Consider the following 50,296-nt stretch of genomic DNA (forward strand, 5'->3'; position numbering starts at 1 on the left):
AATACTTATATCAGGTATTTTAATGAAATAGTGAATTCTTTTGATATACCGTATACAAATGCTTGTACTGAAGGCTTTAATAACAAAATTAAAGTTATTAAAAGAAATGCCTTCGGCTTTAAAAACTTTGATAGGTTTAGAAATAGAATTCTTCATTGCTGTAATTAAAGTAAATTATAATACCAAATTTTAGAAAACCAACTCCCGTTGGTCTTTTTGTCCTGCAATTTTTTGCAGGGGACTCTCCCCCATCCAACCTATCTTTATAAAATCACTCTCAAACAAGAAAGGACAGGCATTCTAATTGAATACCCGCCCCAACAATTGACAAAGAGCCTTATGATTTTTATAATTAATCTTAAGGAGAGTGATATTATGTATGGAGCAGTAAGGGCAAAACTTGATAAAAATCCTACATTAGAAAATATGCTAATCTATGCAATTGAAGATGAATATCTTGCAAGAACAGAATATGAACTTGCCCTAAAGGCACTTGGAGATGAAAAACCCTTTAACAGCATTATAAATTCTGAAGTTCATCATATAAATTGGCTAAAGGAGCTGATGCAAAAGTACAATGTAGAAATTCCTGATGATAAATCTTTAGAATATCTTAAGGAACCCCTCTCTTTAGATGAGGCACTTGAATATGGAATACACGCAGAAATTGAAAACATAGATATGTACGAAAGGTTTTTATCCCTTGAAATACCAGATGATGTAAGAGGTGTGTTTAAAAAGTTAAGGGATGCATCAAAGGGTCACCTTTTAGTCCTTAAAAACAGAAAAGAAGCAAAACAAACAAATGCCTAATCCCTTTATCGGACTTTTTAGATAACCAAAGTGTTGCCTTTTTAAGGCAACACTTTATAATTTTATCACACTCAATACATCCTTTAGCTTGTTTGCTCCCTCAAGGTTTTGGTCTGAAATTTCCTTTACTCCATCAACTGCTGCAACTATATTTTGAGTCTTTGATGCAATATCTTCAGTTCCTATTGCACCTTCATTTACTGTCTTTGCCACATCGCTTATTGCCCTAACTATATCAGAAACTGCCTCTGTTGCTTCCTTTATCTGAATCTTTACCTCTTCCATATAGTTATATATAGTATCTGCATCCATATTATACTGTTCACCAACAACTATAAATGCATTATAGTCATTTGTAACCTTTTCCTCAATAAATCCAAGTATATCTTCACTGCTCTTTGCAAGGTTTTTAACCGATGCATTTACCATCTCAACAACCTTTTGTATATTTGCTGCAATTTTTGAGGATTCTTCTGCAAGCTTCCTTACTTCATCTGCAACAACAGCAAATCCACGTCCCGCCTCTCCAACACGTGCAGCCTCTATTGCTGCATTTAGAGCAAGCAGGTTTGTTTGGGATGTTATTGCAATTATTGCATCTGCAAGTTCATTTATCTTTTCTACCTTCTTTGATTCTTCTATTGCCTCTTCAAGGTCCCTTTTAACATTGCTATAAATATTTAGAGCATTTTCCTTTGAAGATTTTACATCTGCATTTATCATTAATGCTCTTTCCTTTATCTCCTCAGTGTAGCTTGTAACCTTCTCTACCTTTTCTCTAATCTGCTCTACATTTGCTAATATTGAATCTGAAGTTGCTGTTACTTCTTCTGTTGCAGCTGATGTTTCCTCCATTCCTGCTGCAAGTTCCTCCGTTGTTGCCATATTGTCTTCTGCCTCTGACTTTAGCATTTCAACAGTATTTGAAACCTTAAAGGCATTTTCCTTTATAACATCAGACACATCCACAATTTTGCCTACTATATCCCTTAATTGAACTCTTAAATTATCAACTGCATTTGCAATAATTCCAACTTCTCTTTATATTTTAAAAGGTCATCATATTCATTCTTATAGTTTAATTCAAATCTTGATGTTTCATCAATTAGCTTTACTACTTTCTTCAATGGACTTGTTATTCTTTCAACGAATAGATAACATAGTACTACTGCAATTAACCCTAAAACTGAAAAAATTAATACAAGTTTTCGTATTAGTGAATTTATTGGTGCTACAGCTTCTCCTTCATCAACTGTTGTTACAACAATCCATCCTGTCTTTTTTGAAAAATCATATCCTGCAATCTTTTTTGCTCCATTATACACATAATTTATTGTATCTCTCTCAACCTTTGCATTTGTATTAAGCTTTTCTATTAGTCCTTTAACAGCTTCATTTTCAACAGATTTACCTATTTTGTTTTTATCCTTATGGTATATCATTTTACCCTTTGTATCCACAAGATAAGTATATCCAGACTTTAATCCAGCAACTCCCTCATCCTTTAAATACTTCGAAAAGCTGCTGCATTTTACTGCACTTGCCACAAAACCCTTTATATATCCATCTATAAAAACTGGATATGTTACTGCAACTACTAATTCTCCAGTTGATTTTGAAGCAAGTACCTCGCTTATTACAGGCCTTTTTGTACTTATTGTATTCTTTGTGTATTGCCTGTCCTGTACACTTTTACCAATTAAATTTCTATCACTGTCTGCTAATATTGTACCATTTAAATCTACAAGAAATATATGTTCACTGTTTCCTACAGTTTCAACATAATTATCAAATACCTTATTTAAGGCCTCTACATCTCCTTGTCCCTGTAAAACTGCCTTAGCATCACCCGAGGAGGCAAGTCCGTGGAGTTCTGATACCTCTTTTTCTAAAATAGCATCTATTTTTTCTGCCTCTGATGATGAGATATTTAAAATTTCACCATTTAATCTTTTAATAAAGTAATCATAACACCCTTATAGGATAATAAGCCCATTATTACAATGCTTGTTACAAAAATTGATAGTACGAACAAGGATATTCGTTTTCCCATTGTCATTCTGCATTTCCTCCTTTGTATTTTTGTATATATTCTTTATCGTAACTTAACTTCAAAAACTTAACAAGCCTTTTACAAAATAAATATTATTTTTAGTTAATTTTTAAATGTTTTTATGTATTATTTTTACTTGTATAGTATAGTATTTACATTGTTTCTTTGACTTTAAGCTATACTTTTCTATATTTATACTTCATTTCTAATTATTTCACTTATATTATTTATATTTTAAATCAAAATATAAATAGAAGGGAGGCTGAGTTTATGGTTAGAAAAAGTAGAAAAGGTATTGTAGGCAAGGCTCTTCCTACTATGTCTAAAAGATACAGAATTGGTGAGGGAATTGATTTTATAAAGGAAAAGCTTAAAATGGAGGGAAGGATAGACGAAGATTAGAAGAAGTAGGATTTTGACTACTTCTTTAGATTGTTGCTAAACCTAATTTTAGCTAAAGTATGAAAAAGCCCTATGAAAGGATTTTAATGGGCTCTTTCATGAGCTTTAGCAATTCTTGTTTTTCAAACAAAGAAAAACTTAGAATGCTTAGCGAAATGAACCGATGCCCAAAAAATCCTTCATAGGGCTAAGCAATGTATAACTTTTTCAACAAATTGAAGTAGACGTTTCCCTATTTCTTTCATTTAGCATCTACCTCTAAAACTTTATAATAGTCACTTATTGTATAGTATAGCTTCTTTTGTTTTTCATCATACAGATATGAATTTATATATCCTATGTCTTCCACTACTGTTGACAGCTTATTGGTATTAATATTCAAACATTTTATTTTAAATTTTCCATTATCGTTGATTTCTATAAAAAATATTTTTTCATTTGATACAAGGCATCCATCAAAAAATAATAAATTGCTGTGTAATATGTTTTTTTCTTTAGTTTCAAAATTATAGACACATAGATTGTTCCCTTCAACATAATAAATATTTTTATCATTTATATATAAAATTTCTGATAAGTATACACCATCATTTTTAATCTCTTCTGTTTTGTTGGTTTTTATATCTAAAACCATAATTTTCGTTCCATTTGTTATACCATTTTCATTAGGGTAATAATATATTTTACCATTTCCTATATATAGTACCCAAGCATTCTCTAATAACCTTTCGATTTTATTATTGTATATTCTATATAAATTTGTTATTGAAAAGATATAAATCGTGTCTCCATCAACAAACATCCTATTAGTTAATATATTAGTTACCAAATTAGGAGTATTTGAATCTATATCAAAACTATATAGCTGACCCCCATAAAAAAACAAATTACCACCTACAGCTTTTAAATCCTTAACAAATATATTTTTCAAATTATTACTAATGAAAACTCTATCTCCATCATCAGAACCTAATTTATGCTCAATTAATTTAACATAATCTGAATAAAATAATTTGTTATTTGCTTTAACCATCCTATATCCCTGAAGTGTATCTATTTCTTTTTTGTCTGGATAATAAAAAAGAACAGGCTTTATACCAGGAAATTCGTATTTTTTCTTGTTTTTTATATCATATATATAGTCTTTATTACCCTCCACTATAAATTCAACATTGTTATAGGTTATTCCATTAACCTTTAGCTCCTCCCTTGGATTCTTACCTTCTAAGTCAACACTCATTAGGACTCTTTCAATTTCTCTGTTACTTAAACTATAATAATATACTCTTCCTTTTAAAATTTTAGATAATTCAATCCCTCTATTTTGATCTGCTATTTCCCAAAGCTTTTCAAATTTATTATTGAAGCAAACTATCTTAATGTTGCCAACTGATGTATAAAAATATCCATTGTAGTACATCAAATTTAAAATAGGATCCTGCAATCGATATGTTTTATAGGTTTTATCCTTTATATTCATTTCATATATATAACTACTTTCATCTGTAAAATAATAGTAGATAACATCTCCCATATATAAAAACTTATGAGGGTATATTTTTAAATCTATATTAGTTTTATTGGAAATATCATATAAAATTACATTTCTGTTTTCACTATTTAAATAGGCAATTTTATTATCAACAATTTGAAAATCTGCACAGTTGTCAAACAGTTTTTCTATAGATTTGTTTTTAGGATTCAACCTATATAATGTATCTTTAACATCCCTAAAATAAACAATGCCTTCATAGGGCTCAACTTGGTTTACCCAATTTTTTGTAATCATTTCTAATGTTTTATTCTTTGTATTGTAGGCATATAGGCAAAAATCCTCATATTTTAAGGCAGGTACAAAATATATAGTATCTCCTACAATAGCCTGATTTTTAGTGTAATTGGTATAAAAATCCTCTTGCTTTAAAATCCTTGTCCTTACCTGATAATTAAAGGTTTTTAACTTAGGTACAAAATAATCTTTTATGCCTTTGCTAAAGTAACTAAATAAAAATCCAACTAAAAGTATCCCTGCTAAGATATAATACATCCTCTCTATCTTCTTTCCTCGATTCTCCATTTTATCACCCCCAAGAATATTGTAACATATTATTCCATTTGTGTATATTTATATATCGTGTATAAAAATATTATAATTGCCCATACTCTTAATATATTAATATTAAGGGGGTAAATTCTGTGATAAAATTCTCTTTGTTTTTCATTATTAGTCTTTTTATATTTCAAATAATAAAATTTAAATTAGACGACCAAAGGATTAAACTGTGTCTAACATTAGTCCAGCTCTCACTTTTAGCAACCTTATTTATTAGTGCCTACATAATTTACAGTCAACATATTTTATTTGCAGTTAAATAGTCTATTTCCCAGGAAATCGTATTTACATATACTTTAAAATGATTTAGAATAAATTTAAGCTGTTTTCAAGGACCTCCAAAAATATAAACGGAGGTGTTTTTATGTCAATCCAAAATCATCCAGATTATAAACAGGAAGTACAATTTTTAAGCTTTATACTTGAATTTTTAAATAAATATCACAGTTCACTTCTTAAAACAAAAGATAGGTTAAACAAAGAGCTATCAAGTGGAGTAGGAGACCCTAAAGATGACAGCAGTGACCCCTACATCAGTATGATAATCAACACTCAGCTTTCCGATACAATAGAAGAGAAATTAAAAAAGATTGAGAACGCACATAAAAAACCCTATTTTGCAAGGGTTGACTTTACAGAAGAAGGTTCAAAAAATCGTGAAAAGCTTTATATTGGAAAGATGTCTGTGCTTGATGACAAAAACTACAAACCAATAATAATAGACTGGAGAGCACCAATTGCTAATCTTTATTATGAGGGACGTTTGGGTAGAGCCCATTACGACTGTCCTGATGGAAGAATTTATGGAGAAATTCATTTAAAAAGGCAGTATACAATTGATGATGGCAAACTTTTAAATATGTTTGATATTGATATAACAACAAACGATGAATTTTTACAGGCCTTCCTTGGTGCAAACGCAGATAATAGGTTGAAGGATATTGTTTCAACTATACAGGTTGAACAAAACAGGATAATAAGAGCAGATATGTGGAAACCACTAATTGTTCAAGGGGTTGCAGGAAGTGGTAAAACAACTATTGCTCTCCATAGAATTGCCTATCTTATTTACAACTATGACAAGGATTTTATTCCTGAAAACTATATGATTATTGCTCCAAATAAGCTCTTTTTAAATTATATATCTGATGTTTTACCCGAACTTGGAGTTAACAGAGTTAAACAAACTACCTTTGAAGAGTTTGCCTTTGAGGTTCTTGAAAAGAAGGTTAAGATTAAGGATGTAAACAGTAAACTTTCTAAATTAGTAGATATTGAGGATGAAAGAGAGAAGGAAATTATAATTGAAGCAACTAAATTTAAAACATCAAAGGAATTTATGGATACATTAAGTCTTTATCTGAAGCAAGTAGAACAGACTATTATACCTCAAAATTCCTTTAATGTTGGAAAGATAGAGCTATACTCCTATGAGGATATACAAGAGCTGTTTTTAAAGAATTATTCTGACCTTCCTTTTCAAAAAAGGTTAAATGAAATAAAAAAACATCTACAAAATAGAGCAAAACTTAAAAAGGATGAGTTAATTGAAAAATTACACAGGATTTGTGATTTAGAGGTTAATAAAATTAAATTAAATATTGAAGACACAGAGGAACGAAGAATTAAATTAACTGAAACATACAATAAACGCGACGAACTTATAGGTAAGGTAAACGATTTTGTAAAAAATGGTGCACAAAATTTTATAAGGGCAATAGAAATAAAATCACCCTTTGAGTACTATGATGAATTCATATTTAGCAATCTATTTAAAGAACAGGCACTTAAATATATAGACAAAGATGCCTATGAATATTTAATAGATTCGTATAGGGAAAATATTAGCTCTAATTTGTATGAATATGAAGATTTGGCTCCACTTCTTTTTATTAAATATACTACTTTAGGTCTTAGTGAAAAAATTAAGGTTAAACATATTGTAATCGATGAGGCACAGGATTTTAGTGTACTACAGCTGTATGTTTTAAAAAACATTATAAAAGATAGTTCCTTTACGATTCTTGGTGATTTAAACCAAGGAATACACTATTATCGTGGAGTTAGAGATTGGAATGAAATAAGGAGCATTGTATTTAATAATTCTGCCAATTACCTTACCCTTGAACAAACCTATAGAACAAGTATTGAGATTATGGAGGTTGCAAACAAGGTTATAAGCCATATTAAAGATACTCAGGTTCAAATTGGGAAACCTGTTATTCGACACGGTGAAAGGGTAAAAGTAAAAAAGTTAAACTCCTTAAAGGAAGTTGTAGAAAATATTTTTATAAAAATTCAAGAATTAGAGCAATCAAATATTAACACAATAGCTATCATTGGAAAAACACTAAGTGAATGTAAGGAAATTCATAAGCTTCTTAAAAAGAAGGGGTTGGACTTTAAACTAATAACAGGTAATGAAAAGGAATATTCTGTAAAGAGGGTTATTGTACCTTCGTATCTTTCAAAGGGACTCGAATTTGATGCCGTATTTATACCTAATGCCAACAGAGATTTATATAAGCAGAATGAACTTGATATAAAGCTTCTTTATGTAGCACTTACAAGACCTCTTCATAGATTATATATCTATTCAATAGGTGAAGTTTGTGATATGCTAAAGGATATAGAATGCAATGAGGGGGAAGGTATATGTTCTTTATAGGTATATTCGGAGTTGAAGGCAAAGAAGAACATATTGGAGATATAAATAGTAAAGTTTGCAAATTATGCGGGCAGTTTACCACATATAAAGTGTATAAAAGATACTCTTATTTTCACTTTTTCTTCATTAAGTTATTTAAATTTGATGAACATTACTTTGCTATCTCAAGATGCTGTAACAGAATATTTGAGATACCAAAGGAAGTTGGAAAAAAATATGAATTAAGAGAAATAAACGATATAGAGGATAAGGACTTAAGGGAGATATATAATCCCTATGCTGAAAAGGTATGTCCAAATTGCAAAAACTTAGTTAATCCTGATTATCCCTATTGCCCCTTCTGTGGTACAAGATTAAATTAACTTAAAAAAAATCACTTTTTAACATCCTCCCACATATAATGTACTAAAAAAGGGGGGATATTTTATGCCAGAGCTTTGGGGCATTGTAGCAGTATTGGCAATACTTGTTATATATTACTTTGCAAACAGAGAATATGCAAAAAAACTGGCTCTTGAATTTATGTTCTATGTTGAAAAGAAGGCTGAAGAACTTGCACTAACCGAGGGAAAGAAGAAATTCTACTACGTAGTTTCACAGTATGACAAGCTTCCTGCCTTCGTTAAGGCAGTTATTACCCCAGACCAATTTGCACAGATGGTGCAACAGCTTTTTGATGAAGCTATAAGTAGGTTAGATAATAAAAATGAATATATTGCACCTGATAAATAATTCATAAAGCCCCAAGAAAAACAATGTTTTCTTCAGGCTGTTCTAAAAGTTATATATTGATTAGCCCTATGAAGGATTTCTTGGGCATTCGTTCATTTTGCCAATTTGGAATCCATTCATAGGGCTTTTTCATAATTTAGCTAACAATTAGGTTTGTCAACAATCTAAAAAAAACAATGTTTTTTCTTAGGGATAATTCATACATAACTTTTTATATATACTAACCCAATATTGTAAACTACCCATACTTATAGAAAGATTAAAATATCCTATATTTTTTATAATTAGGTGTTGACAAATGTCATAATATATTATAAAATAATCTATGTCGAAGGGGTATAGCTCAATTGGTAGAGCAACGGTCTCCAAAACCGTAGGCTGTGGGTTCGATTCCTACTGCCCCTGCCATAAGGCCTAATCGTATGATTAGGCCTTATTTATTTTATATAAAAAGCAAAGGTGCAAAGCACCTTTGTTTTTTATACTTCAAACCTCTTTGCAAAGAGCTTTTCTGCCTCTTCCTTATCAACTGGTCTACTAAAAAGATATCCCTGCATATAGTCGCATCCCTTAGACTTTAGATAATTAAACTGTTCTCTGTCTTCAATACCTTCGACTACAACCTTTAAATTAAGTTGATGTGCTAAGAAGGTTATTCCATCTAAAACTTCCTTTTTCCCTTCCTTTGCAAACATCTTATCTATAAAGGATTTATCAAGCTTTATATAGTCTGCAGGTATAAAGGTTAAATAATTTAAGGAGGAATATCCTGTCCCGAAATCGTCTATTGCAATTTGAATTCCTACCTCTTTAAGCTGTTCTATTATTTTTATATTTCTCTCCTTATCCTCCATTAGTGCACTTTCTGTTATTTCTATCTTTAACAGACTTGGTTTAATGGAATATTTCTTTATTATTTCCTTTAAATTGCTTACAAAGCTCTCATCCCTTAGTTGAACCGCAGACAAATTAACTCCTATAGGTTTTACTTCTATCCCCTTATCTATCCACTCCTTTATTTGTCTCACAGCTTCTTCAATAACAAAGTATCCTATCTCCACAATAAGGCCTGTTTCTTCAGCAACTGGAATAAACTCTGCAGGAGATATGTTATAATTTTTTAATCTAATTAATGCCTCAAAGGCGTGTACCTCCCCCGTTTTAGAAGATACCTGTGGTTGATAAACCAGCTTAAAATCTTTATTCTTCAAACAATCCAAAAGAATCTTCTCTGTTTCTATCCTTTTCTCAAGTTCTTCAATCATTTCAGCACTGAAGAAAATATATCTATTTTTACCCTCTGACTTAGCCTTATACATAGCGGTATCTGCATTTTTAATTATATCATTTACATTGTCACCATCATCAGGAACAATTGCTATACCTATGCTTGTTGTTGTATATATGTTTTTCCCTATAACATCTATTCCTTCCTTTAGGTCGTGAATAATATTTTTTGCAAGTGCTTTGATTTCATTTAAATTTGAAAACTGCCTTAGAAGAATTAAAAATTCATCTCCTCCAAACCTCGCAACAAACACGTTATCATTTGCATATTTTTTTAATATAGATGCTACTTTTCTAAGAAGTGCATCTCCTTTATCGTGTCCTAAGGTGTCATTTACCTTTTTAAAATTGTCAAGGTCAAGTAGTAAAACAGCAAACTTTTTATTTTTATCTTTATCTTTTATTTCCTTCTCCAACTCCTCTATGAAATATCTTCTATTGGGCAAATCTGTTAGGGTGTCATAGAAGGCAAGATATTTTATATCTTCTTCGTATTCCTTTCGTTCTGTGATATCCATCATAGCACCAGATATTATTTTTTCGCCTTCTTTTTCTTTTATAACTCTTCCTTTAATATACATCCATCTTGTCACACCATATCCAGTGTTAACTCTTATTTCGCACTCTATACAAGTTCTTCTTCCTTCTATATGTTCTCTATAGGCTGAATACAATATTTTTCTATCTTCTTGCAAAACTATTTCATTTATCAAATCTCTTACTTTAATATCCTCAAAATCGTATCCTATAAGTATTTTAAACTGTTCTGATAAATATAATATATCATCCTTAGTACTCCACTCAAATATGCCATACTTACCAGCCTCAAGAGCTATCCTATACCTTTCTTCGCTAATCCTTAGCTGTTCCTCTGAATTCATTAAATTCTCATATTGTACTCTAAGCTCTTCTTCTGTTGCCGCAAGCTCCTCATATAAGGCCTCAAGCTCAGTATAGTTATTCTTTAATCTATTTATCATACTGTTATATGTCCTGCTTAAACTTCCAAACTCATCTTCACGGTTATAAATAAACTGCTGTTCTAATTCTCCCTCTTCTGTTGCCTTCATTGCATTCATAAGGTTAGTAAGTGGTGTTGTTATTGTATCTGAAAATCTAATTCCAAAACGTAGAGAAATAAATATAAAGGTTATAAGAAGAATCAACGATAAAAAAGTTATATTCCTTGATACTGATAAAATTTCACTTAAATCCTGAGCTACAACAATTATCCACCCTGTAGATTTCATATATTTTAAAGCCATATATTTTTTTGTGCCCCTATATTCATATATACCACTATATTCTTCTATTTTTTCTCCATTATTAATCCTATTTATTATATTATTTAAAAGGTCATTTTCTACCTTTGTTCCAATTCTATCTATATCAGGATGGTATAAAATTGTACCATTTAAATCCGAAATATAGGTATATCTGTTTTTACCAATCTCATAATTAAAGAATTTAAACCCTATTTCATCTATATCAAAATACGCACAATAAACACCTATTATATTATTATCAGAGACAACAGGCACGGCTACAAGAAGCTTTGAATCATACTTATCTGTATAAATTGGCTTCATATATACTCTATTTATATTAACATTTTTCATTATTTCGTAATTTAACCCTTCAGGAATATACTGCTTATCATCTGTATCTAACAATATCTCTCCTCTACTCCCTAAAATAACAGATCTATACTTTAATTTAGGCTTTAGAATAAAATTTCTAAATTCTGATAAATAACTCATACTCTCTATTTCGCTTTTATTTTTTATATACTCATACGCCTGATTTTTGCTTTTTTCATCCCTGTTTATTATAAAATCCTTTACTTTTTTGTTTTGTGCAATATCCTCTATTTCATTAGAAAACATACTCAATATTACAGAAATATTTTCAGCCTCAACTGTGACTACTTCATTTATTTTTGTTTTATTAATCTGTATAAGCTGTTCTGATGAATAGTAATAAATAGTTGCTGTTAAAACAATCAATGGTATTGACACAAGTAGTGCAATAAATAGCGGTAATTTTTTCTTTATATACACGGAGCTCCCTCCCTTTTTCTCCCTCTTCGCCTTAATATTATAACATTATTCATCATTAATTTATTATTTTCGACATTATTTTTATCGTTATTTTTTTGTAAAACTTAAATTGAATTTATTTACAAAAAAACTTCTTTGGAATCTTTCCAAAGAAGTTTTATGCAAAATTATTTAAAGAAAGCACTCTAATTTTGAAGTTATTATCAAAATAAATGATACACAAACCATTGAGCAAACTTTTATTGATATTATTTTAAATAACTCTTAAGTTTCATATTACCTACTTCATCATACTCAATTTTAATTGGCAAGGATAACTTATAGGATTTTTCGTTCAATTTAAAACCTTCATCATCACCAACATACCAGGATAAAAATACATCTTCTCCCTGTGGAGATTTAACTATTCTTCCAGTATACATCTCTTGTTCATTCCCAGACAAAACAATATTTTCAGATAATGGTCTAAACTCTCCTGATAGGCTATCTGAAACATAATACAAAACACCCGTTTGCGGTTCATCAGGATGAATCTCTTTAATATAATCTGGGCTATACCATTCTTTTTTTACTGCAAATATCATATACCATTTATCATTATGTTTATGAAGTGATGGCACCTCCATATCAGTAAAAATATGTGATGATGCAGCTGGAGGCATAACCTCCCAATTAATTAAATCCTTTGACCTTGCCCTTCCTATACAACCTCTATATTTTGGGTGTCCATTTTTATCTCTTGCAGTAAAAAATGCATAGTACATTTTTTCATCCTCATCATATACAACGAATGGGTCTCTACAACCTTCGTGTTTGTTATAGGCATCCTGCTGTTTTTCATAATATCTATCGTCGGCAACTATAATAGGATTTCCTCTATACTTCTCCCAATTTATTAAATCTTTAGATGTTGCCACTCCAATTCTTTGTGTGTGTCCTACATATCCATCATCTGCAATATCCCTTTTACATCTTGATGTATAGAACATATAGTAGGTATCATCCTTTTTAATAGTACATCCCGTCCAAATAGATACACTATCCCAATCATCTTCTAACTCCGATGCTTTAAGAACAGTTCCTTTATACTCCCAATTTACCAAATCCCTTGATACTGCATAACCAACTGTCGAATTTCTATGCCTACTGTGGGAGTCCTCATTTAATGGTGCTTCTAAGTGAAACAAGTGATATATTCCATTTTCTTCATATATCCAAAAATCCCATAAGAATTTCCCCTCTGGTGCATATAGTTTCATATTCATCACCTCTTTAATATCTCTAATACCTCATCTAATGTAGGTAGTGCAGACATTGCTCCTTTTTTAGATACTGCAAAGGCACCGCACACATTGGCTATCTTTGCAAAATATTTTATATCATCTAATGCTATATCTTCAAACCCTTTTTGGCAGCTTGAGATTGAATAGAGCATTCCAGAAACAAAAGCATCTCCAGCACCGGTTGTATCAACCACCTTTGTAGGAAAACCGTCTACTTTTTCTAACCTTCCTTTATAGTTTAATAAGACACCATCTTTCCCTAATGTTACAAGTATTAATGTTATACCATACTTTTCAAATTCTTTAATAGCTTCCTTTAAATCATTTCTACCTGTTATAAATCTTATCTCTTCATCTGATACCTTTAAAATATCAACATAATCTAATACTTCAAAAACAGTATTTTTAGCCCTTTCTTCACTTTCCCACAAATTCAATCTTAAATTTGGATCAAAGGATATATACATTCCCTTTTCCTTTGCAAGTTTTACTGCCTTTAGTGTAGCCTTCTTAGAGGTTTCATTTATCATTGATATGGTTCCAATGTGAAGTATTCTATATCCCTCAAACATCTCTTCTTTTATATCATCCTCCCTCAAAAGGCTATCTGCACTTGGGTTTACATAAAACTCAAAGCTTCTCTCTCCATTTTCATCCAATGTTACAAGCACAATACCTGTGTGTGCTTCATCTGTAAATATCATATTTTGGGTTGACACATTAAAGCTCTCTAAAACGCCCTTTAAATATCTACCTAAATTATCATTTCCAACCTTACCAATAAAACCTGACTTACCTCCAAGCCTTGAAACCCCAGCTGCAACGTTTGCTGGGGCTCCCCCTGGATTCTTTTTAAATGTCATATTATCATCTATAGATATGAAATCAATTAATACTTCTCCAAGTGTTACAACACCCTTCATTTTTTCACCCACTTTTAATATTATTCACTTATTATTCTTTATCTTCAAATCCTAATACATAGGTTGCAATAAATGCTGCAACAAACGCAATTACCATACCTATTATATAGTTTAGCATTGATGTAGTTTGAACGATAGCAGTACCTGGAATACCAGTTACACCAACAGCTGTCATAGCAACCTTTGTAACAACAACATATGCTCCTCCTAACGCTCCACCAATCGCAGCCGCTATAAATGGTTTCATAAGTTTTAAGTTAACTCCAAATATTGCAGCTTCTGTTATACCAAGTAAACAAGAGGTTGCTGCTGGAAGTGCAACAGACTTCATCTTAGCATTTTTTGTTTTAAAATATACTGCAAAGGCTGCTCCACCTTGTGCAACGTTTGCCATTGACCAAATTGGCAACAATAAGTTTGCCCCAACGTTTTTTATAAGTTCTGCTTCAATTGCGTGGAAACTGTGATGTATTCCTGTTATAACAATAGTTGAATATAATCCACCAAATATTAGTCCTGCTAATGCTCCAACGCTATTGTAAGCAAAATTTAATACAAAGGATATTCCTTCTCCAATAAGTCTACCTGCAGGCCCTATTACTGTTAATGAAATAAACCCTGTTATCATTATTGTTAAAAATGGAGTTAATAGTATATCTAAAACTTCTGGAACAATTTTTCTTATATTTCTTTCTACTATACCAAGTATCCATACAGCTATAAGGATAGGCAATACTGTTCCTTGATAACCAACCATTGCAACATTTAGTCCAAATACATTTATTGTCTTTTCAATTCCTCCACCAACTGTCCAAGCATTTTGTAGTGCAGGGTGAATAAGTATTCCTCCAAGGGCTGCTGCTAAAAATGGATTAGCACCAAATTCCTTCGCTGCACTAAAGGCAACTAATATGGGTAAAAATACAAAGGCAGCATTTGAAAACATATCTACCATTATGAATAATCCACTATCTGGATTTACTAAATTAAATGTTTTAAACATACCTAAAAGTCCCATTAAAAGTCCACTTGCAACTATTGCTGGTATAATGGGTACAAATATATTTGATAATATTCTTGCAAGCTTTTGAACTGGATTCATTTTTTGCATAGCATCCTTCTTTAAATCACTTGTGGATGCCTCTTTAATATCTGCTATTTTTACAAATTCCTTGTAAACTTTGTTTACAAAACCTTGTCCCAAAATTATTTGAAATTGTCCTGTGTTGGAAAATACTCCTTTAACCTCATCAAGTCTCTCAAGTTCCTCAATGTTTGCCTTAGATTCATCCTTTAAAACCATTCTAAGTCTTGTAGCACAATGTGCTGCACTTATTATATTATCTTTTCCACCCACAAGTTCAACAATCCTTTTAGCTATTTCTCTATGTTCCATAAAACTACCTCCTTTATTTTTTTTACAATTTAAATTAGTCCCGGGCACTAACTTAAATTGTTATAAACAAAAAAGACCCAAAGCACCAGTAGAATACCACTACTGTTACTTTGGGTCTTGCCTGCATCACCAGTAACAATCCCTAAATATTTATTTGTATTTTCATAATATATAATTTTTTTTATATTGTCAAGCAAAATTTATAATTCTTTGTATGTGGAGAGAAATATATGCTAATTCTTGATCTGGAACAGAGTATTCATACTCATCATATATATGCTGCTGTATTTGTTTTGCAATATTATATGCCCTCCAATATTTTGTTTTTATTACTTCAAACAATTCCTCATCTATATCAAAGGTTTTCTCTTTTTTAATGATTCTTTTCAATGCAAAATGAAAATGAGTCTTTAATCTCTGATATGATATTGACTGTTCATCTATTTTTATATTAAGATTTGTTTCTATTATATTTGTCATATCCTTAATAATAGAAGCAATATCCATTGTTATTGTAATATCTTTATAGTTATTCTTTGCTGTATGAATGTGTAATGCAATGAAACCTATTTCATCTTCTGGAATTTCAATATTTAGTTTTTGTTTAATATACTCCTTTGCCCAAATACCAATTTTAAATTCATCAAAATAAAGGGACCTTATCTCCTCAAGAAGCTTATTTTTTACAATTATTCCTTTTTTAAATCTTTCAAAGGCAAATGCTAAGTGATCTGTTAAGGCAATATATATATGTGGATTAAGTTCTACATTTAATTTATTTTCAGCATAACGAATAATATTTTCAGCAACATCTACATATTCTTGAGGAAAGCTCTTTACTATCTCTTCAAACTTTTCATATTCACTCTTATCTTCCATAACAAACACTTTTTCTATTTTACTCTTATCAACTATATCATTTATTTTCTTTTGAAAACCAATTCCTGAACCTATAACAATTTTTTCTACTCCCTTATCACTTACAAGGAGAGTATTGTTATTTAGAATCTTTTTGATTTTCATTTTATCCTCCTATTTTTCATTTGTATTATAAAACAATTATATCACATATCAAATTTATATTTGTCAATATTTTTTTATACTCCCCTTTTTATACTCTTTTTTTCATCACAGTATATCCTGTATTCTTTTCCTCCAAATTGTGTCTTTAAAATAACTGGATGTCCCCAAAGTTCAACAAGATGCTTCAATGTGGCCTCTGCATATTCAAGGAGAAGTTCACGTCCATCGTATATATGCTCTAAAATTAAAGTTCTATCCCTTTCAACATCAGTAACCTGTATATATGGTACAAGTCCCATTCCACAGTTATTACTTAAGGTATCTCTAATCTCCTTCCATCCCTCATCATCCGATACCTCTTTAATTATATATTCACTATCTCTTTTTACATATTCAAAAAGATTCATCTCTTGACAAAGCTCAAGTGTTAAATATCTTCTAATAAAAGAGGAGTCTCTATCTACATCCCTAACCTCAAATATTTTTTTAATCCCGTATCTTCTCTCTAAATCTTCAAATATCTTGTATCCAACATAATATGGGTTTAGTCCCCCAAGATGAGGTGCCACTACATCATTGTGCCTTTTTATAAACTCAAGATAGAGTCCCTGAGGAAGGTCCAATTCCTTCAATATTTTATAATGCCAAAAACTTGCCCATCCTTCATTCATTATTTTGGTTTCAATCTGTGGTATAAAGTATAGGGCCTCTTCTCTTATCATTTCAACGATTGTTTTTTTGTAATCCTCTATATCGCTATATTTAATTATAAATAAAAGCAAATCCTCCTCAGGTAACTTATATTTAGAATCTTGCGTTTCCTCATCCTTCCCATTATAAATTGTCCTTTTAACTTGAAGTTTAAGGGCGTGGGCCGCATCTATAACCCTTTCAACTTCATCATAACCTATTGATGGATCCTTTATATACTCTCGAATTAAATTCGCGTGCCTTTTAAACATATCAATTGTATAATCTGCATTTGTTCCTTCCTTAAACAGTCTATTATTTTTAAAGAAATCATTATGGGCATAAATGTGTGCCATAGTTAAAATTTGAAGGAGAAGAGTATTCTCCTTCATTAGATAGGCAAGACAAGGATTTGAATTTATTACCATCTCATAGGGAAGTCCTGTTAAATTGTATCTATATAAAGTTTTTGTTCTTTCATAAGCCTTTCCAAAACTCCAGTGGGGATATCTTGATGGCATTCCTATATATGCTTCATAGGAGAGCATTTCTTCATAGCTTACTATTTCAAACTCCTGCTCATAGAAGTTTAGTCCAAAATCCTTTGCTATCTTCTCTATCTTATCGTTCCAATACATTAACTCCTTTATTGAATAATCCATCAATATCCCCCCTTCTGCTTCTTTTTGAGCATTGTTTTCAAGCCGTCCCACAACTCATTTTTATGGCTAACAGAAACTGCAATAAAGTTTTTATCCTTAATCTCCTTTGTGAGTTTTCCTTTTATAGTCATACTGTAGCTGTTTGGCATAACCTCTGCATAGGCAAAGAGGTTGCAGACTCTACAAAGTTCCTTTGCTGATTTTATAGTCCTTTCATCATCCTCACTCCAATTATCCCCATCACTAACATAGAAGGCATATACATTCCAATTTTCTGGATTAAACCTTGTATTTATTATTTCGAGTGCCTTGTTAAGACCACTTGAAATATAGGTTCCTCCAGATTCAACCCTATGGAAAAATTGATATTCATTAACCTCCTCTGCCGTTGTCGTGTGGGCTACAAAGGCCACCTGAACGTTTTTATACTTCTTTCTTATAAATCTTGAAAGGATATAGAAGAAGGATCTTGCCATAAACTTTTTAGTATTATCCATAGAACCTGAAATATCCATAATACATATAATTGCTGCATTGCTCTCCCTTCTGAACTTCTTTTTAATCCTAAAATATCTCAAATCATCCTCAACAAATGGGAATCTTTCAATGTCAACAGGTAGGTTCATCTCCCTTAAGGCTCTTTTCCTTGCCTGTTTTCTTTTTATCTTCTCCATAACAGTTTTTTTCTTTGCAAGCCTTGGCCTTATTCCGTATTTTTGGTATCCATCCCTCTTCTTGCTGCTTTCAACTAATATCTCAGATGTCTTTTTCCTATCCATATCAGGAAGCTCTAAATCCTCAAACAGATAATCAAGTATATCATCTATTGTTATTTCAAGTTCATACATCTCTTCTCCCTCTTGATTTCCTGCCCCTTGCTGTCCCATCCCCTGCTTCTTTTCACTTCCTATTCTATCTCCTCTTTTTTCCGTACCATCACCTGAAGCAACACCCTTTGTATTTTTTCCATATATAAACTGATATTCCTTAAGCCCCCTGATTGGAATTTTTACCTTTTTGTTTTTACTCTCACCTATTATACTCTCCTCAGACAATATATCTGCAAGGTTATCCTTTATTGCCTTCTCAACAAGTTTTTTATGCCTTCTTCTATCCTCTATGGAACGGTCGTGCTCAACAGGATCCGAATGCATATCACGAAAAATAGCCATACACATCAATCCTTCCATAGATTATTTGCTGCATATTTTAATATAACATCACAACAGTGGTCGCAGTAGCCATCCTCCTTCATCTTTTCTACCATTGCATTGTATTTTGCATCCTGTTCCTTATCTCTAACCTTAGATTTTGTTATTATTCTTGTTAAATCTTTTACAGAAGCTATAAGTTTCTTTTCAATTGCCTCCTTTAGTGGTTCATAACTGGTATAATCTATCTTTCCACCATTTCTCATAACATAGAACATATAGGATGTAACGTCAGTTCTAAATCCCTTTGCGGAGTTTGGAGAAATGCCTATCTGTTCCTCTATTGACCTCATAAAGGCTTCATCTGGATTTAGTTCTTCACCAGTTGCCTTATCCTTTATCTTTGTTTTGTTAACATATGCCTCAGCATTATCTATATAATTATTAAATAGACTTTCTGCCTGCTCTCTAAATCCGTGAATAAATGCCTTTGTTATCTCCTTCTCTAAAATCTTATTGTATTCTTTTCTTATTGTATCCTGTATATATGCAGTATACTTTTTCTTTTCATCTTCACTAACATCAAGTTCTCTTACAGACTTTAATATGCTCTCCATTACACTCAATGGGTTTATACAATCATATTCAGAGCTTGAGAGAGCATTATCTATTGCCTTAACTATAAATCTTGTTGATATTCCAGTCATTCCCTCCCTTGGGCCTGCCTCCTCCTTTAGTTCCTTTATATCTATCTTCTTTGTTGTTCCATTTTCTAATATATCCTCACCGTTATATAGTTTAAGCTTTGTCATCATATCCACCTTATTAGAAGGTGTCAGCCTTGAAAGAATAGCAAACATTGCTGCAACTTCAATTGTATGTGGAGCTATATGGGCCTTAAAATTACTCTTTTTCAATATCTTTTCATAAATCTTAACTTCCTCATTTAACTCTAAGCAGTATGGAACCTCTATTTTAACTATTCTATCAAGGATAGCCTCATTAGTATGGTCTGACTTAAACTTATTCCATTCAGCCTCATTGGAGTGGGCTATTATAATTCCATCAAAGTAAATCATAGGTCCTTTACCCGGTGATGGAATTGATTTTTCTTGAGTTGCTGTTATTATTGTGTGTAGATATTCCACATCATTTTTAAATACCTCAATAAACTCAACAATTCCTCTATTTCCAACATTAAAGGCACCATTTAATGAAAGTATTCTTGGATCATCTTCTGGGTATAAATCCATCTTCGATATGTCTATTGAACCTGTTAAAACGGATGTGTCTTGATTATTGGGATCTACTGGTGGTACAACTCCTATTCCCTTTCTTGATCTAATTGAAAAATTAGTTGTAATAACTGGGAACTTTTCATACTCCCCATTATATTCATTCATAAGCCTATATTTGCATATTGGACATAGATCTCCCTCTATTTGAACATTTAGCAATTTTTCAAATTCAGGTCTTAAGTGATTTGGAACTAAGTGAAGTGGCTCTTCCCTCATTGGGCATCCCTTTAGTGCATAAATTGGAGGTGACTGTTCAAGTGCCCTTTTTAGTGCTTCAACGATAGATGATTTACCAGCACCAACAGGGCCAACAAGATATAAAACCTGCCTTGATTCTTCTCCCTTCATCGAGGCAGAATAGAAGTAGTTTACTATCTTCATTAGAACCTTATCAATTCCAAAGAATTCATCCTTAAAGAAGTTGTATTTTTTAATCACTTCATTTCCATATATCTTTCTAACCCTTGGATTTTCCTCTGGCTTTAAAACTTCGTATCCTTTATTAACTATTATGTCGTACATTCTTTTATGAGATAGCTTTGCAACTTCTGGATTATTCTTTAATATTTCAAGATAATCTAAAAAAGTACCTTCAAACTTTTCTTTACTCTTTTTTTCTCTATCACTCTTAATTAGCTGATTAAAGTCCATATTACCCTCCAATTTCCCTTCTATTTTATTACTATAATATGGGGGGATTTTTTAAATTATGATGAAAAAATAAAGTATTATATTTATTGACCACGTGGTCAAAATAGATTACAATTGAATTAAGAATATTGACCATATGGTCAAGGGAGGTATAGATATGTCAATTAAGTTCAAAAATGTTACTAAAGAATATAAAACTGGAACTAATTCATTTTATGCTCTAAAGAATGTATCCTTTAAGGCAAATGAAGGAGAGATTGTTGCTATATTAGGTCCCTCTGGTTCTGGTAAATCAACTCTTCTTAACATCTTGGGTGAAATTGACAGAGCAACTGATGGTGAAATTATGTTTGGGGATTTAAATGTTAGCAAACTATCTGATAAGGAACTCACAAAATACAGGCGTAATAACGTAGGATTTGTTTTTCAATTTTATAATCTTATACCTAATTTAACCGCCTTTGAAAATATTGAGGTTGCTGCTGAACTTACTAAAAGCCCCCTTAAAATAGAAGAAGTTTTAGAGGCTGTTGGTATGCTACAGAATAAAAACAAATTTCCTCAACAGTTAAGTGGTGGTGAACAGCAGAGAATATCCATTGCAAGGGCAATTATTAAAAATCCAAAACTGCTACTTTGTGATGAACCTACAGGTGCCCTTGATTACAATACATCAAAGGAAGTATTAGAATTGCTTGATAAAATAAATAAAATGTACGGTACAACTATATTTATTGTAACCCACAATACAAGCATTGCATCTATGTGCCATAGAATAATAAAGTTAAGAAGTGGCCAAATAACCGATGTTAAATTGAATAAAGAAAGAATCTCCCCTAAGGAGGTAGAATGGTAATGATTTTAAATAAACGTATTAAACGTGTTCTTTTTCAGAACAAAATGCAGTATATTGGACTTATTTTTTTAGTTGCACTATCAATCTCCTTATACTCTATATTTGGTAGTTTGGCATCTAATTTTAATGAAGCAACAGATACCTACAACAATAAAACAAATATCGAAGATGCAAAATTTTTAACCCTGAAGGAAGTAGATATTAATAAAATAGAAGATATGTTTAATGTCTCATTAGAGAAAAGATATGAGGTAGATGTTGATTTTAAGGAGTCAACTATTAGATTAATAGAACTTAGTAGCGAAATAAATAAGCCACTTATAATTGAAGGAAGAATGATTAAAGAGGGTGAAATTGCATTAAACCCTGCCTACGCAAAGGCAAACAGAATTAAAATTGGAGATGTAATAAGTTTAGGGGGATATGAATATTTGGTTTCTGGTTTTGTATCAATTCCTGATTATATTTATCCAACTAAATCACTTACCGATTTAATGGCAGATCCAACTAAATTCGGTGTTGCAATTGTAACTTCAAAGGACATAAAAAAATATGGCGATTTGACTTATTTCTACAGCATCAAAGGAGATATAAGTAATGCAAAGAAATATATAGATAGTGAATATAAAATACTTATGTGGCAGGATATAAAGGATAATTTAAGATACACATTAGCAAAAAAGAAAATTGAACAGCTTCCTCAGCTTGCGGTTAAAATACCTCTTTTATTCTTAAGTTTGACCTTTATACTCCTTTTTGTTCTGTTAAAAAGAATAATTAAACTTGAAATAAAGGAAATAGGAACACTCTATGCCCTTGGATATACTAAATCTGAAATTCAGAGACATTATCTATTTTATCCAATTATAATATCTATATTTGGTACAATACTTGGAACACTTTTTACTATTCTTTTACAAAAACCACTGACAGACTACTATGTTTTCTACTTTAATATTCCTGTAAGTCCAAATGTTAAATATAACTTTCTTTTATATGGACTACTTGAATCTGTTTTAATTCTTTCTTTGTCTGCCTATGTTGCATCGGCAAAACTTTTAAAGTATTCACCTACTACTCTTTTAAGAGGGAAGGTAGAAAAGGATAAAATACCAATCTTTGCAAATATTAATCTAAGTAGATTTAAGTTTAAGAATAAGAGAATCATTGAGGGGATTTTCAAAAATTATGCTTCTTATATTTGGTATATTTACAGCATCAACACTTCTTCTTGTTGGCTTTGCTGCAAAGGGTTCAGTAGACGCATTGATTAATAAATCTATTAAAGGAACATTTAAGTATAAATATAGCTATATTTTAAAGGAAAATATAAATAAAAATGAAATAAATGCTGAAGGATTTAAGATAGCATATTTTAAGAACGAAGAAACAAACGATAATATAATAATCTACGGGCTTGAAGAAGAGCCAAAACATATAAAGCTCACAAAGGGTAAAAACGAAGTTAAAGTTGATAAGGTTTATATAACAAGTTCTTTATATGATAAGTTTAATAAGAAAAGTTCTGTGAAGCTTATTAATCTATTCAACAATAAAACAATAGATATTCATATTGACGATGTGGTGGATGTATATACTGGAAACGTTATTTATATGCCCCTCCAAATGCTAAACCAGATTTTAAATGAAGATAAAGAGAGCATAAATGGAATTTACTCAGATACAAAACTTAATATTGATGATAATAAGATATTAAAAATTGAAAGCATTGAAGAGATATTAAAATCCTTTGACGTAGCCCTTGAACCTGTAAAATATATGCTAATTGCTATGGGAGTATTATCCTTTATAATTGCCTTGATAGTAGTATATATTGTTACATCTTTAATAATTGAAGAAAATAAACACTCTATCTCACTTTTAAAGATTTTAGGATATAACGAAGGAGAAATAAATTCACTTATGCTTTCATTTATGTTTATACCAAGTTTAATAGGTTATATAATTTCTATACCTTTTGTAAAGGGATTCTTAAGTTCTATTTTAAATACCTCTTTAAAGGATATGAATTTAGCAATGCCTATAGAAATAGACCCAATGTATTCAATTTTAGGATATGCTATAATCTATATTGTACTTTTGATTTCTAAGTTTATTTCAAGAAAGAGGATATTTAATGTGTCTATGGTTGACATCCTTAAACTACAGAAGGATTAAAGACAAGAGGTGAATTATTTTGGAAAAAGAAAACAACGTACCTGAAGAAAAAAAAGAAAAAATAATAAAGGCTGCTATAGAGGAATTTGCAAAGGAAGGATATAAAAACGCATCTACTAATAAAATTGTAGAGGCTGCTTCTATATCAAAGGGAATATTATTTCACTATTTTAAAAGCAAAAAGGGACTATATATAGAAACAATAAAATATGCAGTTCCTCTGCTGTATGATGAATTCTTTAAAATTGTGGATTTTTCAGAGACTGATATATTTGAGAGAATCATTAAGTGGAACCTTGTTAAATTTAATCTTATGGAGAAATACCCATATATCTTTAAACTTCTAACCGATGCTTTTTTAAACACTCCAAAGGAGGTAAGCAAGGAACTTACACCTATTCTATTAGAATATCAAAGGTTTGGCTATGACGCTATATTTAAAAACATTGATTTTTCTAACCTAAAAGAAGACGTGGATGTTCAAAATGCAATTAAAATAATTTCTTGGGTATTTGAAGGTTATGCTAACAGCTACATTAAAACTCATAAAAATGAAAAGGGTGAAATTGTTTTAGAAAAAGATAAAATTATTGAGGAGATGCGGGTTATTTCAAATATTTTAAAAGGTGGTATGTATAAGTAGGGTATTAAAGCTATCTATATTAATGCTTATTATTTGCCCCATAAAGGATTTACTTTATATTTAAGTCCTTTATGGGGCTTTTATAAAATAATCTATTTGTTTGGTTTTAGTTTAATAGTTTTTTATGGAAATAATAAAACTACTCTAAATATACAAATAAAAAAGTTAAATATTTTTCCAAAACTTAATATATATTAAATATATTTGTATTATAATTGAATTGAGGTGTTAAAATTGGAGGAAAAACTTATTGTAATCTCCTTTGATGCATTATGTACAGATGATTTTAAAACAATTAGAAATTTACCAACGTTTAATTATATATTAAATAACTCTATCTATTCCCTCGACGTAGAACCAGTTTACCCTACACTTACTTATCCCAACCACGCCAGTATAATTACAGGAAAAAGACCCTATGAACACGGTATTGTAAATAACACAAAACTTCAGCCAAGTCGCACCTCTCCAGATTGGTTTTGGTACAAAAGTGATATAAAGTGTGAAACTATATTAGACATTGTAAAAAATAATGGTGGTACTATCTGTACACTTCTTTGGCCTACAACTGGTGGAGGAAAAATAGATTACAATATGCCTGAAATATTTGCCAATAGACCTTGGCAAAATCAGATTGTTGTTTCCCTCCTTGCAGGCAGTAAACTATTTCAACTATCTATTTATAAAAAGTTTGGAAAAATGCTAAATGGTCTAAAACAACCAAATCTTGATGATTTTGTCTTGGAATCAGCCCTATACACATTAAAATACAAAAGACCAAATCTTGTACTTGTTCACTTTACAGACCTTGATACACAAAAGCACATATATGGTACAAAGTCTGAAAAAGTTAAAGAGGCTATTTTAAGACACGAAGAAAGATTGAAGAGAATATTTGATGTTGCATCTAATTTGGGATATAAAATAGCCATATTAGGTGACCACGGTAGTTTAGATGTTCATAGTGCTATTTCTTTAAATGAGTATTTTAAGCAGAAAAAGCTTTCAGATTATTTATATTTTAAATCCTGTGATGGTTCTGCATATATATACTTAAGAAGGGAGGTGTCAAATAATATAAAAGATAAAATATATTATTCAATAGAGGATTTTAGTAGACAGAGCAAAGGAACAATAGAAAAAATATTTACCGCATCTGATTATATAAAATTAGGGTTTGATAAAAATGCATTTTTAATGCTTGAACCTTCATCAGGATATTGTTTTACAGACAAAAATATTAAAGATTATATTGCACCATCAGATCACAGGGCTGCCCACGGACAGCTTCCTAATAAGCATAAAACTCTCTTTTGTCTATGGGATAGGGGTGAAACTAAAAGGCAGCTTAACAGCATTAAGATAACAGATATAAAGGCCATACTGTTAAATTCTATAAATTTAAAATGAATTGGGGGATGTTTATGAACCTTAACAAAGAAGAGAAAAGCTGGGCTATGTATGACTGGGCAAACTCTGCATATTCTATGACTGTTACTACAACTATCTTGCCTCTCTATTTTAAAATGTTAACGGACGCTGCAAATATTAATAAGGCAACATCTACTGCCTATTGGGGATATGCAAACTCAATTGCTACTTTAGTTGTAGCACTTTTAGCACCTATTCTTGGAACAATTGCAGACTATAAAGGGTACAAGAAAAAATTTTTTGTAACATTCTTTTTAATTGGAATCATCTCTACATCTTTACTTGCAATTCCTACAAAAAATGCGTGGTTTATTCTACTTGTAATTTATCTTTTGACTGTTGTTGGTTTTTCAGGTGCCAATATATTCTATGATGCCTTTTTAGTTGATGTAACAAGTGAAGACAGAATGGACAGGGTATCTACAATGGGTTATGCACTTGGATATATTGGAAGCACAATCCCTTTTATAATTTGTATGATTATTGTAATATTAGCACAATTTAATAAAATTCCTATGAGCGTATATACTGCATCAAAGATTTCATTTATAATAACTGCTATATGGTGGGGTATTTTTACAATTCCTATGATTAAAAATGTAAATCAAAAATATTTTATAGAACCTGAAAAAAATCCTATATCCGCAAGCTTTAGAAGAATTATAAATACATTTAAAGATATTAAAAAACACAAGCCTCTTTTTATATTCCTTTTAGCATATTTCTTCTATATAGATGGGGTTGATACAATTATAAAAATGTCTACATCCTATGGTGCAGATTTAGGTATTAGTGCTACAAGCCTTTTGATTATACTTCTTCTTACTCAGTTTGTGGCCTTCCCCTTTGCAATTTTGTATGGTAGGCTTTCAGAAAAATATTCAACTAAAACTATGCTTTATGTTGCAATAGCTGTATATACTGGAATTTGTATTTATGCATACTTCTTAAAAACAGCAGTTGACTTCTGGATACTTGCTATGCTTGTTGGAACATCACAGGGTGGAATACAGGCCCTTAGCCGTTCATATTTTGGGAAGCTTGTGCCAAAAGAAAGTTCAAATGAATTCTTCGGTTTTTACAACATATTTGGAAAGTTTGCTGCCATAATGGGGCCATTTTTAGTTGGTCTTGTTGCACAGCTAACAGGTAAGACAAACAACGGGGTGTTTAGTGTAATTATTTTATTTATTATAGGTGGAATATTATTAAAAAAGGTACCTAACTAAGGTACCTTTATGCATATGTATTTATATTTAAACCTACATTTTTAGTCGATATACCCTTCATACCCCTATAATACTTTTTAGGATCATAGGTCATAATAAATTCATCTATTGAGGCTTCAAGAGATTTTGTAACCCTTAATATTAAATCTAAATTTAAAAAATCCTGAGATGCATTACCTAAATTTCTTAAATTACTTGAAAACTGAACATTTGAAACTGTAGGTATCATAGCTACACCCCGTATTATAACAGTTTATAATACATAAATTTTATCATAGCAATTTTAATTTGTCCATTTTTGTTAAAAATTTTATATAATTGTAAATATTTTATTTTTATTACTAAATATAATTTTTTATAGTATAATTAATACTATAAGGAGGGAGGGGTTAAAATGAATGGAAGAAAGAAAATGGGATTATTACTAATTGTAATTGGTATCTTTCTTATTTTATCACAATTACAGATAATCGATATAAATTTACTTATAAGACAATACTGGCCGTCCTTGATTATTATCTATGGAATTTATAAATTTATAGAATACAAGAGCATAAATGCAACTGGGATGTCGTTTTTAGTTGTAGGTACAATACTTCAGGTTTGGAATCTTGATTTACTTCCTGGCCAGTTTAAAGAGTATATATGGCCTACAATATTAATTGTCATTGGAATATCACTTATTTTTTCCCAAAATGTATCCCATACAAAAAAAAACAAATTTAGAGAAGACAACTTTATAGATTATGTTGCAATATTATCATCACTCGAAACTATTAATGCTGCTAATAAATTTAAAGGTGGAAACATTACTTGCATATTAGGTGGTGCCGATGTTGATCTTACAAATTGTAAAATAGAGGGTAGCTATGCAGAAATAACTACAACTTCTATAATGGGAGGAATAGATTTAAAGGTACCAAAAGATTGGAAGGTTGTTGTTACTGGAGTACCTATCTTAGGTGGCTGGGATAATAAAACCTTCTTTAGTCCTGAACAGGAAAAAACACTTTATGTAAGATGTTTTTCTATATTAGGTGGAGTTGAAATCAAAAATTAAGAAGTAGTTGGTGATTTACCCACTACTTCTTATTTAATTCCTTATAAACAATATAACTATAAATCATTGGTACAAAGGCACTAATTAACGTTGCAACAATTAAAACTATGAATGCAGTTATACCACCCTTAAAGGATACAAAAATCATAATAAAACCAGACATAACCCAAAGAGGTGCTGCAAATCTATGTGTTTTAATCCATACCCTTTCATCTGCTAACGTCCAAGGGGTTCTAATTCCAACAAAATAGTTGTGTTTTATTTTGCCCATAACGTTTCCAAACAATATAAACATTATTGCAACGGAAATTGTCATAACAAAGTCTACTTTAACTTTAAATCCAAGAGCTGCAGATATTATAGTTAGCTGTACAATCACAAAAAAAACGTGCAGGAAATATCTAATAATATTATAGGCTGAAGAAAACCTGACATAGTTTTCTTTTTTAGGGTCAAGATTAGGAAGGATTAAAAATAAGAAATACAGTCCTAAATTCATTAAATTTATCATTAATACCCCAAATAGTTTGCTTGAATAGGCATCTACTTCTCCTCTTATGTTCCAATGGCTTGGAACCCTATCTGGTAGATAAGGATATAAAATAAGGCTTATTATGAATGTAATAATTATCAAAGATAAAATGGGCCAATCCTTTTTTAATTTTTCACCTATTCTCATCTCTATTCACCCCTTCATTATAATCTATGATTTCAAAAAACCAATTTATGAGCTCCTGGAATACTGTTGTATTTAAAGAATAATAAATATTTTGTCCCTTTCTTTCATCAGAAACCAAATCTGCCTGCTTTAGTATGCTAAGATGATGTGAAATACTTGGTTTTGTCATATTAAAGTGTTCTGCTATCTCCCCTGCTGTTAAATCCTTTTCCTTTAGTAACATAATTATTTTTCTTCTTGTTGGGTCTGATAAAGCTTTGAATGGCAAATTCATAATTCCACCTCCCTTAGATATTTAGACAATATTCTAAATATCTAATATTATTATATATCATTTTTTAAACTATGTGCAAGCTGTTATAAAAAAAGTCGCTAATTTTAGCGACTAATTTTTATTATATCCTCAAGTGCCTTTGCAAACTGATCTGGGCAGGATGTGTTTTTTGCTCCGCATCTTACTCCCTTTAATCTTTTTATAGCCTCCTCTACCTCCATACCCTCAAGAAGATTTGCAAGGCCAATTGCATTACCAGGGCATCCGCCAACAAATTCAACATTAGTAATTCTTCCATCCTTAACATCAAATAATATTTCATCAGCACATACACTACTTGGTTTATAGCTATACATATTTTCACCTCCAAAATTATTGTAAGTAGTATTAATTATAACAATATATTTAAGGGTAAAGCAACTTTAAGCTACATTATTATCCAATATAGTTTTAATCAAATCTGTTAATCTAATTTTAGCTTCGTCGTAAAGTCCTTTAAAAAAAACCTTTGGCATTTAACCAAAGGTTTTTTATGTGTTTTTTATTATTAATTTTAATTCTTCATTATAGATACTATCTAATTCATCTATGCGAAATTTAAGTGCCTCTTCGTCAAAAACCCTTGCAGCAATTCCACAGCTTGAACTTATTCTTCGTGGAGTTGGCATAAGCTCTACAGTTATTCCGTTTTGCTCAAGAAGCCTTTTATACATAAAAGCTGCTGATTGAGTATGAAAGGTTACAATATACATAAAATCACTCTTTTCTAATCTCTATTAATATATCTTGACCATTTTCCTTAACATTTACTTTATATCCTAAGTTGGTTGCAAATCTTTTTATATTTTCCCTTGCAGTTATATTATCAACTAAAACATCAACCCCATCTTTGTATAATGTTAGTGCCTTCTTAGTCAATAAAACTGGTTCTGGGCACGATCTTCCTCTTGCATCAACCAAATTAGCCTTCAATGTTTACATCCCCCTTCACTTTAAAATCAACACTTCTTTCTATATTGAAATATCCAATTAAAGCTACTACTATAAATCCAATTATAACAGCAATTTTACCATTTACTGTTGGGCCTTGTGCACTGGATGCAAGTTTGAAATTATGTGCAAAGGCAGCTCCAACTGCCATACCTAATATAGTTATTACAGAATCTATGTTCCCCTCTCCTGCTAATATTATTTGTCTCATAGGACATCCACCAAGTAGAACTGAACCAAATCCTGCAAGGGCCATACCCAAAAAGTTCCACAATCCATCAGTATGTGCAACAGGTTGACCTACAAACCCTAATTTGAAAAATCCAAAGGCAATATTCCCTAAAAGTGCTGCAACAAATATTGCTAAAAATCCTGATATTAAATACCAATCTTTAAACAAAATTAAATCTCTAATTCCACCTACCATACATAGCCTTGTTCTTTGTGCATACGCACCAACAATTAAACCAACAACAAGTGCTAATAAAATTGGTGCATGTTGTGAACCTGGTCCCTTTTGACTAAAGATTAAAACCGCTGAACCTGAAATCAGTAATACAAGTAACACTATATTTATTACTGGGAATATAAAACCTTCTACCTTATTTAGATTATACGTTCTTTTTAATGTAAATCCCTTATTTAAAAATATTATTCCTAAGCCTATTCCTGCTGCAAACCCTATAATTCCAAATAAAGCATTTAAGTCTCCTCCGGCAAGTCTTAAAACCATTCTTAGCGGACAACCTAAGAACATTAGTGCTCCAACCATAACTATAAATCCTAATACAAATCTTGTAAGAGGTGATGAGCCTCCTCTTGATTGAAACTCCTTTTTACCATAGGACATAAGAAATGCACCAAGTACTATACCTATTATTTCAGGTCGAACATATTTAACAACCTCTGCCCTATGTAACCCAAGTCCTCCCACTGTATCTCTTATAAAGCAGGCAATACAAATACCCATATTAACAGGGTTTCCATACTTTACAAGAAGAACTGACAATAAACCTACTATTAAGCCATTAATAATAATTGATTTTTTTGATCCCATACTAATCCCCCTTTTTTTGAATTTTCTAATTTCAGTATAATTTATTTCTACACAACTTGTTAAATAGATAATTTTTATAAATAACTATTTTTGATTAAATTTACCTATAAATGTAAAGTGCTGTAGAGCGTTAATACATTTATACTCTACAGCACATATTTTCTATCTGTTCTACATCTTTAACTTTTCATTGTAAACTACCTAAGCTATATAAAGTAATGCTAATCAAACTGCAATTCAAGTAGGCTAATCACAATTAAAATGGATTAGTCGCCTGCACTACAAATTAAATGGGTAATTTTGAGCCAGATTCGTCAGCATTTACTAAAGTTAAGCAACTTCTGTCATAAGTGTGGGCTGATTTTTTTACATATAATAAAAAATGTCACATTTCACCTGGGTGGCACTTTTTGTGTATTGCGTAGGCGGCTTTTTTGCCTGCCTCCATTGCAAGTATAACAGTTGCCGCTCCAGTTACAGCATCTCCACCGGCATATACTCCCTCCATTGTTGTTTCTCCTGTTTCCTCTTCAACTATTATGCATTTTCTGTTGTTTATCTTTATTTCATTTGTTGTATAGGTAATTATAGGGTTAGGCACTGTTCCTATTGCCATAATTACTGTATCAAACTCTTCAGTATAATCTGAGCCCTCAATTTCAACAGGTGTTCTACGTCCAGTTTCATCAGCATCCTTTAGTTCCATTTTTCTAAGAACCATCCCCTTTACCCAGCCTTTATCATCTTTTAGTATCTCAACTGGATTTGTTAAAATATCAAATATTACCCCTTCTTCCTTTGCGTGATGTATTTCTTCTAATCTTGCTGGCATTTCCTCTTCTGTTCTTCTATATACAATGTGAACCTCTGCACCAAGCCTTACTGCTGTTCTTGCGGCATCCATTGCAACATTTCCTCCACCTACAACAGCTACTTTTTTGCCTATCTTTAAAGGCGTATCATATTCATCTAAAAAGGCTCTCATTAGATTTGCCCTTGTTAAAAATTCATTTGCAGAAAAAACACCGTTTGCATTTTCACCCTTTATTCCCATAAACTTTGGGAGTCCAGCTCCTGTTCCTATAAATATAGCATCGTATCCCATTTCATCCATAAGTTGATTTATTGTTACTGTCCTTCCAACTATTACATTAGTTTTTATTTGAACACCTAATTTAATTAGATTCTCTATTTCTCTTTTTACAATCTTCTCCTTAGGAAGCCTAAATTCCGGAATTCCGTAAACCAAAACACCTCCAGCTTCGTGAAGTGCCTCGTATATAGTAACTTGATATCCTAAGGTTGCAAGGGTTGATGCACAGGATAATCCTGCTGGTCCACTTCCAACGACAGCAACCTTTTTACCATTCATAGGTTTTCTTTTTACCACATCTAAATTATTCTCTAATACATAATCTCCAACAAACCTTTCCAGTTTTCCTATTGCAACTGCTTGTCCCTTGTTTTTAAGAACACACCCACCTTCGCACTGAATTTCCTGTGGGCATACTCTGCCACAAATGGAAGGGAGGTTGTTATACATAAATATAACCTCTGCTGCCTCTTTAAACTCTCCCTTTTTAATGTGATCGATAAACTTTGGTATATCAATTCCAACAGGACATTTTTTTACACAATTAGCACTTTTACAGTTTAAACACCTTGAGGCCTCCTTTATTGCCTCCTCTTCACTATAACCTAAGCACACTTCATTAAAGCTTTTTATTCTCTCCTTTGCATCTAATTCTCTAACTGGAACTCTTTCCATAGATAAAACCTCCATTAAAAACAGCTACATTCTCTACTATGATGTAATCTTCTTACTTCCTCATCCTTAAACATATTCTGCCTATTTATTGCTTCATCAAAATCTACTAAATGTCCATCAAATTCTGGCCCATCTGTACACGTAAATTTAGTTTCACCTCCAACTGTTACTCTGCAGGCACCACACATACCTGTTCCATCAACCATTATTGAGTTTAAACTTACTGTAGTTTTTATATTATATTCCTTTGTAAGAAGACATACAAATTTCATCATAATCATTGGGCCAATTGCTACAACCTCATCATAACTATTACCTTCATCAAATAGCTTTTTCATAAAATCAGTAACTCTCCCTTTAAAACCTAAGCTTCCATCATCAGTACATATATATAATCTACATCCTAATGCTTCTATTTCATCCTTTAATATCACTAAATCTTTATTTCTTGTACCTATAACTACATCACAGTCTATTCCCTTTTCTCTTAAGTACTTAACCTGGGGATACACTGGTGCTGTACCTACTCCCCCTGCTACAAAAAGAAACTTTTTCTTCTTAAGCTCATCAGTATTTAAACTAACAAATTCAGATGGGTTTCCAAGAGGCCCTGCGAAATCTAATAAAAACTCTCCTTCGCTTAATTTTGACATTTTCTTTGTAGAAGCACCAACTACCTGAAAGACTATTGTAACTGTGCCTAAATCCTTATCATAATCACATATTGTAAGAGGAATTCTTTCTCCCTTTTCATCTATTCTAACAATAACAAACTGACCAGGTTTTGCAGACTTTGCAACCATTGGTGCCTTTACTTCAAACATTATTATATTTTCTGCCAAAGTCTTCTTCTTTAAAATCTTATACATATATATACCCCCAATTAAATACAATGTTATTTGTATCAAACTCTTTTTGGCTAAAGACATTTAATTATATATTATTGGATTAAAAGCTTAAAATCAAGTTTTGCAGGGGAAATATCCTTTGATTATCAAAGTATTTTTTATTCTTATTTATTTATTCACAATTTTTTGAGGCTAATCATTTAAAAATTGAAGGTAGTAATTAAGTTACCTAACCCAGATTGTTGATAAACTCACTTGTTAGCTAAAGTATGAAAAAGCCCCATGAAAGGATTTCAATAGGCTCTTTCATAAGCTTTAGCAATTCTTGATTTTCGACTTTGAAAAAGTCCGTAATTCGGCACAGGACGTGCCGAGCCGAGCGGCCATCAGGACGATGGCATCGCGAGGGTAGGACTTTTTCAAACAAAGAAAAGCTTAGAATTGCTTAGAGAAATGAACGAATGCCCAAGAAATCCTTCATAGGGCTAATCAGTATATAACTTTTTCAACAGCCTGATGTAGGTACTTAGGATACCTACCCTAACTTTAAAATTCTTTATGCAAAACCTCAAATACCTCCCTAATAACCTCATCACCTACACTCACCCTATTCCATATCTCCTCTGATTTTACAGCCTGTGCTACAAGCATATATAGACCATTTACAGCCTTAAGTCCTATTTCTTCTGCCTTTTTTAAAAATAATGTTTTAGTTGGGTTATAAATTAAGTCAATTGCTACACTATAATTTTGAAGAATGTCTTTATCAACAGGTGAAGAATCAATATTAGGGTACATTCCAACAGGTGTACAGTTTATTATGTAATCAAAATTACGAAGATGTTTTAGTTCGCTATAATCTATACATTTTATTCCTTTAAATCTATCCTCTACCCTTATCTTATCTCTACTTACTAAAACTACTTCGCCTATTTCATTATCTAAAAGGCTGTGGATTACTGCCTTTGAGGCTCCTCCACTTCCTAATACTACAGCCCCTTTATTCTTTATATCTATATTATAAACATCAAGCATAGCCTTAAAGCCATAGTAGTCTGTATTGTATCCTACCATCAAATTATCCTTAAAATCTATTGTATTAATCGCCCCTATCTTTTTAGCCTCCTCCGATACCTCATCTAAAAGCTCCACTACTTCGACTTTATAGGGGATTGTAACATTTAGACCTTTTACTTTATATTTTAGTTCATTTATTTTTTCCCTTAATCTGCCTCTTTCTACTTCAAACAAAACATATTCACCGTCAATATTTATCCTTTTTAATATTTCATTATGAATAATAGGAGAGTAACTATGGGAAAGTTTCTCTCCTATTAAACCATATACTTTTTTTAAGTCATCCATAAATATCCATCCTTTTCAATAAGTAAGTCTAAAATACCAATTGCCGCTACAGCCTCAACTACTGGAACAGCACGAGGTACAATACAGGCATCGTGCCTTCCTTCAACCTTTAATTTTACATTTTGCATTAAACTTATGTCTACAGTATCCTGTTCCTTCAATATTGATGGAGTAGGCTTTACAGCAACCCTAAAAACAATAGGCATTCCATTTGTAATTCCACCTAAAATTCCACCGTTATTATTCTTTTTTGTTTTAATTTTTCCATTATCTATAATAAACTCATCATTTGCCTCTGAACCTGTCATTTTTGTTATATTAAAACCTTCCCCAAACTCAACTCCCTTTACTGCAGGTATTGAAAATAGAAGTTGGGATAATTTTGATTCAACAGAATCAAAAAATGGAGAACCTAAACCAGCCTCTACGTTTACTACTGCAGCTTCAATTATTCCACCTAATGAATCTCCATTTTCCTTTGCATCTAAAATTGCCTGCTTCATTTTTTGCCCTGCTTCATCATCTAAAACAGCAAATTCTTTATACTTTAGAAAGTTCATTGTTTCTTCTATGTTACAGCAGTCAAAACTTTTATCCTCTATATCCTTTATGCTCTTTATATGTGCACCAATTATTATTCCCTTCTTTTTCAAAATTGTTTTTGCTATTGCCCCTACGAAAACAAGTGGGGCTGTTAACCTACCTGAAAAATGTCCTCCACCTCTATAATCATTAAAACCTCTGTATTTAACAAATCCCGTATAATCAGCGTGTCCTGGTCTTAAAATGTTCTTAGTTTTTTCATAGTCGGTAGATTTTTTATTTTCGTTTTGAATAATACAACAAAGGGGTGTACCAGTTGTTCTTCCATTAAAAAGGCCACTTAATATTTTTATTTCATCCTCTTCTCTTCTTGGAGTTGAAATACTACTTCTCCCCGGTGCCCTTCTTAACATTTCTCCTTTAATAAAATCAAAATCAAGCTCTAATCCTGCTGGTAGTCCATCTATTACAATACCTATTGCTTCTCCGTGGGATTCTCCAAACAAAGATATCTTTATATTTTTTCCCCACATACTACTCATACACTTCACCACCTAATTTTATAAAGTGGTCAAAGAAATTTGGATATGATTTTTTAACCGCTTCAAAATTATGTATAATAACAGGCTCTCTACATCTAATTGAAGCAACCGCAAGTGCCATAGCTATTCTATGGTCATTCCAGCTATCCACAACACCGCCCTCTAATGTTTCTTTACCTTTTATTAAGAGTCCATCCTCAAACTCTTCAACATCTGCACCTAATTTATTTAATTCTGTTGCGATTGCCTTTAATCTATCAGATTCCTTTATTCTTAATCTTTTAGCATTTATTATTCTTGTTGTGCCTTTGCTTAAGGCTGCAAGTGTTGCGATAATTGGTGTCAAATCGGGGCACTGGGATACATCTATATCTGCACCCTCTGTTGTGGAATTTTTTGCTGTTATATAGTCTTCATAAACAGCAATATTCCCCTTCATCCTATTTATAATATCTACTATTACCCTATCGCCCTGAAGTGAATTTATATTTAAACCTCTGCACTTAACTTCTTCACCTAAGATTCCTGCAACAAGCCAAAAGGCTGCCTGAGAATAATCCCCCTCAACCTTATAATCCGTAGGTATGTATCTTTGACCTCCTTTTATATAAAACTCCCTATAGTCATTATTTATCACATCTACTCCAAAATCCTTTAAAACATCTAAAGTCAAATCCACATATCCCCTCGATTCAAGATGGGTTGTTATAACTATTTTAGAATCTCCTTCAAGAAGGGGTAGTGCAAACAAAAGTCCTGAAATAAACTGCGAACTTATATTCCCAGCAACTTCATAAAGTCCACTCTTTAAAGTTCCCTTTACAGTAAGAGGAAGCCTTCCATCCTTATTTTTATACTTAATCCCCTGCTCTCTAAATATTTTATAAAAAACATCAAGAGGTCTTTCAACTAATTTACCACGACCTGTAAAGGTAACCTCCCCATCCTGCAAAAGACAAATAGGGATTAAAAATCTTAAAGTTGACCCTGACTCCCTGCAGTCTATCTCATTCTTTATTAAATTCAATTTATCCTTTCCTTTAATCAAAAGATTGCTAATTTCACCTTTAGAATCTATCTTATACTGCACACCAAAGCTCTTAACAGCCTCAAGCGTTGCTGTAATATCATCAGAAAATATTATATTCTCTACTTTGCTCATTCCATCTGCCAAAGAAGCACATATTATTGCCCTATGACTTATACTTTTAGAGGGTGGTATTTCTACGCACCCCTTTAACCTTTTAGGTATTATTTTTATACTCTTCACCAAATTCACCTCAAACCTTAGTATCTTATTCCCTTAATTCCAGAGCCTACTCCCTTTGACATCTTTATTATGTTTTTATGATACTCTATTCCTTCATCAACCCTGTTTTCCTTCAAAAGAAGAGCCGCATCTAAATCAACCTTGTTTATTCCAAGCCTTCCACAGGCAAGGGATGCTGCAAAGGTTATCCCAACGCTGCTTTCCATCATACTGCCTATCATACATTCAACGCCATAGGCTTCTGCAATAGATAGTATTTTTTGTGCATTATAGAGCCCTCCACACTTCATAAGCTTTATATTTAATATGTCGCAGGCTCTATTTGATAAAAGTCTCACTGCGTCTTGAAGTGAAAATAAAGATTCATCTGCCATAATAGGTATATATGTATTGTCGGTTACATATTTCAACCCTTCTATATCATAATATGGTACAGGCTGCTCAATCAGCTCTATATCAAGCCCCATATCTTCCATTTTTCTAATGGTTCTAACCGCCTCTTTTGCACTCCAGCCCTGGTTTGCATCGAGTCTTATATTTATATCCTTTGGAACTACATCTCTAATTGCCTTAACTCTCTTTATGTCAAGTTCACTGTCAATTCCAACTTTAATCTTTAGGGTATTAAAACCTCTTGAAACGTACTCCTCTGCATCCTCTGCCATATCCTTTGGTTCTTTGACGCTAACTGTTATATCAGTTTCAACTTCAGTCCTTGCACCACCTAAAATAACATATAAAGGCTTTTTGCACATTTTTGCAAACAAATCATAAACTGCCATATCAACTGCTGCCTTTGCACTTGTATTTTTTATTAGGCATTTATTTATTCTATACATTATGTTTTCTATCTCTTCAACATCCATTCCCTTTATAGAGGGAAATATATAATTAAACACTGCATCTTTTATATTTCCCTCTAAATCACCTGTTATAACTGGTGTTGATGCCGCTTCACCATATCCTATATTTCCATCATCAGTGTAAAGTTCTATTATGTAAGTTTTTAATGTAGTAACCTCTCTTAAGGCAGTTTTAAATGGCTTTTCTAAAGGAACCTCAAGTGTTTTTATATCTACTCCAATTATTTTCATTTTATCCCCCCTAAAAAATTAATTTTTATCTAAATCATACTTCCACATAATGTAGGCATCTTCTCCTGTGTCTTGATAATAGCCCTTTCTTGTTGCAACACAGGTAAATCCCTTTTTCTTGTATAAATTTATAGCAGGTAGGTTTGATACTCTAACTTCAAGAGTCATCGCATTTATATTTCTCCTCTTTGCCTCATCAATCAAGACATCTACTAATTTTTCACCAAATCCAGCTCCTCTAAACTCAGGATGAACTGCTATGTTTGTAATATGTCCCTCATCAATCATACACCACATACCAGCATATCCTATTACTTTACCCTTATATTTTAAAACCTTATAAACCGCACAGCTATTTCTTGTAAGTTCTGTTTGAAAGGCCTCTTTACTCCAGGGAGTTTTAAAGCTCAAAACTTCAACCTCATAAACTCCATCAATATCTTCTAATTTCATATCTTCTATAATATATTCACTCAATCTTCTCACCTGTCCTCTTTTCATATTCCCTTTCTGCTTGAGATTTTCTTATATATAAAGGACTGAAGGTATAAATATCTGATATTTCACCTTTACTATATTTTTTAAGTGCAATCTCTCCTATACTTGATGCCCTTGGAAGCATATTATTTTGTGTTGAAAAAAGAGCCTTATCCTTTAATCTATCTTTAATTCTTCCTATATGTATTGAAACTGCGTCTCCACAGAATAAAATTTTACTGTATGCTTCAAGCTTATCTAATAGTTCATCTATATGCAGTGCATCTATAGGCATTGTATTTATTAATTCTCCATCTTTAAACTCATAAACTGCAGTATATACATTATCCCTTAGTGCATCCATAATAGGACAGATTACACCATCAAAACAGCTCTGTTGATATGCCATTGCCTCAAGGCTTGAAACTGTTATAAAGGTCTTATTTGAACCCTGAACCATTCCCTTTGCTGCTGCAACACCAATTCTAAGTCCAGTAAAGGAACCTGGCCCTCCTGATACAGCAATTATGTCTATATCCTGAAGACTGTTCTCTGTAATCTTAAGAAGTTTTTCTATCATTGGGAAAAGTATTACTGAATGTTGCATCTTGTGGTTTAGATATATTTCTCCTTCAACCTTATCATCAGATACAATAGCTACAGTTGCAACGCTTGATGACGTATCCATTGCTAAAACCTTCATTACACTTCACCTTCCAATCCCTTTATTTGTACTTCTCTTATGCTATCATCTAATTTTTTTATGTATATATATATTTTATCCTTAGGAAGAAGCTCCTCTACCATATCCCCCCATTCAACAACACAAACACCATCGCCATAGAGGTATTCATCAAAACCTATCTCATACATTTCATATATGTCATCTATCCTATATACATCAAAATGATAGAAGGGAAGCCTTCCCATATATTCATTTACTATTGTAAAGGTGGGGCTTGTAATATAGTCATCCACTCCAAGTCCTGCGGCTATACCCTTTGTAAGATGCGTTTTGCCTGCACCTAAGTCACCATTTAATGAGATTACATCTCCTTTTTTTAACTTAGCACCTATTTTATATCCTAATTCAAATGTTTCTCTTTCATTATTTGTAACAAAAGTAATCATCTATTACACCAACCTCACAAGTATTTATTTTGGCATAAATCTATTTTATACCATAAATGTGAAATCATCAATTAGAAAGCAAAAAGTTGCCCAAAAGCAACTCTCAAGCTGTTGAAAAAGTTATATATTGATTAGCCCCATGAAGGATTTCTTGGCATCCCTTCATTTCGCCAAGCAATTCTAAGCTTTTCTTTGTTTGAAAAAGTCCTACCCTCGCGATGCCATCGTCCTGATGGCCGCTCGGCTCGGCACGTCCTGTGCCGAATTACGGACTTTTCCAAAAACCAAAAACCAAGAATTGCTAAAGCTCATGAAAGAGCCTATTGAAATCCTTTCATGGGGCTTTTTCATACTTTCACTAACAAGTGGTTTTATCAACAACATAAAAAAGTTGCCTGATGGCAACTTTTTTTTAGATTCTGTATATATTTATATCCTGCGAGAACTGTTCTGTAATCTTTTTAAAGTCTGCAATACTATCAATAAGCTTCTTAATCTCTTCTGTATAGCTTTGAACATTTGCTGCAACTTCCTCAGATGATGCAGAATTCTCCTCTGCAATAGCTGCAAGAGATTCAATCTTTTCATAAACCCTTATTATAGCATCAGTCTCTGATTGAAGCTTATTTGATGTTTCAATAAGTTTATCTGCAACCTGCTTTATTGTATCCTTTGCTTCACTACTTGAATGAACCGCAGTATTTAACTTTTTGTTTTCGTCATTTAAAACCTCAAACTGCTCTGCAACTGAATTTACTTGGATTTCTATCTGATTTACAAAGTCAAGAAGTCTATTGTTTATATCGTCAACTGCAACCTTTGACTGTTCTGCAAGCTTTCTAACCTCATCTGCAACAACAGCAAAACCACGTCCAGCTTCTCCAGCACGTGCTGCCTCAATTGAAGCATTTAGTGCAAGAAGGTTTGTCTGTGCCGCAATTTGTGAAACAAGTTCCACAACCTCTGTTATTCCCTTTGCCTGTTCCTTTATTTCAAAACTTCTATTCTTTACAACCTCAAAATTCTTCAATAGCTCATTAAGTTTTTGAGATGTCATATCAACATACTTAAAGCTTGTTTCAATTTTCTCTACAGCATTTTCAAGTTCTTCCTTATTTTGCATCTCTATTTCCACTACATTTTTAATTGCCTCAACGTTGTCATTAAGTAGTGCAACTGATGTTTCTGTTTCTCCAGCTTGAGTCATAGCCGCCTCTGCCACCTGTTCAACAACACTTGATATTTCATCTGATGTATATTTCATCTTATCTGCAATTGTTGTTAAGGTATTGCTAAATGTATTCATCTCATCTGTAATACCTTTAAATCCTACAAAATCCTTTCTTACTATGTCTTTATATTCATTTAATGCATCAAATATTTTTTCGAAGTAGTCTCCTGTTTCTATTCTTCCATCCTCTACATATTCGTGGGATTTTATCCTCTTTAGTTCCTTCACAATTCTATATAGTGGCCTGTTAATTAGTTTAGTTCCTAAAATAGTTGCAATTAAGGCGTATACAAAGGATGCATATAGAGCTACTTCCTTTGAAACTAAAAGTGTAGGAATTTCAAGTAGTGCAAATAATATGAATGTAACTATTGATGATTTTAATTCTATGTCCTTTACAAAGCCTAACATCTTGTTTAATCTAAACTTTTCTGTCACATATATATCCCTTTCAAAGGTTAACTTTAACTCAAGAGTATCTGCCGCCTTTGAAAGCTCATTTATTTCAACCTTTTCTTTAAAATATTCTGCAGAACCTTCGATTAAACCTAAAAAATAATCAAACATTCCTCTTTTAGAATAGTATTTAAACACTGCTTCTCGTCTTGAAATTGGCTTCATCTCCAATATAGGAGGTTTTGCACCAGGTATTCTCTTTACCACAATAACGTGTACATCATACATAGATTTTAAAAAGCCATAAAGGCTATCGTGCTTAAAGAAAGCTGGATAGTCTATACTAAAGGTTTTTATATTATCTCTACCTATGCTTCTCCAAAGCTGCTGTGTTGTAATTCCCTTTTCCTTTGATATAAAACTCATCATTGACTTAACCTTTTCATCCTGTACATCTTCTATAGGTGAAAACATTTTATCTTTATTAAAACCTATATGTTCAAGTGCTCTATCTACAACGTTATCTCCGTATAATTTTCTACAAGTTTTTACCCAAGTTGATACTGCTGTTCCCTTCATATTAACACCTCCAACTAAATTGTATCAAATATTTACAACCAATTCAATTCTTTTAATAATGATTTTTGTTATTAATTGTAGAATTAATGTTTGTTTTGTAGTACAATACTATATATCGAAGAAACTATAAAAAAGTTTATGGAGGTTTTATGGAAAGACTTGATCTTCATCAAATTGTTGCTTCCCTTGCATTTTCCGTTGATTTAGCTGAAACAAGTACAATAGCAGATACCGATTTTGAAGATTATACTGCCAACCTAAACTTATCAAAACATAAATTTCTAAATCACGCAAGAAGAGCAACCTATGTTGCCTTAAGAGTTGCAAAAATGATAAATGATGATGAAAATTTTTTAAGTAAAGTTTTTATAGCAACAGCACTCCACGATATAGGAATAAAAAGGGATATAGATTCAGCCCACTCTGATTTTGATATTATACTTGAACATTCTAAGCTTGGAGAAGCTCTTATACTTAGACTTCCTGTTGATAAGGAACTTGCAAGCATTATTAAGTACCATCACGAAAACTTCAATGGTACTGGTGTTTATAAACTAAAGGGAGAGGATATACCACTAATATCCAGAATTATACGATTGGCAGATATATTTGAAATATTGTATGATGAAACAAAATCTAACTTTATACAGAGAAATAGAATTAATGAATGGATAAATGAACATAAAAACAGTCTATTTGATCCAAATATTGTTGATGTTTATAACAAAGTGCAGTTCATTGATGCCTTTTGGCTTGATATAGAAAATATTGCGTACACAAATCAAATACTTGATAAAATAATACCTGAAACTAAAATACCTGCAACACTTGAAGATATTAAACGCATTGCTGAAGTATTTGCATATATAATAGACCACAAAAGTCATTTTACCTATACTCACTCTACAAATCTTGCAAAATATGTTAAAAAGGTTTGTAACTATATTGGTTTTGATAAAAATAAAACACTTAAGATGGAAATTGCTGCACTGCTACACGATATAGGTAAACTCTCTATCCCTAATTCTATACTTGATAAAAATGGTAAACTTACCGCAGAGGAAATGCAGATAATGCGTTCACACACATATTATACAAGGCTCATCCTTTCTAAAATTGATGGTTTTGAGGAAATTGCTGAATGGGCTGCAAACCATCACGAAAAACTTAATGGAAAAGGATATCCCTTAGGACTTGATGCCGATAAGCTTTCCTTAGAGTCAAGAATTATGGCAATATGCGATATTTACGAAGCTTTAACAGCAGATAGGCCCTATAGAGCTGGAATGAGTGCCGATGATGCCTTTAAGATTATACAGACTATGGTTAAATCTGGTGAGCTTTGCAATAAGGCATTTACTATTGTAAAAAAAGCTCTATCAGAATAATTTTAAAAGCCCCGTGAAGGATTTTAACAATCCACTCACGGGGCTTTTTATGGACTGTATACTATTAATAACTTCTATTTTAATATCGTATGCATCTTTTGGTATAGTACAAAAGTTACAAACGATGCTACTATACCCTTAATCAAATTAAAGGGCATAATGCAGTACACAATTAAAGTATTTAAATCTACAACTAAACTGTTTACCTTTGAAGTTACTTGAACAACAGCCTTAATTGGAAAATGTAGAACCTTTTCATAGAGCGGTAAGAAAACATAATAGTTTGCAACAGATGCTATAACTGCCATTACAAGCACACCAGAAGTTAAAGACAAAACTGCTCCCTTTTTTGTCTTATCCCTTTTATAAAGTGCACCAGCAGTATATACTAAGCTTGATCCTACTATAAAATTAGCAAATTCCCCTATACCAAATGTACTTCCCTTTGTAATAAGATGTAGAAGATTTTTAACCGCCTCCACAACAATACCAAATAAAGGGCCAAAGGCAAAGGCTGCAAATAGTGCTGGTACATCACTTAAATCAATCTTTAAAAAATCTGGAAAAAGTGGCAGTGGAAATTCAATAAACATAATTAAATAGGCCACTGCTGCCAAAATTGAAATTTTTGTTAGTTTCTGTGTCTTTGACATAAAATCCTCCCCTTTCTTTAATCTCAGGGCGGAGAGAAAATAAAAAACCTCTGAAATCTCCAGAGGCAAAAAAAGATAAACCTTCTCCCATCCAGACTATACTGTCGGCCTCGGAATTTCACCGAGTCATGCCTTGCGGCTCGCGGGCTATACCGCCGGTCGGGAATTTCACCCTGCCCTGAAGATTTTTTATTCTTATAATTTTATCTATATAGTATTATATAATAATTTCCAGTTGAATTCAATATTTTAAGCACAGAATTTTTCTAAATCTAATATTTTTAAATAGCGTCTTCCTGATTCTATTATCCCACTATCTTTAAATTCGTTTACAATACGAGATAGGGTTTCTCTTGTCATATTTAATAGATAAGCTATTTCTTGATAGTTTACATCAAGCTCTACCTCAACTTGTCCATCCTTATAGCTACTATATCCATTAAAATACTCAAGTATAAAGCTTACAAAGGAATGTCTATGGTTGCCGGAGCTTGTATATCCTTGTCTTATCATCTGTAAGTCCATACTTTTTATAATTAGGCTGTGTATATATACTCTAAATTCAGCATTTTCCTTTAAATAATTTAATATCTTATCTTTATCAATAAGATAAACACAGCTATTTATCGCTGCCTCGTATTTAAAGGTAGATTCATCTGTAAACACAGAAAAGTTAAAAAACTCCCCTGGGAATACGAAGCTACATATCATATCCCTTCCCATATAGTTGTCGTGCTTTATTGCAAATTTACCTCTTTCTAAAAAGAAAAACTTACTTTTTATATTTTCTCTTTCAATTTCTTCACCCTTTAAGTATAGAACCTTCTTAAAGTCATCACCAAAAATATTGTAAAATTTATCTATTGTTTTTTCTATGTCATAAAAATATCTTCTATGATGTGTACTTAAAATCTTGTCATAAATTTCCCTACTCACACTCTCACTCCCTTTAAAGTTACTATACTATATATCGTAATCTATTTAAAAAAATTTAGTTAATTTTTATAAAAAAATAAAGAATTATTTAGAACTATTTAAAATAAGGACACCTACAGGTGTCCTTTATGCCCTCTTAAATACAATTCTTCCATCTATTAAAACATATTGTGTCTTTGCCATTACATCAAGTGGAAATTTATCTAACACTACTATATCTGCATCCTTTCCAACCTCTAAAGAACCAACTCTATCATCAATCTTTAATATCTTTGCTGGATTTATTGTAATTGCCTTTAAAGCTTCCATTTCATCCATACCGTGCTTTACTGCAAGGGCCGCACATAGAGGTAGATATTGTATTGGAATAACTCCGTGGTCAGTCATTATTGCAATATCTATTCCCTTTTTACTAAGAATACCTGCAGTTTCAAAGGTCAATTCCCTAAGTTCTACCTTACTTCTCTCAGAAAGGCTTGGTCCTACTATAAGAGGATACCCCTCTTCCTTTAACTCATCAGCTATTAGATGTCCCTCTGTACAGTGATCTAAGGTTAAATCTATATTGAACTCCTTTGCTATTCTAATTGCAGTAAACATATCATCAGCCCTATGAGCGTGTACTTTTAAAGGTATTTCCCTTTTTAAAACTGGAATTAGACTTTCGTATCTCATATCGAAATCTGGTTTATCTTCTTCTTCCTCTGCATTTTCCTTTTTATTTAAATACTCCTGTGCCTTATATAATGTATCCCTCAAAAGAGCAGCAATTCCCATTCTTGTTGTAGGCATCTCGTGCTTCTCGTGATAAGTTGATTTTGGATTTTCTCCAAAGGCTACCTTTATAGCAGCTGGACTCTTTACAATCATATTATCTATTCTTTTGCCATAGGTCTTTATTACTGCAAAGCTTCCTGAAATTACATTAGCACTTCCAGGTCCTGAGCAAACACAGGTTATACCATTTTCATAAGCCTCTTTGAAGGTTTTATCCATTGGATTTATACCATCTATTGCTCTTAAATGTGGCGTTATAGGATCAGTTGCTTCGTTGCCATCTGCTCCCTCAAAGCCAACTCCATCCTCCCACATTCCAAGGTGGCAGTGGGCATCAATCATACCTGGCATTATATAACCACCCTTTGCATCTATAACTTCAAAATCTCCTTCAAATTGCTTTTCTTCTCCTACATATTTTATCTTTGAACCATCCACAAGGACACAACCATTCTCTATAATTTTACCTGCCATAGTCAAAACAGTACCATTTTTTATTAAAATCATCTAATTACCCCCTTATATCTTCATTGAAAGTGCTATTCTCTTTCTTTCTAAATCTACCTCTAAAACCTTAACATCTACAACTTGACCTACCTTAACATAATCTGCTGGATGTTTAACATACGTTTCTGATATCTCAGACTTATGAACAAGTCCATCTTGATGAACTCCTATGTCAACAAAAGCACCAAAATCTGCAACATTTCTTACTGTTCCCTTTAAAATCATACCTGGCTTTAAATCCTCCATCTTTAGGACATCGCTTCTAAAGATTGGCTTTTCAAGTTCATCTCTTATATCTCTTCCTGGCTTTTTAAGTTCCTTAACTATATCAAGTAAAGTAGGTATTCCTATATTAATTTCAGATGCAATTTTTTCTTCTCCATAATTTTTAAGTCTTACATCTATATCCTGAAGTTTATTTTGCTTAACATCCTCTTTGCTATATCCTAATATATTTATAAGTTTTTCTGCTGCTTCATAGGATTCTGGGTGAACAGCAGTATTGTCAAAAACATTATCTCCATCTGTTATTCTCAAAAATCCTGCACACTGCTCAAAGGCCTTCTCTCCAAGCCTTTTTACCTTTAAAAGTTCTCTTCTATTTTTAAATTTTCCATTTTCTTCTCTGTATTCTACTATGTTTTTAGCAATAGCAGCATTTATACCTGAAACATATGAAAGTAGCGATTGTGATGCTGTATTTAAATCTACTCCAACTGAGTTTACCGCATCCTCTACAACTCCATTCAATGCCTCTGAAAGACGCTTTTGTGATACATCGTGCTGATACTGACCAACACCTATTGATTTTGGATCAATTTTTACAAGTTCTGCAAGTGGATCCTGAAGTCTTCTGGCAATTGAGATTGCACCTCTTAATGAAACATTTATATCTGGAAACTCCTTTGCCGCAAGTTCTGATGCTGAATAAACTGATGCCCCTGCCTCAGATACAACAACATAGTATATCTCTTTTCCACTTTCTTTCTTTACTTCCCTTATAAGTTCTGATAAAAATGCCTCTGATTCACGAGATGCAGTACCATTACCTAAAGAAATAATCTCCACATTATGCTTGTAAATTAGCTCCTTAAGAGCTCTTTTACTACCCTCTATATCGTTTTGTGGTTCTGTTGGATAAACTGTTGTAGTATCAAGCAGCTTTCCTGTTTCATCTACAACAGCTATCTTACATCCTGTTCTAAACGCAGGGTCAAATCCTAAAACCACCTTATTTTTTACAGGAGGTTGAAGAAGTAGATTTTTTAAGTTAATTGAAAATACCTTTATTGCCTGCTCTTCTGCTTTGTCTGTAAGCATATTTCTAATTTCCCTCTCTATAGAAGGAAAAATCAATCTATTGTAGCTGTCCTTTATTGCATCCCTTATGTATTTTGTCTCCTGTGCTTCTCTTTTTATTATCTTCTTTTCAAGATATAAAAGTATTTTTTCAACTGGTGCATCTATCTTAACTTGTAAAAATTCTTCTCTTTCTCCTCTGTTTATTGCTAAAATTCTGTGGGGTACAATTCTACAAACTGCCTCACTATAATCGTAGTACATTTCGTATGGTGAACGTTCATCCTTTGTCTTTTTTGTTACTATAACTCCCTCTTTATATGTAATATCTCTAATTGCCTTTCTGTAATCTGCATTATCCGATATATCCTCTGCTATAATATCAAGTGCACCTGAAATAGCATCTTCCTTTGTTGTTACCTTTAACTCTTCATTTATGTATTTTTCTGCTTCCTTTTCTAAATCTCCATCGAAATCCTGTGAGATTATTAAGTTAGCAAGTGGTTCTAATCCCTTTTCCTTTGCTATAGTTGCTCTTGTCCTCTTCTTTGGTCTAAAGGGGCGATAAATATCATCTACCTCTGTTATTGTCTCTGCTGCTTCAATCTTTGCAACTATTTCATCTGTAAGCTTTCCCTGTTCATCTATTAGTCTTTTTACTTCATCTTTTTTAGCCAATAGGTTTCTAAGATACGTCAACCTTTCATAAAAATTTCTGAGTGTTGTATCATCAAGATTTCCTGTAGCCTCTTTACGATATCTTGCAATAAAGGGAATGGTATTTCCTGCATCAATTAAATCTACTGTGTTTTTTACCTGCCATTCCTTTATTCCAAGCTCCTCTGAAAGCCTTTTTATAATATCCATTACCCATCACTCCTTAAACAAACTTTCAACATCCTTTTCCATAACAAAAACCATCAGATACTCGCCTGTTTTTGTACTAATGTCACAGTGAATACTAACAACCTTTACATTTACAATCTCCTCAATTATAGTCTCAAGTTTTCCTCTTAAGACATCCTCAAGCATATATCTAAACTCTTTAATTGTTTTTCTTCCCTCTGGAGATTGTGCAAGCCTTTTTTCTGCAGGGGTTAAAACTTTTTTTAACCTGACAATTATCATATCCTTAAATATGTGTGCCATTGCTTCTTCTGCACCACGACCTATCTCTTCCTTTTCAAAATGTATTAAAGCATTGCTTATTTTCATTTCTAAATTTCCCTTTAGAGACATAAATATACCTCCATTTATAATTTCTCTACTATTTTATATTTACCTTCCTATAATATCAAGGGAAATTTAATTTATTTAAATATTAAAAAAGATATCAACAATTGCAATATGATTATTGCAGGTACTCCATACCTAAACTTAGGTTTTCTTGTTTTATGGTGAAAGAGGTACATTGATAAATATACACCTATACTTCCACCTATTAGAGCTACAATCAATAGAGTATTCTCCCTTATTCTCCATCTTTTATATTTCGCTTTAAATTTATCTATCATAATAAGTAAAATACCTAAGATATTAACGATTAACAAATAATATTCAAACAGCATCTTTTCACCCCCCAAAAAGTGCCACCAAGAGCTCCGAAAAAATAGTGGCTTTTAATGACGTTTTTTATAAATATTCAACTTAATTTAATAAAATGCATAAAAAGTTATTAATGTAAAATGCGTAGCATTAAAAATATAGTAATATTTGTTAATTCAATCTATATAGGGCTTTGTTTTGAGCCCTATTTTTATTATTTCCTCATTTTAGGGCGTAGCAAAGCTAAGGGTGGCCTTTTGCTGCATAATTAAGTTGACCATCCTTACTATATTACACGCAGTGTTTGCTAAAATAATATGTATTTTAGCACCTACAAGTCGAAGA

48 protein-coding genes, 1 tRNA gene and 1 riboswitch are annotated in these 50,296 nt (G+C 32.0%); of the genes, 15 read left to right on the forward strand and 34 right to left on the reverse strand.

Going from position 1 to position 50,296, the window contains the following annotated elements:
• Positions 1–9: 9 nt before the first annotated feature.
• The gene (locus BUB63_RS13835) at positions 10–168 is read left to right on the forward strand and encodes a transposase (protein ID WP_423230480.1); all 159 of its coding nucleotides are present in this window, start codon (positions 10–12) and stop codon (positions 166–168) included.
• Positions 169–375: 207 nt separating this feature from the next.
• Positions 376–813, forward strand: coding sequence for a ferritin-like domain-containing protein (locus BUB63_RS04325; protein WP_051350711.1), 438 nt, complete (start codon positions 376–378; stop codon positions 811–813).
• Between the two features lie 54 nt (positions 814–867).
• Here BUB63_RS04325 and BUB63_RS04330 read toward each other — a convergent pair whose 3' ends face one another.
• Both BUB63_RS04330 and BUB63_RS13200 read right to left on the reverse strand, forming a co-directional pair.
• A complete protein-coding gene (locus tag BUB63_RS04330; protein ID WP_073248072.1) occupies positions 868–1,782 on the reverse strand; it encodes a methyl-accepting chemotaxis protein in 915 nt (304 codons plus the stop codon).
• A gap of 32 nt (positions 1,783–1,814) precedes the next feature.
• Positions 1,815–2,771 carry a PDC sensor domain-containing protein gene (locus BUB63_RS13200; protein WP_084106508.1) on the reverse strand — a complete coding sequence of 319 codons (957 nt, stop codon included), beginning with the start codon at positions 2,769–2,771 and terminating at the stop codon, positions 1,815–1,817.
• Between the two features lie 365 nt (positions 2,772–3,136).
• Here BUB63_RS13200 and BUB63_RS13980 point away from each other — a divergent pair, with 365 nt between their 5' ends.
• A complete protein-coding gene (locus BUB63_RS13980; protein ID WP_278298321.1) occupies positions 3,137–3,268 on the forward strand; it encodes a hypothetical protein in 132 nt (43 codons plus the stop codon).
• 241 nt (positions 3,269–3,509) lie between these two features.
• Here the strand turns inward: BUB63_RS13980 and BUB63_RS04340 are convergent, their stop codons facing one another.
• Entirely contained in the window at positions 3,510–5,345 is a 1,836-nt protein-coding gene (locus tag BUB63_RS04340) for a DUF5050 domain-containing protein (RefSeq protein WP_073248074.1), read from the reverse strand.
• Between the two features lie 400 nt (positions 5,346–5,745).
• On the opposite strand from BUB63_RS04340, the gene helD reads away from it, so the two are divergent.
• From helD to BUB63_RS04365, 4 genes are all read left to right on the forward strand, one after another.
• Complete coding sequence (gene helD, locus BUB63_RS04350) at positions 5,746–8,049, forward strand: RNA polymerase recycling motor HelD (protein ID WP_073248076.1); 2,304 nt, start codon at positions 5,746–5,748, stop codon at positions 8,047–8,049.
• Positions 8,037–8,411: a zinc ribbon domain-containing protein gene (locus BUB63_RS04355; RefSeq protein ID WP_073248077.1), complete on the forward strand. Its 375-nt coding sequence runs from the start codon at positions 8,037–8,039 to the stop codon at positions 8,409–8,411. The genes helD and BUB63_RS04355 overlap by 13 nt, the downstream gene beginning before the upstream one ends.
• Before the next feature lie 64 nt (positions 8,412–8,475).
• On the forward strand, positions 8,476–8,781 hold the full coding sequence (locus tag BUB63_RS04360; RefSeq protein WP_073248078.1) for a hypothetical protein: 306 nt from the start codon (positions 8,476–8,478) through the stop codon (positions 8,779–8,781).
• Between the two features lie 332 nt (positions 8,782–9,113).
• A tRNA-Trp gene (locus tag BUB63_RS04365) sits at positions 9,114–9,189 on the forward strand.
• Between the two features lie 71 nt (positions 9,190–9,260).
• Here the strand turns inward: BUB63_RS04365 and BUB63_RS04370 are convergent.
• The 8 genes from BUB63_RS04370 to BUB63_RS04405 all read right to left on the reverse strand — a co-directional run bounded on the left by BUB63_RS04370 (position 9,261) and on the right by BUB63_RS04405 (position 21,205).
• On the reverse strand, positions 9,261–12,128 hold the full coding sequence (locus BUB63_RS04370) for an EAL domain-containing protein (RefSeq protein WP_073248079.1): 2,868 nt from the start codon (positions 12,126–12,128) through the stop codon (positions 9,261–9,263).
• 248 nt (positions 12,129–12,376) lie between these two features.
• Complete coding sequence (locus tag BUB63_RS04375) at positions 12,377–13,387, reverse strand: glycoside hydrolase family 68 protein (protein WP_073248080.1); 1,011 nt, start codon at positions 13,385–13,387, stop codon at positions 12,377–12,379.
• Between the two features lie 5 nt (positions 13,388–13,392).
• Positions 13,393–14,334 (reverse strand): aminoimidazole riboside kinase, encoded by a 942-nt coding sequence (locus tag BUB63_RS04380; RefSeq protein WP_073248081.1) that lies wholly within the window; start codon positions 14,332–14,334, stop codon positions 13,393–13,395.
• 31 nt (positions 14,335–14,365) lie between these two features.
• Entirely contained in the window at positions 14,366–15,730 is a 1,365-nt protein-coding gene (locus tag BUB63_RS04385) for a sucrose-specific PTS transporter subunit IIBC (RefSeq protein ID WP_073248082.1), read from the reverse strand.
• A gap of 189 nt (positions 15,731–15,919) precedes the next feature.
• Positions 15,920–16,753, reverse strand: a complete 834-nt coding sequence (locus BUB63_RS04390) for a PRD domain-containing protein (RefSeq protein ID WP_073248083.1) — start codon at positions 16,751–16,753, stop codon at positions 15,920–15,922.
• A 74-nt stretch (positions 16,754–16,827) separates the two neighbouring features.
• Positions 16,828–18,105: a SpoVR family protein gene (locus BUB63_RS04395; RefSeq protein ID WP_073248084.1), complete on the reverse strand. Its 1,278-nt coding sequence runs from the start codon at positions 18,103–18,105 to the stop codon at positions 16,828–16,830.
• On the reverse strand, positions 18,105–19,277 hold the full coding sequence (gene yhbH, locus BUB63_RS04400) for a sporulation protein YhbH (RefSeq protein ID WP_073248107.1): 1,173 nt from the start codon (positions 19,275–19,277) through the stop codon (positions 18,105–18,107). The genes BUB63_RS04395 and yhbH overlap by 1 nt, the downstream gene beginning before the upstream one ends.
• Positions 19,278–19,282: 5 nt before the next feature.
• Entirely contained in the window at positions 19,283–21,205 is a 1,923-nt protein-coding gene (locus BUB63_RS04405) for a PrkA family serine protein kinase (RefSeq protein WP_073248085.1), read from the reverse strand.
• A gap of 157 nt (positions 21,206–21,362) precedes the next feature.
• Between BUB63_RS04405 and BUB63_RS04410 the strand changes: the two genes are divergently transcribed.
• From BUB63_RS04410 to BUB63_RS04430, 6 genes are all read left to right on the forward strand, one after another.
• Positions 21,363–22,061, forward strand: a complete 699-nt coding sequence (locus BUB63_RS04410; protein WP_073248086.1) for an ABC transporter ATP-binding protein — start codon at positions 21,363–21,365, stop codon at positions 22,059–22,061.
• The gene (locus BUB63_RS13205) at positions 22,055–23,335 is read left to right on the forward strand and encodes an ABC transporter permease (protein ID WP_084106512.1); all 1,281 of its coding nucleotides are present in this window, start codon (positions 22,055–22,057) and stop codon (positions 23,333–23,335) included. Before BUB63_RS04410 ends, BUB63_RS13205 begins: the two co-directional genes overlap by 7 nt.
• Positions 23,250–24,239 carry an ABC transporter permease gene (locus BUB63_RS13210; protein WP_084106514.1) on the forward strand — a complete coding sequence of 330 codons (990 nt, stop codon included), beginning with the start codon at positions 23,250–23,252 and terminating at the stop codon, positions 24,237–24,239. Before BUB63_RS13205 ends, BUB63_RS13210 begins: the two co-directional genes overlap by 86 nt.
• A gap of 19 nt (positions 24,240–24,258) precedes the next feature.
• Positions 24,259–24,882 carry a TetR/AcrR family transcriptional regulator gene (locus BUB63_RS04420; protein ID WP_073248087.1) on the forward strand — a complete coding sequence of 208 codons (624 nt, stop codon included), beginning with the start codon at positions 24,259–24,261 and terminating at the stop codon, positions 24,880–24,882.
• A gap of 234 nt (positions 24,883–25,116) precedes the next feature.
• The gene (locus tag BUB63_RS04425; RefSeq protein WP_159431455.1) at positions 25,117–26,292 is read left to right on the forward strand and encodes an alkaline phosphatase family protein; all 1,176 of its coding nucleotides are present in this window, start codon (positions 25,117–25,119) and stop codon (positions 26,290–26,292) included.
• A gap of 14 nt (positions 26,293–26,306) precedes the next feature.
• Complete coding sequence (locus tag BUB63_RS04430; protein ID WP_073248089.1) at positions 26,307–27,542, forward strand: MFS transporter; 1,236 nt, start codon at positions 26,307–26,309, stop codon at positions 27,540–27,542.
• A gap of 7 nt (positions 27,543–27,549) precedes the next feature.
• Here BUB63_RS04430 and BUB63_RS04435 read toward each other — a convergent pair whose 3' ends face one another.
• Positions 27,550–27,771, reverse strand: coding sequence for a hypothetical protein (locus BUB63_RS04435; RefSeq protein ID WP_027308192.1), 222 nt, complete (start codon positions 27,769–27,771; stop codon positions 27,550–27,552).
• Positions 27,772–27,936: 165 nt separating this feature from the next.
• Between BUB63_RS04435 and BUB63_RS04440 the strand changes: the two genes are divergently transcribed.
• Entirely contained in the window at positions 27,937–28,602 is a 666-nt protein-coding gene (locus tag BUB63_RS04440) for a LiaF transmembrane domain-containing protein (RefSeq protein ID WP_073248090.1), read from the forward strand.
• A 22-nt stretch (positions 28,603–28,624) separates the two neighbouring features.
• Here the strand turns inward: BUB63_RS04440 and BUB63_RS04445 are convergent, their stop codons facing one another.
• The 16 genes from BUB63_RS04445 to BUB63_RS04520 form a co-directional block, all read right to left on the reverse strand.
• Entirely contained in the window at positions 28,625–29,281 is a 657-nt protein-coding gene (locus BUB63_RS04445; protein ID WP_027308190.1) for an SdpI family protein, read from the reverse strand.
• Positions 29,268–29,555 (reverse strand): autorepressor SdpR family transcription factor, encoded by a 288-nt coding sequence (locus tag BUB63_RS04450; RefSeq protein WP_027308189.1) that lies wholly within the window; start codon positions 29,553–29,555, stop codon positions 29,268–29,270. Before BUB63_RS04450 ends, BUB63_RS04445 begins: the two co-directional genes overlap by 14 nt.
• Positions 29,556–29,659: 104 nt before the next feature.
• Positions 29,660–29,911 carry a TIGR03905 family TSCPD domain-containing protein gene (locus BUB63_RS04455; protein ID WP_027308188.1) on the reverse strand — a complete coding sequence of 84 codons (252 nt, stop codon included), beginning with the start codon at positions 29,909–29,911 and terminating at the stop codon, positions 29,660–29,662.
• Positions 29,912–30,085: 174 nt separating this feature from the next.
• A complete protein-coding gene (locus BUB63_RS04460; RefSeq protein WP_073248091.1) occupies positions 30,086–30,307 on the reverse strand; it encodes a putative Se/S carrier protein in 222 nt (73 codons plus the stop codon).
• 4 nt (positions 30,308–30,311) lie between these two features.
• A complete protein-coding gene (locus BUB63_RS04465; RefSeq protein WP_027308185.1) occupies positions 30,312–30,527 on the reverse strand; it encodes a sulfurtransferase TusA family protein in 216 nt (71 codons plus the stop codon).
• On the reverse strand, positions 30,517–31,602 hold the full coding sequence (yedE, locus tag BUB63_RS04470) for a YedE family putative selenium transporter (protein ID WP_073248092.1): 1,086 nt from the start codon (positions 31,600–31,602) through the stop codon (positions 30,517–30,519). The genes BUB63_RS04465 and yedE overlap by 11 nt, the downstream gene beginning before the upstream one ends.
• 385 nt (positions 31,603–31,987) lie before the next feature.
• Positions 31,988–33,370, reverse strand: a complete 1,383-nt coding sequence (gene gltA, locus BUB63_RS04475; RefSeq protein WP_423230479.1) for an NADPH-dependent glutamate synthase — start codon at positions 33,368–33,370, stop codon at positions 31,988–31,990.
• 14 nt (positions 33,371–33,384) lie between these two features.
• Positions 33,385–34,239 carry a sulfide/dihydroorotate dehydrogenase-like FAD/NAD-binding protein gene (locus BUB63_RS04480; protein ID WP_073248094.1) on the reverse strand — a complete coding sequence of 285 codons (855 nt, stop codon included), beginning with the start codon at positions 34,237–34,239 and terminating at the stop codon, positions 33,385–33,387.
• A 525-nt stretch (positions 34,240–34,764) separates the two neighbouring features.
• Positions 34,765–35,583 (reverse strand): shikimate dehydrogenase, encoded by an 819-nt coding sequence (aroE, locus tag BUB63_RS04485; protein WP_073248095.1) that lies wholly within the window; start codon positions 35,581–35,583, stop codon positions 34,765–34,767.
• Positions 35,571–36,668 (reverse strand): chorismate synthase, encoded by a 1,098-nt coding sequence (gene aroC, locus BUB63_RS04490; RefSeq protein ID WP_073248096.1) that lies wholly within the window; start codon positions 36,666–36,668, stop codon positions 35,571–35,573. Before aroC ends, aroE begins: the two co-directional genes overlap by 13 nt.
• Complete coding sequence (aroA, locus tag BUB63_RS04495; RefSeq protein ID WP_073248097.1) at positions 36,661–37,938, reverse strand: 3-phosphoshikimate 1-carboxyvinyltransferase; 1,278 nt, start codon at positions 37,936–37,938, stop codon at positions 36,661–36,663. Before aroA ends, aroC begins: the two co-directional genes overlap by 8 nt.
• Positions 37,939–37,955: 17 nt before the next feature.
• Complete coding sequence (locus BUB63_RS04500; RefSeq protein ID WP_073248098.1) at positions 37,956–39,032, reverse strand: dipeptide epimerase; 1,077 nt, start codon at positions 39,030–39,032, stop codon at positions 37,956–37,958.
• A gap of 18 nt (positions 39,033–39,050) precedes the next feature.
• A complete protein-coding gene (gene rimI, locus BUB63_RS04505) occupies positions 39,051–39,533 on the reverse strand; it encodes a ribosomal protein S18-alanine N-acetyltransferase (protein ID WP_051350593.1) in 483 nt (160 codons plus the stop codon).
• Positions 39,502–40,212, reverse strand: coding sequence for a tRNA (adenosine(37)-N6)-threonylcarbamoyltransferase complex dimerization subunit type 1 TsaB (tsaB, locus tag BUB63_RS04510; protein ID WP_073248099.1), 711 nt, complete (start codon positions 40,210–40,212; stop codon positions 39,502–39,504). Before tsaB ends, rimI begins: the two co-directional genes overlap by 32 nt.
• Positions 40,212–40,640, reverse strand: coding sequence for a tRNA (adenosine(37)-N6)-threonylcarbamoyltransferase complex ATPase subunit type 1 TsaE (tsaE, locus tag BUB63_RS04515; RefSeq protein WP_073248100.1), 429 nt, complete (start codon positions 40,638–40,640; stop codon positions 40,212–40,214). Before tsaE ends, tsaB begins: the two co-directional genes overlap by 1 nt.
• Positions 40,641–41,052: 412 nt before the next feature.
• Positions 41,053–42,846 carry a methyl-accepting chemotaxis protein gene (locus BUB63_RS04520; protein WP_073248101.1) on the reverse strand — a complete coding sequence of 598 codons (1,794 nt, stop codon included), beginning with the start codon at positions 42,844–42,846 and terminating at the stop codon, positions 41,053–41,055.
• Between the two features lie 149 nt (positions 42,847–42,995).
• Here BUB63_RS04520 and BUB63_RS04525 point away from each other — a divergent pair, with 149 nt between their 5' ends.
• Entirely contained in the window at positions 42,996–44,234 is a 1,239-nt protein-coding gene (locus BUB63_RS04525; protein ID WP_073248102.1) for an HD domain-containing phosphohydrolase, read from the forward strand.
• Positions 44,235–44,308: 74 nt separating this feature from the next.
• On the opposite strand, the gene BUB63_RS04530 is transcribed toward BUB63_RS04525, so the two are convergent.
• From BUB63_RS04530 to BUB63_RS04555, 6 genes are all read right to left on the reverse strand, one after another.
• On the reverse strand, positions 44,309–44,887 hold the full coding sequence (locus BUB63_RS04530; RefSeq protein WP_027308172.1) for an ECF transporter S component: 579 nt from the start codon (positions 44,885–44,887) through the stop codon (positions 44,309–44,311).
• Positions 44,888–44,962: 75 nt separating this feature from the next.
• Positions 44,963–45,077: riboswitch (FMN riboswitch) on the reverse strand.
• 59 nt (positions 45,078–45,136) lie between these two features.
• A complete protein-coding gene (locus BUB63_RS04535; RefSeq protein WP_027308171.1) occupies positions 45,137–45,823 on the reverse strand; it encodes a Crp/Fnr family transcriptional regulator in 687 nt (228 codons plus the stop codon).
• 126 nt (positions 45,824–45,949) lie between these two features.
• A complete protein-coding gene (locus BUB63_RS04540) occupies positions 45,950–47,107 on the reverse strand; it encodes an amidohydrolase (RefSeq protein WP_027308170.1) in 1,158 nt (385 codons plus the stop codon).
• A 12-nt stretch (positions 47,108–47,119) separates the two neighbouring features.
• Positions 47,120–49,273, reverse strand: coding sequence for a Tex family protein (locus BUB63_RS04545; protein WP_073248103.1), 2,154 nt, complete (start codon positions 49,271–49,273; stop codon positions 47,120–47,122).
• A 6-nt stretch (positions 49,274–49,279) separates the two neighbouring features.
• Positions 49,280–49,645: a Na-translocating system protein MpsC family protein gene (locus BUB63_RS04550; RefSeq protein ID WP_084106520.1), complete on the reverse strand. Its 366-nt coding sequence runs from the start codon at positions 49,643–49,645 to the stop codon at positions 49,280–49,282.
• A gap of 71 nt (positions 49,646–49,716) precedes the next feature.
• Positions 49,717–49,971, reverse strand: a complete 255-nt coding sequence (locus BUB63_RS04555; RefSeq protein WP_423230481.1) for a DUF1294 domain-containing protein — start codon at positions 49,969–49,971, stop codon at positions 49,717–49,719.
• Positions 49,972–50,296: the final 325 nt, after the last annotated feature.

Origin of the sequence: Caloramator proteoclasticus DSM 10124, assembly GCF_900129265.1 — a bacterium.
Lineage (GTDB): Bacteria > Bacillota > Clostridia > Clostridiales > Caloramatoraceae > Thermobrachium > Thermobrachium proteoclasticum.

Coding starts and splice junctions, on each gene's coding strand:
- BUB63_RS04325 (WP_051350711.1), top strand. CDS start 376: ATGTATGGAGCAGTAAGGGCAAAACTTGATAAAAATCCTACATTAGAA.
- BUB63_RS13980 (WP_278298321.1), top strand. CDS start 3,137: ATGGTTAGAAAAAGTAGAAAAGGTATTGTAGGCAAGGCTCTTCCTACT.
- BUB63_RS04340 (WP_073248074.1), bottom strand. CDS start 5,345: ATGGAGAATCGAGGAAAGAAGATAGAGAGGATGTATTATATCTTAGCA.
- helD (WP_073248076.1), top strand. CDS start 5,746: ATGTCAATCCAAAATCATCCAGATTATAAACAGGAAGTACAATTTTTA.
- BUB63_RS04355 (WP_073248077.1), top strand. CDS start 8,037: ATGTTCTTTATAGGTATATTCGGAGTTGAAGGCAAAGAAGAACATATT.
- BUB63_RS04360 (WP_073248078.1), top strand. CDS start 8,476: ATGCCAGAGCTTTGGGGCATTGTAGCAGTATTGGCAATACTTGTTATA.
- BUB63_RS04375 (WP_073248080.1), bottom strand. CDS start 13,387: ATGAAACTATATGCACCAGAGGGGAAATTCTTATGGGATTTTTGGATA.
- BUB63_RS04380 (WP_073248081.1), bottom strand. CDS start 14,334: ATGAAGGGTGTTGTAACACTTGGAGAAGTATTAATTGATTTCATATCT.
- BUB63_RS04385 (WP_073248082.1), bottom strand. CDS start 15,730: ATGGAACATAGAGAAATAGCTAAAAGGATTGTTGAACTTGTGGGTGGA.
- BUB63_RS04390 (WP_073248083.1), bottom strand. CDS start 16,753: ATGAAAATCAAAAAGATTCTAAATAACAATACTCTCCTTGTAAGTGAT.
- BUB63_RS04395 (WP_073248084.1), bottom strand. CDS start 18,105: ATGGATTATTCAATAAAGGAGTTAATGTATTGGAACGATAAGATAGAG.
- yhbH (WP_073248107.1), bottom strand. CDS start 19,277: ATGGCTATTTTTCGTGATATGCATTCGGATCCTGTTGAGCACGACCGT.
- BUB63_RS04405 (WP_073248085.1), bottom strand. CDS start 21,205: ATGGACTTTAATCAGCTAATTAAGAGTGATAGAGAAAAAAAGAGTAAA.
- BUB63_RS04410 (WP_073248086.1), top strand. CDS start 21,363: ATGTCAATTAAGTTCAAAAATGTTACTAAAGAATATAAAACTGGAACT.
- BUB63_RS13205 (WP_084106512.1), top strand. CDS start 22,055: ATGGTAATGATTTTAAATAAACGTATTAAACGTGTTCTTTTTCAGAAC.
- BUB63_RS13210 (WP_084106514.1), top strand. CDS start 23,250: ATGCTTCTTATATTTGGTATATTTACAGCATCAACACTTCTTCTTGTT.
- BUB63_RS04430 (WP_073248089.1), top strand. CDS start 26,307: ATGAACCTTAACAAAGAAGAGAAAAGCTGGGCTATGTATGACTGGGCA.
- BUB63_RS04435 (WP_027308192.1), bottom strand. CDS start 27,771: ATGATACCTACAGTTTCAAATGTTCAGTTTTCAAGTAATTTAAGAAAT.
- BUB63_RS04440 (WP_073248090.1), top strand. CDS start 27,937: ATGAATGGAAGAAAGAAAATGGGATTATTACTAATTGTAATTGGTATC.
- BUB63_RS04445 (WP_027308190.1), bottom strand. CDS start 29,281: ATGAGAATAGGTGAAAAATTAAAAAAGGATTGGCCCATTTTATCTTTG.
- BUB63_RS04450 (WP_027308189.1), bottom strand. CDS start 29,555: ATGAATTTGCCATTCAAAGCTTTATCAGACCCAACAAGAAGAAAAATA.
- BUB63_RS04455 (WP_027308188.1), bottom strand. CDS start 29,911: ATGTATAGCTATAAACCAAGTAGTGTATGTGCTGATGAAATATTATTT.
- BUB63_RS04460 (WP_073248091.1), bottom strand. CDS start 30,307: ATGTATATTGTAACCTTTCATACTCAATCAGCAGCTTTTATGTATAAA.
- yedE (WP_073248092.1), bottom strand. CDS start 31,602: ATGGGATCAAAAAAATCAATTATTATTAATGGCTTAATAGTAGGTTTA.
- gltA (WP_423230479.1), bottom strand. CDS start 33,370: ATGGAAAGAGTTCCAGTTAGAGAATTAGATGCAAAGGAGAGAATAAAA.
- BUB63_RS04480 (WP_073248094.1), bottom strand. CDS start 34,239: ATGTATAAGATTTTAAAGAAGAAGACTTTGGCAGAAAATATAATAATG.
- aroE (WP_073248095.1), bottom strand. CDS start 35,583: ATGGATGACTTAAAAAAAGTATATGGTTTAATAGGAGAGAAACTTTCC.
- aroC (WP_073248096.1), bottom strand. CDS start 36,668: ATGAGTAGTATGTGGGGAAAAAATATAAAGATATCTTTGTTTGGAGAA.
- BUB63_RS04500 (WP_073248098.1), bottom strand. CDS start 39,032: ATGAAAATAATTGGAGTAGATATAAAAACACTTGAGGTTCCTTTAGAA.
- rimI (WP_051350593.1), bottom strand. CDS start 39,533: ATGAAAAGAGGACAGGTGAGAAGATTGAGTGAATATATTATAGAAGAT.
- tsaB (WP_073248099.1), bottom strand. CDS start 40,212: ATGAAGGTTTTAGCAATGGATACGTCATCAAGCGTTGCAACTGTAGCT.
- tsaE (WP_073248100.1), bottom strand. CDS start 40,640: ATGATTACTTTTGTTACAAATAATGAAAGAGAAACATTTGAATTAGGA.
- BUB63_RS04520 (WP_073248101.1), bottom strand. CDS start 42,846: ATGAAGGGAACAGCAGTATCAACTTGGGTAAAAACTTGTAGAAAATTA.
- BUB63_RS04525 (WP_073248102.1), top strand. CDS start 42,996: ATGGAAAGACTTGATCTTCATCAAATTGTTGCTTCCCTTGCATTTTCC.
- BUB63_RS04530 (WP_027308172.1), bottom strand. CDS start 44,887: ATGTCAAAGACACAGAAACTAACAAAAATTTCAATTTTGGCAGCAGTG.
- BUB63_RS04540 (WP_027308170.1), bottom strand. CDS start 47,107: ATGATTTTAATAAAAAATGGTACTGTTTTGACTATGGCAGGTAAAATT.
- BUB63_RS04545 (WP_073248103.1), bottom strand. CDS start 49,273: ATGGATATTATAAAAAGGCTTTCAGAGGAGCTTGGAATAAAGGAATGG.
- BUB63_RS04550 (WP_084106520.1), bottom strand. CDS start 49,645: ATGTCTCTAAAGGGAAATTTAGAAATGAAAATAAGCAATGCTTTAATA.